This is a genomic window from Pseudomonas sp. Irchel s3a18 (assembly GCF_900187535.1).
Classification (GTDB): Bacteria; Pseudomonadota; Gammaproteobacteria; order Pseudomonadales; family Pseudomonadaceae; genus Aquipseudomonas.
In genome coordinates, this window is record NZ_FYDV01000005.1 from 166808 (window position 1) to 223764 (window position 56957).

Annotated in this window: 53 protein-coding genes and 3 pseudogenes (2 of these 56 running past the window's edge); 33 read left to right on the forward strand and 23 right to left on the reverse strand. The window is 61.8% G+C overall.

Annotated elements, in window-relative coordinates:
* Positions 1 to 57: the 5' end (the start) of a DMT family transporter gene (locus CKW29_RS09825; protein ID WP_256584858.1), read on the reverse strand. Its footprint begins 999 nt before the window's first position; 57 of the gene's 1056 nt are visible here — the first part of the coding sequence; its start codon is at positions 55 to 57; its stop codon lies off the left edge, out of view.
* On the opposite strand from CKW29_RS09825, the gene CKW29_RS09830 reads away from it, so the two are divergent.
* Both CKW29_RS09830 and CKW29_RS09835 read left to right on the forward strand, forming a co-directional pair.
* A complete protein-coding gene (locus CKW29_RS09830) occupies positions 52 to 615 on the forward strand; it encodes a helix-turn-helix domain-containing protein (RefSeq protein ID WP_095148399.1) in 564 nt (187 codons plus the stop codon). The two genes, CKW29_RS09825 and CKW29_RS09830, sit on opposite strands and share 6 nt — an antisense overlap.
* A gap of 87 nt (positions 616 to 702) precedes the next feature.
* Positions 703 to 2145, forward strand: coding sequence for an FAD/NAD(P)-binding protein (locus tag CKW29_RS09835; RefSeq protein WP_095148328.1), 1443 nt, complete (start codon positions 703 to 705; stop codon positions 2143 to 2145).
* A 180-nt stretch (positions 2146 to 2325) separates the two neighbouring features.
* Here CKW29_RS09835 and CKW29_RS09840 read toward each other — a convergent pair whose 3' ends face one another.
* The 3 genes from CKW29_RS09840 to CKW29_RS09850 form a co-directional block, all read right to left on the reverse strand.
* Positions 2326 to 3093, reverse strand: a complete 768-nt coding sequence (locus CKW29_RS09840; protein WP_095148329.1) for an SDR family oxidoreductase — start codon at positions 3091 to 3093, stop codon at positions 2326 to 2328.
* A gap of 45 nt (positions 3094 to 3138) precedes the next feature.
* Positions 3139 to 4206, reverse strand: a complete 1068-nt coding sequence (locus CKW29_RS09845; protein ID WP_095143379.1) for a phosphotransferase family protein — start codon at positions 4204 to 4206, stop codon at positions 3139 to 3141.
* Positions 4207 to 4352: 146 nt separating this feature from the next.
* Complete coding sequence (locus CKW29_RS09850; RefSeq protein WP_095143380.1) at positions 4353 to 5318, reverse strand: 2-hydroxyacid dehydrogenase; 966 nt, start codon at positions 5316 to 5318, stop codon at positions 4353 to 4355.
* Positions 5319 to 5616: 298 nt separating this feature from the next.
* Here CKW29_RS09850 and CKW29_RS09855 point away from each other — a divergent pair, with 298 nt between their 5' ends.
* Entirely contained in the window at positions 5617 to 6897 is a 1281-nt protein-coding gene (locus CKW29_RS09855; RefSeq protein ID WP_095143381.1) for an HAAAP family serine/threonine permease, read from the forward strand.
* Between the two features lie 93 nt (positions 6898 to 6990).
* Here CKW29_RS09855 and CKW29_RS09860 read toward each other — a convergent pair.
* Together CKW29_RS09860 and CKW29_RS09865 are read right to left on the reverse strand one after the other, a co-directional pair.
* A pseudogene (locus tag CKW29_RS09860) lies at positions 6991 to 7119 on the reverse strand (transposase); the annotation flags it as partial.
* A 44-nt stretch (positions 7120 to 7163) separates the two neighbouring features.
* Positions 7164 to 8867 carry a sulfatase-like hydrolase/transferase gene (locus CKW29_RS09865; protein WP_095148330.1) on the reverse strand — a complete coding sequence of 568 codons (1704 nt, stop codon included), beginning with the start codon at positions 8865 to 8867 and terminating at the stop codon, positions 7164 to 7166.
* Between the two features lie 304 nt (positions 8868 to 9171).
* Between CKW29_RS09865 and CKW29_RS25475 the strand changes: the two are divergent.
* Both CKW29_RS25475 and CKW29_RS09870 read left to right on the forward strand, forming a co-directional pair.
* A pseudogene (locus tag CKW29_RS25475) lies at positions 9172 to 9326 on the forward strand (IS5/IS1182 family transposase); the annotation flags it as partial.
* 190 nt (positions 9327 to 9516) lie between these two features.
* Positions 9517 to 11175: a SulP family inorganic anion transporter gene (locus tag CKW29_RS09870; protein ID WP_371850790.1), complete on the forward strand. Its 1659-nt coding sequence runs from the start codon at positions 9517 to 9519 to the stop codon at positions 11173 to 11175.
* A gap of 70 nt (positions 11176 to 11245) precedes the next feature.
* On the opposite strand, the gene acnB is transcribed toward CKW29_RS09870, so the two are convergent.
* Positions 11246 to 13846 carry a bifunctional aconitate hydratase 2/2-methylisocitrate dehydratase gene (gene acnB, locus CKW29_RS09875; protein ID WP_095148331.1) on the reverse strand — a complete coding sequence of 867 codons (2601 nt, stop codon included), beginning with the start codon at positions 13844 to 13846 and terminating at the stop codon, positions 11246 to 11248.
* A 396-nt stretch (positions 13847 to 14242) separates the two neighbouring features.
* Between acnB and CKW29_RS09880 the strand changes: the two genes are divergently transcribed.
* On the forward strand, positions 14243 to 14713 hold the full coding sequence (locus tag CKW29_RS09880; protein WP_095143384.1) for a DUF1289 domain-containing protein: 471 nt from the start codon (positions 14243 to 14245) through the stop codon (positions 14711 to 14713).
* 77 nt (positions 14714 to 14790) lie between these two features.
* On the opposite strand, the gene CKW29_RS09885 is transcribed toward CKW29_RS09880, so the two are convergent.
* Positions 14791 to 15657 carry a universal stress protein gene (locus tag CKW29_RS09885; protein WP_095148332.1) on the reverse strand — a complete coding sequence of 289 codons (867 nt, stop codon included), beginning with the start codon at positions 15655 to 15657 and terminating at the stop codon, positions 14791 to 14793.
* Positions 15658 to 15882: 225 nt separating this feature from the next.
* On the opposite strand from CKW29_RS09885, the gene CKW29_RS09890 reads away from it, so the two are divergent.
* Complete coding sequence (locus CKW29_RS09890; protein ID WP_095082378.1) at positions 15883 to 16488, forward strand: tRNA-(ms[2]io[6]A)-hydroxylase; 606 nt, start codon at positions 15883 to 15885, stop codon at positions 16486 to 16488.
* A gap of 88 nt (positions 16489 to 16576) precedes the next feature.
* Here the strand turns inward: CKW29_RS09890 and CKW29_RS09895 are convergent, their stop codons facing one another.
* Positions 16577 to 17068 (reverse strand): GFA family protein, encoded by a 492-nt coding sequence (locus tag CKW29_RS09895; protein ID WP_095148333.1) that lies wholly within the window; start codon positions 17066 to 17068, stop codon positions 16577 to 16579.
* A 46-nt stretch (positions 17069 to 17114) separates the two neighbouring features.
* Positions 17115 to 17519 (reverse strand): PaaI family thioesterase, encoded by a 405-nt coding sequence (locus tag CKW29_RS09900; protein ID WP_095143387.1) that lies wholly within the window; start codon positions 17517 to 17519, stop codon positions 17115 to 17117.
* Positions 17520 to 17804: 285 nt separating this feature from the next.
* Between CKW29_RS09900 and CKW29_RS09905 the strand changes: the two genes are divergently transcribed.
* From CKW29_RS09905 to CKW29_RS09930, 6 genes are all read left to right on the forward strand, one after another.
* Entirely contained in the window at positions 17805 to 18155 is a 351-nt protein-coding gene (locus CKW29_RS09905; protein ID WP_095143388.1) for a BON domain-containing protein, read from the forward strand.
* 205 nt (positions 18156 to 18360) lie between these two features.
* Positions 18361 to 19356 carry a helix-turn-helix transcriptional regulator gene (locus CKW29_RS09910; RefSeq protein ID WP_095143389.1) on the forward strand — a complete coding sequence of 332 codons (996 nt, stop codon included), beginning with the start codon at positions 18361 to 18363 and terminating at the stop codon, positions 19354 to 19356.
* Between the two features lie 463 nt (positions 19357 to 19819).
* Positions 19820 to 21685, forward strand: coding sequence for an amidohydrolase (locus CKW29_RS09915; RefSeq protein ID WP_177452419.1), 1866 nt, complete (start codon positions 19820 to 19822; stop codon positions 21683 to 21685).
* Between the two features lie 19 nt (positions 21686 to 21704).
* Positions 21705 to 23447: an amidohydrolase gene (locus tag CKW29_RS09920; protein WP_095148334.1), complete on the forward strand. Its 1743-nt coding sequence runs from the start codon at positions 21705 to 21707 to the stop codon at positions 23445 to 23447.
* Between the two features lie 114 nt (positions 23448 to 23561).
* A complete protein-coding gene (locus CKW29_RS09925; RefSeq protein WP_095148335.1) occupies positions 23562 to 24302 on the forward strand; it encodes a TorF family putative porin in 741 nt (246 codons plus the stop codon).
* Between the two features lie 58 nt (positions 24303 to 24360).
* Positions 24361 to 25773 carry a cytosine permease gene (locus CKW29_RS09930; RefSeq protein WP_095143392.1) on the forward strand — a complete coding sequence of 471 codons (1413 nt, stop codon included), beginning with the start codon at positions 24361 to 24363 and terminating at the stop codon, positions 25771 to 25773.
* A 431-nt stretch (positions 25774 to 26204) separates the two neighbouring features.
* On the opposite strand, the gene CKW29_RS09935 is transcribed toward CKW29_RS09930, so the two are convergent.
* Entirely contained in the window at positions 26205 to 27539 is a 1335-nt protein-coding gene (locus CKW29_RS09935; RefSeq protein ID WP_095148336.1) for a PLP-dependent aminotransferase family protein, read from the reverse strand.
* Positions 27540 to 27651: 112 nt separating this feature from the next.
* Here CKW29_RS09935 and CKW29_RS09940 point away from each other — a divergent pair, with 112 nt between their 5' ends.
* Positions 27652 to 28248, forward strand: coding sequence for a DJ-1/PfpI family protein (locus CKW29_RS09940; protein ID WP_095148337.1), 597 nt, complete (start codon positions 27652 to 27654; stop codon positions 28246 to 28248).
* Between the two features lie 66 nt (positions 28249 to 28314).
* Here CKW29_RS09940 and CKW29_RS09945 read toward each other — a convergent pair whose 3' ends face one another.
* Positions 28315 to 30024, reverse strand: a complete 1710-nt coding sequence (locus tag CKW29_RS09945) for an amidase (protein ID WP_095148338.1) — start codon at positions 30022 to 30024, stop codon at positions 28315 to 28317.
* A gap of 310 nt (positions 30025 to 30334) precedes the next feature.
* On the opposite strand from CKW29_RS09945, the gene moaC reads away from it, so the two are divergent.
* The 14 genes and pseudogenes from moaC to CKW29_RS10015 all read left to right on the forward strand — a co-directional run bounded on the left by moaC (position 30335) and on the right by CKW29_RS10015 (position 45076).
* Complete coding sequence (moaC, locus tag CKW29_RS09950) at positions 30335 to 30808, forward strand: cyclic pyranopterin monophosphate synthase MoaC (RefSeq protein WP_095148403.1); 474 nt, start codon at positions 30335 to 30337, stop codon at positions 30806 to 30808.
* The gene (locus CKW29_RS09955) at positions 30805 to 31050 is read left to right on the forward strand and encodes a MoaD/ThiS family protein (RefSeq protein ID WP_095143396.1); all 246 of its coding nucleotides are present in this window, start codon (positions 30805 to 30807) and stop codon (positions 31048 to 31050) included. The genes moaC and CKW29_RS09955 overlap by 4 nt, the downstream gene beginning before the upstream one ends.
* 4 nt (positions 31051 to 31054) lie before the next feature.
* A complete protein-coding gene (gene moaE, locus CKW29_RS09960; protein ID WP_095148339.1) occupies positions 31055 to 31522 on the forward strand; it encodes a molybdopterin synthase catalytic subunit MoaE in 468 nt (155 codons plus the stop codon).
* On the forward strand, positions 31519 to 31962 hold the full coding sequence (locus CKW29_RS09965) for a CopD family copper resistance protein (RefSeq protein WP_095148340.1): 444 nt from the start codon (positions 31519 to 31521) through the stop codon (positions 31960 to 31962). Before moaE ends, CKW29_RS09965 begins: the two co-directional genes overlap by 4 nt.
* A gap of 108 nt (positions 31963 to 32070) precedes the next feature.
* On the forward strand, positions 32071 to 33405 hold the full coding sequence (locus CKW29_RS09970) for a hypothetical protein (RefSeq protein ID WP_095148341.1): 1335 nt from the start codon (positions 32071 to 32073) through the stop codon (positions 33403 to 33405).
* On the forward strand, positions 33389 to 34777 hold the full coding sequence (gene hemN, locus CKW29_RS09975; protein WP_095148342.1) for an oxygen-independent coproporphyrinogen III oxidase: 1389 nt from the start codon (positions 33389 to 33391) through the stop codon (positions 34775 to 34777). The genes CKW29_RS09970 and hemN overlap by 17 nt, the downstream gene beginning before the upstream one ends.
* 110 nt (positions 34778 to 34887) lie before the next feature.
* Positions 34888 to 37068: a transcriptional regulator NosR gene (gene nosR / locus CKW29_RS09980; RefSeq protein WP_256584852.1), complete on the forward strand. Its 2181-nt coding sequence runs from the start codon at positions 34888 to 34890 to the stop codon at positions 37066 to 37068.
* A gap of 55 nt (positions 37069 to 37123) precedes the next feature.
* A complete protein-coding gene (gene nosZ, locus CKW29_RS09985) occupies positions 37124 to 39043 on the forward strand; it encodes a TAT-dependent nitrous-oxide reductase (RefSeq protein WP_095148344.1) in 1920 nt (639 codons plus the stop codon).
* A gap of 27 nt (positions 39044 to 39070) precedes the next feature.
* Positions 39071 to 40363: a nitrous oxide reductase family maturation protein NosD gene (locus tag CKW29_RS09990; RefSeq protein WP_095148345.1), complete on the forward strand. Its 1293-nt coding sequence runs from the start codon at positions 39071 to 39073 to the stop codon at positions 40361 to 40363.
* Entirely contained in the window at positions 40360 to 41283 is a 924-nt protein-coding gene (locus CKW29_RS09995; RefSeq protein ID WP_095148346.1) for an ABC transporter ATP-binding protein, read from the forward strand. Before CKW29_RS09990 ends, CKW29_RS09995 begins: the two co-directional genes overlap by 4 nt.
* Complete coding sequence (locus CKW29_RS10000) at positions 41280 to 42110, forward strand: ABC transporter permease (RefSeq protein WP_095082420.1); 831 nt, start codon at positions 41280 to 41282, stop codon at positions 42108 to 42110. Before CKW29_RS09995 ends, CKW29_RS10000 begins: the two co-directional genes overlap by 4 nt.
* Positions 42111 to 42143: 33 nt before the next feature.
* Entirely contained in the window at positions 42144 to 42668 is a 525-nt protein-coding gene (locus tag CKW29_RS10005; RefSeq protein WP_095148347.1) for a nitrous oxide reductase accessory protein NosL, read from the forward strand.
* Between the two features lie 129 nt (positions 42669 to 42797).
* Positions 42798 to 43541, forward strand: a complete 744-nt coding sequence (locus CKW29_RS10010) for an SDR family NAD(P)-dependent oxidoreductase (RefSeq protein ID WP_095148404.1) — start codon at positions 42798 to 42800, stop codon at positions 43539 to 43541.
* A gap of 214 nt (positions 43542 to 43755) precedes the next feature.
* A pseudogene (locus CKW29_RS10015) lies at positions 43756 to 45076 on the forward strand (IS4 family transposase).
* An 84-nt stretch (positions 45077 to 45160) separates the two neighbouring features.
* Here CKW29_RS10015 and CKW29_RS10020 read toward each other — a convergent pair.
* The 11 genes from CKW29_RS10020 to CKW29_RS10070 form a co-directional block, all read right to left on the reverse strand.
* On the reverse strand, positions 45161 to 46666 hold the full coding sequence (locus tag CKW29_RS10020; protein WP_095148348.1) for a nitrite reductase: 1506 nt from the start codon (positions 46664 to 46666) through the stop codon (positions 45161 to 45163).
* Positions 46663 to 47502 (reverse strand): uroporphyrinogen-III C-methyltransferase, encoded by an 840-nt coding sequence (gene cobA, locus CKW29_RS10025; protein WP_095148349.1) that lies wholly within the window; start codon positions 47500 to 47502, stop codon positions 46663 to 46665. Before cobA ends, CKW29_RS10020 begins: the two co-directional genes overlap by 4 nt.
* Positions 47503 to 47572: 70 nt before the next feature.
* Entirely contained in the window at positions 47573 to 48751 is a 1179-nt protein-coding gene (nirJ, locus tag CKW29_RS10030; RefSeq protein ID WP_095082428.1) for a heme d1 biosynthesis radical SAM protein NirJ, read from the reverse strand.
* Positions 48752 to 48777: 26 nt separating this feature from the next.
* Positions 48778 to 49281 (reverse strand): Lrp/AsnC family transcriptional regulator, encoded by a 504-nt coding sequence (locus tag CKW29_RS10035; RefSeq protein WP_095148350.1) that lies wholly within the window; start codon positions 49279 to 49281, stop codon positions 48778 to 48780.
* On the reverse strand, positions 49256 to 49699 hold the full coding sequence (locus CKW29_RS10040) for an Lrp/AsnC family transcriptional regulator (protein ID WP_095148351.1): 444 nt from the start codon (positions 49697 to 49699) through the stop codon (positions 49256 to 49258). Before CKW29_RS10040 ends, CKW29_RS10035 begins: the two co-directional genes overlap by 26 nt.
* Positions 49692 to 50207 carry an Lrp/AsnC family transcriptional regulator gene (locus tag CKW29_RS10045; protein ID WP_095082434.1) on the reverse strand — a complete coding sequence of 172 codons (516 nt, stop codon included), beginning with the start codon at positions 50205 to 50207 and terminating at the stop codon, positions 49692 to 49694. The genes CKW29_RS10040 and CKW29_RS10045 overlap by 8 nt, the downstream gene beginning before the upstream one ends.
* Entirely contained in the window at positions 50204 to 50662 is a 459-nt protein-coding gene (locus CKW29_RS10050) for an Lrp/AsnC family transcriptional regulator (RefSeq protein ID WP_095148352.1), read from the reverse strand. Before CKW29_RS10050 ends, CKW29_RS10045 begins: the two co-directional genes overlap by 4 nt.
* Before the next feature lies 1 nt (position 50663).
* Positions 50664 to 51842, reverse strand: coding sequence for a cytochrome D1 domain-containing protein (locus CKW29_RS10055; RefSeq protein ID WP_095148353.1), 1179 nt, complete (start codon positions 51840 to 51842; stop codon positions 50664 to 50666).
* Positions 51839 to 52165, reverse strand: coding sequence for a cytochrome c (locus CKW29_RS10060; RefSeq protein ID WP_095082441.1), 327 nt, complete (start codon positions 52163 to 52165; stop codon positions 51839 to 51841). Before CKW29_RS10060 ends, CKW29_RS10055 begins: the two co-directional genes overlap by 4 nt.
* 16 nt (positions 52166 to 52181) lie before the next feature.
* A complete protein-coding gene (locus tag CKW29_RS10065; RefSeq protein ID WP_095148354.1) occupies positions 52182 to 52496 on the reverse strand; it encodes a c-type cytochrome in 315 nt (104 codons plus the stop codon).
* 24 nt (positions 52497 to 52520) lie between these two features.
* Positions 52521 to 54212, reverse strand: a complete 1692-nt coding sequence (locus tag CKW29_RS10070) for a cytochrome D1 domain-containing protein (RefSeq protein ID WP_095148355.1) — start codon at positions 54210 to 54212, stop codon at positions 52521 to 52523.
* A gap of 199 nt (positions 54213 to 54411) precedes the next feature.
* Here CKW29_RS10070 and CKW29_RS10075 point away from each other — a divergent pair, with 199 nt between their 5' ends.
* The 5 genes from CKW29_RS10075 to CKW29_RS10095 all read left to right on the forward strand — a co-directional run.
* Positions 54412 to 55215: a CbbQ/NirQ/NorQ/GpvN family protein gene (locus CKW29_RS10075; RefSeq protein WP_095082449.1), complete on the forward strand. Its 804-nt coding sequence runs from the start codon at positions 54412 to 54414 to the stop codon at positions 55213 to 55215.
* Complete coding sequence (locus CKW29_RS10080; protein ID WP_095148356.1) at positions 55199 to 55786, forward strand: cytochrome c oxidase subunit 3; 588 nt, start codon at positions 55199 to 55201, stop codon at positions 55784 to 55786. Before CKW29_RS10075 ends, CKW29_RS10080 begins: the two co-directional genes overlap by 17 nt.
* Before the next feature lie 10 nt (positions 55787 to 55796).
* Positions 55797 to 56054: a cytochrome C oxidase subunit IV family protein gene (locus CKW29_RS10085; RefSeq protein ID WP_095148357.1), complete on the forward strand. Its 258-nt coding sequence runs from the start codon at positions 55797 to 55799 to the stop codon at positions 56052 to 56054.
* Between the two features lie 138 nt (positions 56055 to 56192).
* Positions 56193 to 56633 carry a cytochrome c gene (locus CKW29_RS10090; RefSeq protein WP_095082456.1) on the forward strand — a complete coding sequence of 147 codons (441 nt, stop codon included), beginning with the start codon at positions 56193 to 56195 and terminating at the stop codon, positions 56631 to 56633.
* Between the two features lie 3 nt (positions 56634 to 56636).
* Positions 56637 to 56957, forward strand: partial view of a cbb3-type cytochrome c oxidase subunit I gene (locus CKW29_RS10095; protein ID WP_095143405.1) — the start only. Its footprint extends 1107 nt past the window's final position; the window shows 321 of its 1428 coding nt (coding positions 1-321); it begins with the start codon at positions 56637 to 56639; its stop codon lies beyond the right edge, outside the window.

The following is a 56957-nucleotide window of genomic DNA, read 5'->3' on the forward strand; positions in this document are numbered from 1 at the left end:
GCGCCAGAAGTTGGGCAGTATACTGCGCAACACCCTCAAGTGAGCAATATAGTGCACAAAGAAAACGGCCAACGGGCTTCCGTCCTGCAACACGTCAGCCAGAATGTCCGGCGTCTGCGCCATGCCGCCGAACTGAGCCAGACCGCACTGGCGGAAAAGTCCGGGGTCAGCCGGCGGATGCTGGTGGCCATCGAGGCGGGTGAGAAAAACGTCAGCCTGACCACCCTCGACCGGGTGGCCGAAGCGCTGGACGTGGCCTTCAGTGACCTGATTTCCGCCCCCGATGCCCGGGATCCGAGCCGCATCAACGAAGTGGCATGGGCTGGCGCCATCCCCGGCAGCAAGGCCGTGTTGCTGGCCAAGGCCGACGCGTGCCGTGAAGTGGAACTCTGGGAGTGGCGCCTGGAGCCGGGCGAGCTGTACCTGTCGGACGCCGATGCCGACGGCTGGAGCGAGCAGGTGTATGTGTTCGAAGGCTGCCTGACCCTGGTGCTGGGCGATGAAGAGCGCAGGCTGGCAACCGGCGATTTCGTCAGTTTCGCCAGTAACCGCACCCACGCCTATCGCAATGACGGTGATGTAGCCGTGAGGTTCGTGCGTAACGTGGTGATCTGAACGAATCCTGGTTAATCCATTTTCTACAAAGTTTTTATAAAGCAATGATTTTAAAATAATTTACTCTCTATAAGGCGCCGAAGACCCATGAGTGAAGTTCCCCTCGGGCAAGCACAGCAGGCGGTTCGCAGTGCCGACATCCTGATCGTCGGCGGTGGCTTGAGCGGGGCGTTGCTCGCCGCCCAGTTGATGCGGTTGCCCGGCCAGCGCCAGGTACTGGTGGTCGAACCACGCGCCGAACTGGGGCGCGGTGAGGCCTATAGCGCGGTCGAACTGGGGCACACGCTCAATGGCAATGCCGCGCGCATGAGCGTCGATCCGGACAATGCCGACGACTTGACGCAATGGTTGACGGCCTTCATTGCCGGCGGCGGCTGGCCACAATCGAGCGAGCAGACGGTGCCGGTTGCCGAACTGTTCCCGCCCCGGGGCCTGTTCGGCCTGTATGCGCAGCAACGCCTGGCTGAGGCGCGAGTGCAGGGGGCGGCTCAGGGGTCGAGTGTCGAGCATGTGCGCGCCGAAGGGGTCGACCTGCAGATCGACGAGCAGGGGGCGCTGCTGACATTGAATGACGGCACCCGGTTGCGGGGCGCGGTGGCGGTTCTGGCCACCGGCATGTTCCCGGCGGCCAGGACCCCGCAGACCGAATCCAGCGGCCTGAATGCGGCGGCGCTGGATCCTTGGGACGTGGCGGCGATGGCGCAACTCGATCCGCTCGCCAGGGTAATGATCATCGGCTCCGGCCTGACCATGGTCGATGCCGTGGTGTCGCTGGAGCAGGCCGGGCATCGCGGGCCGATCGACGTGTTCTCCCGCCACGGCCTGCTGCCCCATGTGCGGCGTCAGCCACCGGCGTGGGTGGATTTTCTGGCGCTGGACCCCGGCATTGGCAGCCCACGGCAACTGATGCATGAACTGCGTCGCCAATGCCGCGCGGCGGCAGTCGAAGGGATCGACTGGCAGGCACCGCTGGACACCGTCAGGGCTCATATCGGACGGCTCTGGAGTCAGGCCACGGATGTGCAGCGCCGTCAGTTCGTGCGCCATGTGCGCCCCTGGTGGGAAAGTCACCATCACCGTTCGCCGCCCTTGAGTGCCGAGTTGGTGGCCCGATTGCATGCCGAGGGGCGGTTGCGGATCCAGGCGGCCTCATTCAAGGGCCTGGCGCCCTCGACCGATGGCCGTGTCAACATTCGCGTTCGCCGTCGCGGGGAGGCGGGGACGACCTTGGTCGGTGGCGATGCCCTGATCAACTCCAGCGGTATCGAGTACGACTGGCGCCGGGTCGCCCGGGCCTTGCCGCAGCAGTTGTTGGCCCGTGGCCTGGTTCAGCCTGGGCCGTTGGCCTTGGGGATTGCCGCGCAGGCGGACGGTGCCGTGCTCGACGCCCAAGGGCAGGCCCCCCGGCGGTTGTTCGCCATGGGCCCGCCCTTGCGGGGCATGTGGTGGGAAAGTACCGCCGTCACCGACGTGGCGAGCCAGGCCAAGGCGCTGGCGCTGCGGTTGGTCAGCGGGCCGCAATCCTTGTAGATACCGTCTCAACCTTCACCGGGCAATGCAGGCGGCGCCCATGTAGGAGCGAGCTTGCTCGCGATGACCGTGAGCGCGACGTGGGGTATCAGGCAGCACGCGTTATCGTTGGCAACCCTCGCGAGCGACGCTCGCTCCTACAGGGCAATGTAGGCAGAGCCCACAAAAAAACGGTTTGGATCAGGACAGGAAGCCACCGTCCACATTCAGCGAGATCCCGGTGGTGTAGCTGGACGCATCGCTGGCCAGGTACAGCACGGCGCCGGCCATTTCGCTGGGCGCGGCCACGCGCTTGAGGGGGATCTGCTGCAGTGCGGTGTTGAGGATCGCGTCGTTCTTGACCAGGGCCGAGGCGAACTTGGTGTCGGTCAGGCCAGGCAGCAGGGCGTTGCAGCGGATGCCGAACTGCGCGCATTCCTTGGCGAAGACCTTGGTCATGTTGATCACGGCGGCCTTGGTCACCGAGTAGATGCCCTGGAAGATCCCCGGTGAGACGCCGTTGATCGACGCCACGTTGATGATGCTGCCGCCACCGTTCTCGCGCATCAGCTTGCCGGCTTCCACCGACATGAAGAAGTAGCCGCGAATGTTCACGTCCACGGTTTTCTGGAAGGCGCCGAGGTCGGTGTCCAGCACATTGCAGAACTGCGGGTTGGTCGCGGCGTTATTGACCAGGATATCCAGGCGCCCGAACTGTTCGCGAATACCGGCGAAGACCTGGCTGATCTGCTCCATCTCACCGATGTGGCACGCAACGGCGGTGGCTTTGCCGCCGTCCTTGATGATCGCGTCGGCCACGTGCTGGCAGCCGTCGAGCTTGCGGCTCGAGACGATTACGTGGGCACCTTGCTGGGCCAGCAGTTTGGCGATGGCCTCACCGATGCCACGGCTGGCGCCGGAGACGAAAGCGATTTTGCCGTCGAGGTCGAACAACTGAGTCTTGGACATGGTTTTTCCTTGTTGTGGGCCGCTGGGGGGCAATAGGAACCGTGATCAGAGGCTGGATTTCGAAATGACCTGCAGGCTCATCTGCTCCAGCAGTTTGTTCATGTGAATGAACTGTGCGAAGCGTTTGTCCTGGGTCTGGCCATGGAAGAAGCGGTAGTAGATCTGCTGCACGATACCGGCCAGGCGGAACAGCCCGTAGGTGTAGTAGAAGTCGAAGTTGTCGATCCGGATGCCCGAACGTTCGGCGTAGTAGTCGACGAACTCACGACGGGTCAGCATGCCCGGCGCGTGGCTGGGTTGACGGCGCATCAGTTGCACCGGTGCCGGGTCCGCGGCTTCGATCCAGTAGGCGAGGGTGTTGCCCAGGTCCATCAACGGATCGCCCAGGGTGGTCAGTTCCCAGTCCAGCACGCCGATGATCTGCATCGGGTTGTCCGGATCCAGGATCACATTGTCGAAGCGGTAGTCGTTGTGGACGATGCTCGACGTCGGGTGGTCGGCGGGCATTTTGTCGTTGAGCCAGGCCTTGACCGCTTGCCATTGTGGCGCGTCCGGGGTCAGGGCTTTTTCATAACGGTCGCTCCAGCCCTTGATCTGCCGGGCGACATAGCCTTCAGGCTTGCCCAGGTCGGCCAGGCCGCAGGCCGTGTAGTCGACACGGTGCAGTTCAACCAGTTTGTCGATGAAGCTCTTGCACAGTGCCCGGGTGTTGGTCGCGTCCAGGCCCAGTTCTGCCGGTAGCTCGGAGCGCAGGATGATCCCCTTGACCCGCTCCATCACATAGAACTCGGCGCCGATCACTGACTCGTCGGTGCAGTGCACGTAGGCCTTGGGGCAGTAGGGGAAACCGTCCTTGAGCTGGTTGAGAATGCGGAACTCACGGCCCATGTCGTGGGCGGACTTGGCCTTGTGACCAAACGGCGGCCGGCGCAGCACGAACTCCTGGCCGGGGTACTCGAGCAAGTACGTCAGGTTCGAAGCGCCACCGGGAAACTGACTGATCCGTGGCAGACCGCTCAGGCCTGGAATATGCGCCTTGAGGTACGGGTCGATCAGGCTGGCATCGAGTTCTTCGCCGGAGCGAATACGGGTGGACTGGTCATTCAGCGCCATGCTTATCCCTTCTGCTTATTCTGGAGGCCAGAGACTATTGGCTAATCTAATGCGCACACCCGGCCCCCACAACCTCGGCGGTCCTTTATAGGTGAGCGTGTTGCCGGTCAATCAGTGTGTTTGATACAGGTGTTTGAACCTTGGGTTCAACGCGCGGCATGGTGTACCGCAACCGGCAACGCCACCGGCGTCAGCACCGGGCGATTGGAGAAAAACGCCAGCAGGTTCTGCCCCACCAGTTCCACGGTGGCCTGGGTGGCTTCGGGCGACAGGCCGGCGACATGGGGGGTGAGGATAACGTTGGCGAGTGTTTTCAGGGCATCCGGTACCTGGGGTTCGGCGTCGAAGACGTCGAGGGCGGCGCCGGCAATCCGGCGTTGTTCCAGCGCGCTGATCAGGTCGGCGGTGACGACCACGCTGGCCCGGGCAATGTTGACGATAAAGCCATGGGGGCCCAGTGCGTCCAGCGTCTGTTTGTTGATCAGGTACTCGGTGCCCAGGCCGCCCGGGGTGCAGACGAGCAGAAAGTCCGAGGCGCGCGCCAGTTCCGTGGGGGTGGTGCAGAAGTCATAGGGCACGTCGCCGCGTACCTGGCGATTGTGGTAGCTCACACTCATGTCGAAGCCGTTGGCCGCGCGTTTGGCGATGGCCATGCCCACGGCTCCCAGCCCCAGAATGCCCAGGCGTTTGCCTGCCAGGGACGGGCGCATGATTTTCGGCCATTCGCCGCGCCGCACCGCGGCATCGGCCCGCGGGATGTCGCGCACCAGGGCCAGCAACAGGGCCATGGCGTGGTCGGCGACCGAGGAGGCGTTCACCCCGGCGCCATTGGTGACAGTGATGCCCCGGTTGCTGGCTGCCTGCAGGTCGACATGCTCGTAGCCGGCACCGATCACACAGATGATCTTCAGGTTGGGCAGGGCGGCGATTTCTTCGGCGTGCAGGCCCAGTGGCCCGCGAGTGAGTACGGCGTCGATGTGCCCGCCGTGGCTGCTGATGGCCTGGGCACGTTCGTCGGGGGTGGGGGCGAGGATGAGATGAAAGCCCTGGTGTTCGAGAATCGGCAGATAGTCGTTGATGGTTTCAACCAGTACCAGAACGGTGGCAGGCATGCTCAGCTCCTGAGGGTGTCGAAAAGGGCACGTCACGAATTCGCAAGATGCTCAAAGATTGCCGATTGGCCGGCGTTTGGCAATGGGGGCGGCGACTGGCAGCACCTTCAGGCCATTGATGGGCGCGCGTCAGCGAAAAAAAGCGCTGATACGCATCACCGCTCCTCAGCTAAGTCTTTGCTTCTGCTCATTAATCCCGGACAATCGCGCCCCTGTTTCGGCCGGGGCGCTGCCTGTCAGCTTTTTCTGACTCGTCCTGACCGAGTGGCAAGTGACCGGAATGCGGAGATCCGACCGGATGAATGATCAGGCCAATAGCGTTGATGAACGCTATGAAGCGGCGGCACCAGCAAGCCTCACCAGCTGGAATCGCCATGACACCACCTGGATGCTGGGCCTGTTTGGCACGGCGATTGGTGCGGGAACCTTGTTTTTGCCGATCAACGCAGGTCTTGGCGGTTTCTGGCCGCTGTTGATCCTGGCGTTGCTGGCGTTCCCGATGACGTACTACGCGCACCGCGGCCTGACCCGCTTCGTCTTGTCCGGTCGTGAAGGGGCGGACATCACCGAGGTGGTCGAGGAGCATTTCGGGATAAAGGCCGGCGCCCTGATCACCTTGCTGTATTTCTTCGCCATTTTTCCGATCCTGCTGATCTACAGCGTTGCCTTGACCAACACCGTGGGCAGCTTCCTTGAGCACCAGTTGCACATCATGCCGCCACCCCGGGCGGTTCTGTCGTTCGTGCTGATCCTCGGCCTGCTGGCGGTGGTGCGCTGTGGCGAGCAGGTGATCGTCAAGGCCATGAGCCTGATGGTCTACCCGTTCATCGTGGCCTTGCTGTTCCTGGCGGTGTTCCTGATTCCGCACTGGAACGGCGGCATCCTGGCCACCGCGACCACGCTGCCCGAGCCGTCGGCGCTGCTGCACACGCTGTGGCTGGCGATTCCGGTGATGGTGTTCTCGTTCAACCACTCGCCGATCATCTCGGCCTTCGCGGTAGACCAGAAGCGTCGTTACGGTGCTAACGCCGAAGAGCGCAGCTCGCAGATCCTGTCCCGTGCCCACCTGCTGATGGTGGTGATGGTGCTGTTCTTCGTCTTCAGCTGCGTGCTGACCCTGTCGCCGGCGCAGTTGGCCGAGGCCAAGGCGCAGAACCTGTCGATCCTGTCGTACCTGGCCAACCACTTCAGTAACCCGACCATCGCGTTCGCCGCGCCGTTGATTGCGTTCGTGGCCATTTCCAAGTCGTTCCTGGGCCACTACATCGGTGCCAGCGAAGGCTTGAAAGGCTTGATCGTGAAAAGTGGCAAGCGTCCGGGTGCCAAGGCGCTGGACCGCATGACCGCTGCGTTCATGCTGGTGGTGTGCTGGATCGTCGCCACGCTGAACCCGAGCATCCTGGGCATGATCGAAACCCTGGGTGGCCCGGTCATCGCGGCGATTCTGTTCCTGATGCCGATGTACGCGATCCGCAAGGTTCCGGCCATGGCGCGTTATCGTGGCCAGGCCTCCAACGTCTTCGTGACGGCGGTAGGCCTGGTGGCCATTTCGGCGTTGATTTACTCGCTGGCAGCCTGAGTGCCGGGTGGTTCGACCGGCCAGGCCGGTATCGAACCCGACCCTGAGTGAAAGAATGGCCGCTGACGACACCGTCAGCGGCTTTTTTTTGGTTCATCGCGGATTACCGGGAAAGACGCTCTTGATCTTCATGAAAAAGAACTCGCTATCCCGGTAACCGTACGCCATCCGCTTGATGACCTTGATTCGATTGTTTATTCCTTCCAACTGCCCCGTGTGCATCGACCCGCCGAACATGACTCAAGTACTCGCCCGGCATACGCCCCTCATTTGGACTGCTGCACCACCGGCTGAGCGATGGAATCGATCGGTGTCACCACGTCGCTGAGGTCGATATGCTTGAAATGCGGCTTCTCGCCCAGGCGCGCGTTGAAGCGCGTGTTGAAGGTGAAGTCATCCTGGGTCGGCTGGCTGAGGGGAATGCCATATACCGGTTTGATGCCCGCCACGTCATATCCCATCAACTGCAGCAAGGTCGGGAAGATGTTGTACTGACTGGATCGGTCTTTGTTGGCCCCAAGCACTGCCGGCCAGTCGAGGGTCTTGAGGCCGGTCCCCTGGATGACGACCAGAGGCACCAGCCCCTCCTCTGGTACCGGATCGCCCCCGCAGTGAGTGTTCAAACCCGGGTTACCGCGCTCATGCAGATCCTGGCCATGGTCTGAGGTGTAGATCATCACGGCATTGCTCAGGTCTGCCTTGGCCAAGACCCGTGAAAAGAATTCACCGACATTCCACCGCAAGGTGTTCTTGTAGGCATTGCGGTACAGCGCCCAGTCATCCAACTGCCCGCTGAAGCCGTCGCGGCTGCCGGTATCGGCCACATCGTCGTACTTTCCACGCGGCAGCGCCGGCCGGTAGACCATGAAGTCGTCAGGATACTTGTCATTTACAGGGAAGTGCGCGCCGATTTTATTGATGACGATCAATTGTGGCTTGCCATCATTGAGATGCTCGATCAATTGCTGCGCCGCCGCCATGTCTCGGTCGCGTACACGGACAGTGTCAAACTGGACGAACCGGTCGATGTCCTGCTTCTCGGTCTCGGTCATCAGGTTTTGCAATTTGCCACCGGTGCGCTGGGCATCGATGTAGATCGTCTCCAGCCCGGCCTTTTTCGCGTACTGCCAGATTGAAGGCAGGGTCGAGTTGATGCGCAGGTAATCGCTGCGCGTGCCGCCGTAACGCAAGGTGATGTTGGTGTCGGCGCTGCAATTGGCGATGGAGGCGGCATAGCCGTAGTTATAGATATCCACGCCTGGGTGCGACTGCATGAGGTTGCTGCGTACTCCATGCTCGGTATTGAGGTCCAGGTAGTTGCCGGTAATGCTTTCATCGATGATCAGAACGATATCGTGGCTGACCGGTTCGGTATTGCGCCTCAGGCTGACCGCCTGACGAGGGCCCACGGTATTATGGGCAGTCTCGTAGGCGAACAGACTCAAATAGGCCAACGGCGTATACATGATCGGCAACCCCCGGGCACCTTCACCGCTACGCAGGAAGAGAATGCCTGACAGCAGCACGACACCAAGCACTGGCGCTGCGACAAGTGCGGCCCCGGGCAGTGGTAAAGATCGTTTCGGCTTGAGGGCGATTCCCACCAGCAGTAACAGCCCGCTGGCAAGTGCGCTCAGGATGGTCGAGTGGTACTGGTAGAGGGCTTCCTGGATAAAGCCGCCCGAATAAACCATCGATATAAACGCGCTGTAGCTCAAATAGTCGGCAGTCACGCGAGTATAGACGTCAAAAAAGACGGCGGACGTAAAGAACAACAACGCAAATATGTAGCGAACTAATGACTGGCGTATATACGCAGTCAAAAGTAACGCAATCAGCAGAACCCCGAATAAGCCTATATACACAAGCGCCGGAGCGCTCATGCCTAGCGACAATAGGCGTTCGAGATAGTAATCATAGCTTTTTAATACATACAGAAAGATCAGCAGTTCCTTCAGGTAACGCGTCATCCTGTCTTCTCCTGCCTGGCTGCAATTCCTTTCGCCGTCGCGCTCGACTGCCCGTGCCAGGCACATGGAGGGTTGACGTTCCTGATCGAAACTGCCGTATCGATGTCACGATAGCATCACCGTTTCAAAGAGCAAGGCAGCCTCCATAACGGCATTGACAGCAATAAACTGATGTTAAAAAGCATCAACAATTCGTTACTCAGGGAGGGTAATTCAATAAAAATTCGGTTCAGTCTGTAAGGACTCTCCGAATAAGTCCCCCAAACGTGATGAACTACGCGCTCACCACCTGACCGCGCTGCCCATGAGCCAGATGAGCTTTTCCGACTTCGAGCACGCCGGCAGCGCAAGCAAACCCGCCGCGAATGCTTCCTCGCCGAGATGGAACAGGTGGTGCCCTGGAGCGGCTTTGGGGCTGCTGCGCATCCCAAGCTCCCTCGCTACGAAGGTGTTCGGCGCGGTATTTCTGGGTGGGACAGCATGACGCGGCCGCTACACTGCGTTGTTCAAGGTCCAATTGATGTTGCTCAGTACCGGTTGCGCTCCAGGCAGGTAGGCTTGCGCTGGCAAAACCCCGTGGACGTAGGTCGGTTTTGTGCCGTCATCGATCATCGGGTCGGCCTGGAAACACTGCTCTGGAGAGACCTGATTGCCGACTGATCCGCTGATTGCATCCAAACAAACCCCCGCCAAAGGTCGCAAACGCTGGCTGGATGTACTGGCCGGGTTGTCGATCGCCGGCCTGCTGCTGCCCGAGGCGGTGGCCTATTCGAGCATCGCCGCGCTGGCGCCCCAGGCCGGGGTGATCGCCCTGTTCGCCGGTTTGCTGTGCTATGGCGTGTTCGGCACCAGCCGGTTTGCCATTGTCGCGGCAACTTCCTCGTCAGCGGCAGTGCTGGCGGCCGCCACTTCTACGCTGGCCAACGGTGACCCGCAGCTGCGTTCGAGCCTGGCAATCGCCCTGGTCCTGGTGACCGGGGTGCTGTTTGTGCTGGCAGGGCTGTTCAAGCTGGGCCGCGTGACGTCGTTCATCGCCAAGCCGGTGCTGCGTGGGTTCTCCTTCGGCCTGGCGCTGACCATTATCCTCAAGCAGCTCGCCAGTGTGGTGGGGGTGCACCTGAGTGATGGCAACCTGGTGCGTTTTCTGCCGCAGTTACTGGGACAGTTGCCTCAGTGGAACTGGGCCGCAGCCGGTGTGGCCGGTGTGGCGCTGTTGCTGTTGGCGGTATTCGCGCGGTTTCCCCGCGTGCCGGGCGGGTTGTTGGTGGTGATGATCGGCATCGCGGCCGGCCAGTGGCTGAACCTGCCCACTTATGGGATCAAGCTGATCGGCGTCATCGACCTGAGCCTGGAGTTGCCGAGCCTGCCGGTGTTGCCTTTTACCGACTGGTTGCGCCTGGGGGAGCTGGGCTTTGCCATGGTGATGATTCTGTATGCGGAATCCTACGGTTCAATCAGCTCATTTGCCCTCAAGCACGGTGACCGGGTGTCTTCCAATCGGGACCTGCTGGCGCTGGGCGCCTCCAACCTGATGTCCGGGCTGTTTCACGGCATGCCCGTGGGAGCGGGGTATTCCGCGACCTCCGCCAACGAAGCCGCCGGCGCCAATTCGCGACTGGCGGGCGGTGTGGCGGCGTTGGTGGTGCTGGTCATTGTCCTGACCGTGCTGCCCTATATTGCCCTGACCCCGGAACCGATCTTGGCGGCCATCGTCATGCATGCGCTGGGCCGTGGCCTGAGCCTGAAACCCCTGGGGCGCTACTTCGTCTGGCAACGCGACCGTGTGCTGGTGGTCTGTGCGGTGGTGGCGGTGCTGACGCTGGGGGTGCTGGATGGCTTGCTGGTCTCGGTGGCGATCAGTGTGTTGTTGATGCTCAAGCAACTGTCGGTGGCGGACATCCAGGTGCTCGGGCGTGCCGGTGACGGCCATGATTTCGTCGACCTGGAGCGTCATCCCTCGGCCAGCGCGGTGCCAGGGGTGATGATTGTGCGGCCGGGAGAGGCGCTGTTTTTCGCCAACGTCGAGCGGATTCTCGGTGGCGCCTTGCATTTGGTCCGGCATTCGGAAATGCCGATTCATACGGTGATTCTCAGTCTGGAGGAGTCGCCCAATCTGGATGGCACCAGCATCGAGGCCCTGCAGGAGTTTTTTGTGCGGGTGCATGCAGAAGGCAAGCAACTGGTGCTGGCTCGTCTCAAGCATCGCGCGAAAGCGGCGTTGCTGGCGTTGCCCGAGGTGGAGCGCCTGGGAGTGGTCCTCAGTGGCCGGAGTGTCGACGGTGCGGTCGGGCTGGCACTGGCGCAGTAAAGGAAAGTCGGGCACAAAAAAAAACGCCGCCCCTCGCAAGAGGGGCGGCGTTTTCTATTGCGTTGTCAGCTTAGGCTTGAACGACCGGGATGTTGGCGTTCGCAGCAGCTTCACGGAACTCGGCAATCTGGTCGAAGGACAGGTAGCGGTAGACATCAGCCGCCATGCTGTCGATCTTGCCAGCGTATTCCATGTACTCCTCGACGGTCGGCAGGCGACCCAGGATCGAAGCCACGGACGCCAGCTCAGCCGAAGCCAGGTAGACGTTCGCGCCGTCGCCCAGACGGTTCGGGAAGTTACGGGTCGACGTCGACACGACTGTCGAGTTCGGCTCTACGCGTGCCTGGTTACCCATGCACAGCGAGCAGCCCGGCATTTCCATGCGCGCGCCAGCCTTGCCGTAGATGCCGTAGTAGCCTTCTTCGGTCAGTTGGTGAGCGTCCATCTTGGTCGGCGGCGACAGCCACAGACGGGTTGGCAGCTGACCCTTGACCTGATCCAGCAGTTTACCGGCAGCGCGGAAGTGACCGATGTTGGTCATGCACGAACCGATGAACACTTCGTCGATCTTCTCGCCAGCAACGCTGGACAGCAGACGGGCGTCGTCCGGATCGTTCGGCGCGCAGAGTACTGGCTCCTTGATCTCGTTCAGGTCGATTTCGATGATTTCAGCGTATTCGGCGTCAGCATCGGCAACCATCAGCTCAGGGTTGGCAATCCAGGCTTCCATCGCTTGAGCACGACGTTCCAGGGTACGAGCGTCGCCGTAGCCTTCGCCGATCATCCAGCGCAGCAGGGTGATGTTGGAGCTCAGGTACTCGGTGATCGACTCTTTCGACAGCTTGATGGTGCAACCGGCAGCCGAACGTTCGGCCGAGGCGTCGGACAGCTCGAAAGCCTGTTCGATGCTCAGGTTGTCCAGGCCTTCGATTTCCAGGATGCGGCCGGAGAAGGCGTTCTTCTTGCCTTTCTTCTCTACGGTCAGCAGGCCAGCCTGGATCGCGTAGTAAGGAATGGCGTGAACCAGGTCACGCAGGGTGACGCCCGGTTGCATTTCGCCTTTGAAGCGCACCAGGATCGATTCCGGCATGTCCAATGGCATAACGCCAGTGGCTGCGGCGAACGCTACCAGGCCGGAACCGGCCGGGAACGAAATACCCATCGGGAAGCGGGTGTGGGAGTCACCACCGGTGCCGACGGTATCCGGCAGCAGCATGCGGTTCAGCCAGCTGTGGATGATGCCGTCGCCCGGACGCAGGGATACGCCGCCACGGGTCATGATGAAGTCAGGCAGGGTGTGGTGGGTGGTCACGTCGATCGGCTTAGGGTAAGCCGCGGTGTGGCAGAAGGACTGCATCACCAGATCGGTCGAGAAGCCCAGGCACGCCAGGTCTTTCAGTTCGTCACGGGTCATTGGACCGGTGGTGTCCTGGGAACCCACGGTGGTCATCTTCGGTTCGCAGTAGGTGCCTGGACGAACGCCAGTCACGCCGCACGCCTTGCCGACCATCTTCTGCGCCAGGGTAAAGCCCTTGGTGCTTTCGGCAGGTGCTTCCGGCTTCTTGAACAGGTCCGACGGTGGCAGGCCCAGTTCGGCACGTGCCTTCTCGGTCAGGCCACGGCCGATGATCAGCGGAATACGGCCGCCAGCGCGCACTTCGTCCAACAAGACCGGGGTCTTCATTTCGAAGGTGGTCAGGACTTCGTCGGTGCCGTGCTTGCAGACTTTGCCAGCATGCGGGTACAGGTCGATCACGTCGCCCATGTTCATGTTGGTGACGTCGAATTCGATTGGCAGTGCGCCAGCATCTTCCATGGTGTTGTAGAAGATCGGAGCGATTTTGCTGCCGAAGCAGAAGCCGCCTGCACGCTTGTTCGGCACGTAAGGAACGTCGTCGCCGAAGAACCACAGCACCGAGTTGGTGGCCGATTTACGCGACGAACCGGTACCGACCACGTCACCGACGTAGGCGATCGGGAAGCCGGCGTTGCGCATTTCTTCGATCTGCTTCATCGGGCCGGTGACGCCTTGCTGGTCAGGCACGATGCCTTCACGGGCCATTTTCAGCATGGCCAGGGCGTGCAGCGGGATGTCTGGACGGGACCAGGCATCTGGAGCAGGGGACAGGTCGTCGGTGTTGGTTTCGCCGGTGACCTTGAACACGCGCAGGCTGATCTTGTCGGCCAGGGTCGGGCGGTTCTTGAACCACTCGCCGTCAGCCCAGGATTGCATGACGCCTTTGGCGTGAACGTTGCCGTTCTTGGCTTTTTCCGCGACGTCGTGGAACGCATCGAACATCAGCAGGGTGTGCTTGAGTTGGGCGGCTGCGACCGGGGCCAGTTCGGCGTCGTCGAGCAGGTCAACCAGGGTCACGATGTTGTAGCCGCCTTGCATGGTGCCAAGCAGTTCAACCGCGCGCTTTTTGTCGATCAGGGGGGAAGTGGCTTGGCCTTTGGCCAATGCGGACAGGAAACCGGCCTTGACATAGGCTGCTTCGTCCACGCCAGGTGGAACGCGATTGGTGATCAGGTCCAGCAGAACGGCTTCTTCGCCAGCCGGGGGATTTTTCAGCAGCTCGACCAGGCCTGCAGTTTGTTCGGCGTTTAGCGGCTGGGGAACGATACCCAGTGCTGCGCGCTCTTCGATATGTTTGCGGTAGGCTTCAAGCACAGTTATTACCCTCATCAGTGGTCCCAATTGGGTGTCCGGGACGCTCATCCCGAAATTGCCGTACTCATGCGCTGCATGGCGTTGTGGGCCACTTAGCCAGAATTACCGACAATTCCTTACAGAAGCTGCTTTCAAAGTTTTACGCCTGCAGAACGGGGAGCTGATGAGGGTTGGCGTCAGGTTTTTCACCGCTGAAAAACCTTTCGCCAACACCGCTCTGAAGGAACGACTGTGCTCGTGACGCTTTGAAAACAGCTTCTAACGGACATTGGCGCCTAAAAAGGCTGGCTGATTCTACGGCAAAAAAAAATTAAAGGTAAGTTAGTGAGGGGTGATCAATGCTAGACAAAGGGCTAACATGCCGGCCTATTCTGCTTTTTCGCGTTTTGCCTACCTATGCCCAATCAGACCATCAAGACCCCCTGCATCGGCCTCTGCTCCACTGTTTACGGGGACTTGGTGTGCCGTGGCTGCAAGCGTTTCCACCATGAAGTGATTCACTGGAACGGTTACAACGAGCAAGAAAAACGCGCCGTATGGCTGCGTCTCGAGCAGTTACTGGTGCAGGTCATGGCCGCAAAACTGGAAGTTTTCGACCCCTGGCGCCTGCGCGAACAGCTGGAATCGCGAAAAATCCGCTTCGTGCCCCATCAGTCGGAATATTGCTGGGCCTATCAGCTGATTGCCCGGGGCGCGCGGGTGATCAACAACCTGGAGGCCTACGGGATGGTGTTGCTGCCGGAGTTTCGCGAGTGGAACCTGCCGGAGTTGCGCGATGCCATTGATCGGGAATTCTTCCTGCTGTCCGAGGCGCACTACCAGCGCTACATAGCACCGGGGTTTCTCAAGGACAATTTCGGCGGTTGAGCCGCCCATGACATCGCCGGATCGTCATCGCGAGCAAGCTGCGGGGACGATCCGACGATAACGGTCTTGCAGGCGTCTTACTTGCCGGCGCTCACCAACTCCTCCAGGTGATCCATGATTTCCTGCGGCTTGAGCACCAGCACGTCGCTTTCCAGGGCATCGAGCACCACTTCCGCGGTATTGCCGATCAGGGCCCCGGAGAATCCGCTGCGCGCCACGGTGCCGATCACCGTGACCGAGGCCTGCAGTTTATGGGCAGCGTGGGGGATCAAGACGTCCGCCGGGCCTTCCTCGATGTGCAGGTGGTCGTTGTCGATGTCGAACTCGGCCTGGAACGCCTTGCACTGTTCGCGGTAGCGCGCCTCGATGGTTTCCTTGAGCTGGAACACCGGGTCGGCGGCCGACAGCATGGGGGATGGGTGGGCGGTGATCACGTGCAACTGGGCCTTGGCCAGGTGGGCGATGTCGAAACCATGGTCGACGATGCTGGCGTGCAACACCCGGTGTTCGGGGTCGCTGTTGCCGACGTCGATGGCCGCCAGAATGGTGCCGCCGGTCCAGGGTTTCGCGGTTTTCACCAGCAACACCGGGCTGGGGCACTGGCGCAGCAGCTTCCAGTCGTCGGGGGTCAGCAGGAATTTTTTCAGCGGGTTGTCGGCAAAGTGCTGCTTGACCACCAGCCCGCAGCCTTCGGCTTGCTGCACGTCGATGATGGTCTGGTGCAGGCTGTCGTGCCACGCCTGCTCGGTGGTGACGCTGTAGCCTTCGTCGAGCAGGCTGGCCTTGAGCACGGTCAACAGCGCCGAGTGCTCCTGCTTTTTATCGCAAATCAGCAGATGCAGATGGGCCTGGGTCACTCCGGCGATCAGTTTGGCGCGCTTGAGGGCCAGACTTTCGTCGGGCAGTGGCTCGATCACCACCAGGATGCTGCGAATGGCTTGCATGGTCAGACTCTCCGTTGAATGAAAATGGCCTCGTTGCTCAACTATAGTTGTTGGTCGCGGCCTGGGGTCTTGATGCATATCAAGTGAGGCGACTGGTGGTCTGCCGGCAGCCCGGTATAATCGCGCCCTCGCTTTGAACCTATTACCCGTGAGCCTCATGTTACTGACCCCTGAAATCGTCGCCGTCCTGCCCAATGTGCCTGTTGAACTGTCGGAAGCGAGCCAATGATCCTTCCTGAAATTCACGAGTTTCTGGGTTGCCGCACGCCGGACGGCTGGGTTCAGGCAGCACTGGCTGATCAGGAAACCCTGCTGATCGACCACAAGAATTGCGAGTTCAAGGCGGCCAGCACAGCCTTGAGCCTGATCGCCAAGTACCACTCCCATGTCGACCTGATCAACCTGATGTCGCGCCTGGCCCGGGAAGAACTGGTGCACCACGAGCAAGTCATGCGCCTGATGAAAAAGCGCAAGATCGAACTGCGCCAGCTGTCTGCAGGGCGCTACGCCTCGGGCCTGCGCAAGGTGGTGCGCAGTCATGAGCCGGTAAAGCTGGTGGACACCCTGGTGGTCGGTGCCTTTATCGAGGCCCGCAGCTGCGAGCGCTTTGAAGCGCTGGTGCCGCACTTGGACGAAGAACTGGGCAAGTTCTACTTCGGCCTGCTCAAAAGCGAGGCCCGGCATTTCCAGGGCTACCTGAAACTGGCCTACCAGTATGGCGACGCCAAGGACATCGCCCAGGTGATCGACAGGGTACGCGCCGCCGAGCAGGAGCTGATCGAGTCCCCGGACGTCGAGTTCCGCTTCCACAGCGGTGTGCCAACGCTCTGACGGGCCGCCTGTCGCTCAAACAAGACCGGTAAATGGTCAAAGACTCTTCAGCATCTGGAGCGTCACCGAGCTCGCCACGGGGTAGTGCTCATGCTCGGCTCAGGCCCAGGCGCTCATGCCATTGGGCGATGGACTCCTGGGGATAGACGTCGAACTGTCGGTCGCCCGGATGCGCCTCGACCTCCACCCAGGGGGCCCTGGACCCGAGCATCAAGTGGGTGTGCTGCGGCGGTATTGGCAGCGAGGTGTCGATGGCCGACGCAAACGGATGGATCAATTCCGGCCACTCAGGGCTGAACAGCCATAATCCCGAGCCGCACAGCGCGCAGAAATGCCGCTCGGCGGTGCTGCGACGGGCGCGTTTGTCGCCGTCGTCCTTGAGCCGCGCATGGTAAATCGTGATGTGTTTGCGCCCGCGTACTTTCAGGCTGGCGGCATCGCCCCCGAGGTTGATCGCATAACCGCCGGCGCCCTGGGTCTTGCGGCAGATCGAGCAATAACACCGTTGATAGGGGTAGGGGTGGGCGCTGGTCACACTGAACGACACCGCGCCGCAGTGGCAGGAGCCTTCGAGTTGCATGGAAACCTCCCGTCAATCTTGAGTTTGTCCCTGCAAGCCTAGTCTTTCAGCGATCCTCGATCGGCACCAGAATCGCATCGCCGGTGGCCACCAGTTTCCGTTGATCGCCGTTCTGCGCGAACAACTCGGCGCGGGCGAACACCTGCTTTTTACCGGCCTTGATCACGGTTGCCCGGGCAATGAACACTTCACCAACGGCCGGTGCCAGGCAGTTCACTGAAAAGTGCGAGGCCAATACATTGCCGGCCACCGTTCCCGCCGCAAATCCGCAGGCGGTATCCAGTAGCGCGCCGATCAGCCCCGCATGCAGGAACCCGGCATATTGCGCCATGTCGGACTCGCGAAAGGTCATCGACAGTTCCGCCTCTCCGCTGGCGGCGTGGGTGACCTCGAAGCCGCCCCAGCGGTTGAAGGCTGAGGTCGAGTTGATCCGTTTCAGTGTATCGAGCATGGCGATTCCCTCCGGTTGAGGGGGTCACCTTGCGCCGGGCGTGAGGGGATGTCATTGCCGATAAGGGAAGGTGATGAGCGGCAGGCCTGATGGTGAATACACCGGCCCGGTCACGGTCTTGCTGGAGGCCACCGACTGCGGGCAGGCCGCACTATAATTAGTCAGTGTCGGTGTGGCTGTGGCGCCACAACGCATCGGGAATCCCTTGTGCCCGCCTGAACGGCAGCGGGTGGCACAGCCGGTGGGATGAGCCGTCCGCTTGATGACACGATAGAGGCACCTGCCATGAAAAATCATTCCTTCCAGCATTACTCCCACGACGTGGGAGCGGCCGTGCACGACGCGTGGATAACGACCCGGGTGAAATCAGCTCTGGCCTTTGCAGACACGAACCTGGCCTTGCACATCAATGTCAAAACCCACGCGGGTACCGTGGCATTGAGCGGTCGGGTCAATACCCACAAGCAATGTGAACAGGCCGTGGCGATCGCCCGCTCAGTGCCTGGCGTCTGCGAGGTCGATGCCAAAGAGCTGCTGACCCATGTGTTCACCCCCGGCGGCATCTCTGAACCGCCAAACGCTGAAGAAAGCGCCGAAGACCGCACGCAGTCGTCGAAAAAAATCGACGATCAATGACCCGGTCAACCTTGTGAACGCAGCGCTCCCGACAGGGATTGGGGAGCGCCGCGTGGTCGTGCTGGCTGGATAGCCTTGCCGGGCACACTGTCCGGATCTGACGGGACAGGGTTGGGCCGCGACCAGTCCCGACCGTGCTGGACGCTATCGCACCGCCTGTGGCATCGTCCGGAGGATAAGTCACGCAGTAATCGGGGTCGGAACGATGGTGGCGGGTGAGGTAGGCGGCACACAGATATCGATGGCAACGCTCAAGGCGTTCAATCGTTGCGTTCTTCAGTTGTCGAGCCTGGCACGTGAGCGTGGCGGGTCTCATTTCATTGCCGAGGGCCTGCAGGCCTTTAGGCAACTGGTGCCCTTTGCATCGGCCTGGTGGGGCGAGATGTCCGGGACCGAGACCAGCGCCTCCCCGCAAAGCTGGATGCATGGGCGAATCAATCTGCCCGAGTCGTTTGTGGGCGAGTGGAGCAAGGTCGCAGGCGCAGATGGTTTTGCCCGGACCACCTTGAACCTGCCGGGGCAGGTGGTGTGTGACAGCGGCTTCAACGACCCCGACGAGGAGGTCAATGAGTTTGCCCGGCGATACGACCTCTTCTACCTGATGTGCGTCACGTTCGAGTTGCCCGAAAGCGGGCTGAATTTCTTCGTTTGCCTGTACCGTGGCCTGGACGACACCGGGTTCAACGAGCGCGAGGCCGGCTTGTTCGCGGCGTTTTGCGATCACTTGCTGCAATTGTGGCGATTCCAGGTGCAGGACATGATCCGTTCCGACACGGGCGACGGGGCGACGGACTTCGGCGTGGCGCGCATGGACGGCAGTCTGCTGTACGTGGGGGCGCAATTGTGTGCAGCGATTCAGCGCGAGGTACCGGGCTGGAACGGTTCGGTGCTGCCGGCGGAAGTGATCGCGCAACTGCAGAAAGTACCTTGTGTGATGCGCCTGGGGCGCAGTGCCTTGACACTGAGCCCGAATGCCGACCACGTGATCCTGTCCCTTGAGGCACAGGCCCGCGGGGTGGTGCTGGCGCCCCGTGAGCGGACCGCCGCCATGCTGTTCGCCGCCGGCCACTCCTACAAGGAAATCGCCAAGATCCTTGCGTTGAGTCCCGCGACCGTGCGCACCTACCTGCGTAACTGCTACCTGCAACTGGGGGTCAAGAGCAAGGTCGAGCTGGGTTCGGCGCTGCGTTCTCACTCCTGACGCCCGTCAGGCAAGCCTCATCATCATAGACCTCCACGGCAGGCGGGCGGAGCACCACCCGGACCGCTCCCACCAAGTGCCGGTCTCAGTAACGCGTGAACGCTGTTCCCGTGGCGAGCGAGCGTGCTCGCGCTGGGCTGCCCGGCAGCCCCAAGACCCGTCACCGGGGTTTACCTGAAAGACCGCAACCATCTTGTTGGGGGCGTTTCACGCCCCAGCGCGAGCTTGCTCCCTCGCCACGAAGACAGTGTTCAATCAAGAACAGAGGCAGCGTACACATGCCCTGCGGCTTGATTGGTGGGTGCTGACCTGTCTTTGTGGACGTAAGCCTGCTCTTGCCCCTCCTCATTTGTGGAGGTCCTTTCCGCTCCCGCGTTCTATAGGGTGTGCCCTGCATACCTCACAGGTTGCACGGCAGCGTGTCAGGGCCACTTCCACAATTATAAGAACAGGGGTGAGGCATTTGAGATTGTCCAGGCTGTTTATCGCCATTACCACGACAACGGCGCTTTCCTGCACGGCCCTGATGGGGCAGGTGCAGGCCGCAGCACCGGCAGATATGGTCATGCGCAACGGTTACGTCTACACCGTCGATGGTCGCAACTCCGTGCAGCAGGCGATTGCCATCGCGGGCGGCAAGATCGTCTATGTGGGCAGCGATGCCGGGCTCGGCCCGTACATCGGTACGCAGACACGGCAGGTGGACCTGGCGGGGCGCATGCTGATGCCGGGCTTCATCGACGCCCACATGCACCCGGGTGACGGCGGGCGCGCCATGACCTTGTGCGACCTGAAATACCAGACGATGACCCGGGCGGCCTTCCAGGCGAGCATTCAGGCGTGCCTGGATGCCGACAAGGACAAAGGGCCCGATGTCTGGCTCGAAGTGGGCAGCTGGGACCGCATGGGCATGACGGGGCTCGACGGCGACGCCGACAAGTCGACCCTGGACGCGCTGAAGACGGATCGCCCGATTCAGGTCCGCTCCACCGACTTCCATACCGTATTGACCAACTCCCGTGGCCTGGCGCTCGCCGGCATCAACAAGGACACCGTGAATCCGGGCGACGGCAAGTACGCCCGCGACAGTGCCGGCAATCCGACTGGCATCTGCGAGGACGGTGCGGCCGAGGCCATGGCCGCGGTGGTGCCGCCGGCCACTGACGCCGAGAAGCTGAACCAGGCCCGTGCCGCGCTGGATGCTCTGCGTCAGCAGGGCATTACCAGCTTCTTCGACGCCCTGTCGGGCCCGGAAAACGCCAAGGCCTTCAGCGCCCTGCAACAGTCGGGTGAGTTGACGGCCCGGGCCTTGCTGGCGATCAAGCTGGACCCGGCCGCCGCCTCAGCGGACCCGGCCAAGACCATCGCCGAGGCCAAGGCGCTGGCCAGCACCTTCGACCAGGGCGAGGCCAAGGTGGCGCCGGGGGTGAACATGCGTCACGTCAAACTGTTCATGGACGGCATCATCAACGCCCCGGCCGACACCGGAGCTCTGTTGACCCCCTACCTGCACAACGCCGGAACCGATAAGGCGCCCCAGTGGACCCCCGGGAAAAACCTCGGCGAACTGTACTTCCCGGCGCAAGTGCTCAATCCGTTGCTGCTGCAGGCGGTCCAGGCCGGCCTTGATCCGCATCTGCACGCCACTGGGGAGCGGGCGGTGCGCGACGCGCTCAATAGCATCGAATACGTGCGCGGCCAATTGCCCGGCAATGGGTTCCGCCCGGCGATCACCCATGCCGAGACGGTGGACCCCGCCGATTACGGACGCTTCAAGGCGCTGGACGTGACCGCCAACATGTCATTCCAGTGGGCCCAGCAGGCACCGTCCACGGTCGACGGCACCAACGAGCACCTGGGCGCCGAGCGTTTTGCCCGCATGGAGCCCTCGGGCAGCATCAACCGCGCGGGTGGCCGGGTGGCCTATGGCAGCGACTGGCCGGTTGACCCGCTGGATGAATTCCTCGCGCTGAAGATTGGCGTAACCCGTTCGGGCGATCCGCTGAACCCCCACAGCTATGGTCCCAAGTACGCCGGCAGGCTCAATGACGACCCTGCATTGACGCGGGCCGAAGTGCTGCGCTCCATCACCTTGAATGCCGCCGAGCAACTGCGCCTGGAGGCCGTCGTCGGCTCGCTCGAGGTCGGCAAGTTCGCTGACCTGATCGTGCTGGACAAGAACTTCATGCAAGCACCTGAAGAGGAACTGGCTCGCAACAGCGTGCTGCTGACCCTGGTCGGCGGCAAGGTGGTGTGGGCCAAGGCACCGTTCACCGGCCTTGCGCCGACGGCGTCGACCCAGGCTTCGATTTCCCGATCCGCCCAATAGAAAACTAGAGAGCGTTCCGATGCAAAGATTTATTCCAAACCTGTTGGCCGCCGCATTGGCCTTATCCTCGGTGCAGGCGATGGCCGCCGCCGATCTCGTACTGTTCAACGGCAAGGTATTCACCGCCGAACCCGGACAAGGGTTGGTCCAGGCGGTAGCAGTGCAGGATGGCAAGATTCTCAAGGTCGGCAGCGATGCCGAAATCAATGCCCTGGCCGACGCCAGTACCCAACGCATCGATCTGGCGGGCAAGGTGCTGATGCCCGGGATGATCGATACCCATAGCCACCCGGTGGTGGGCGCGTTCGACAGCCTGCGGGCTAACCTGCTGGACGAAGTCAAGCCGCTGCCGGAGCTTGAGCAGTGGTTGATCGAGCAGGATAAGGCAGGCCGCGCCCGTGCCGGTGACGTGATCAGCATTGCCGGGACGAGTTCGGCTTACTGGGAAAAAAGCCGCGAGCTGGGGAAGGTGTTCAACCAGGGCCGCTGGGCTGACCAGCCGATCGTTTTCAGCGGAATCGACGGGCATACCGGCTGGGCCAACAATGCCATGCTCAAGCGCCTGAAGATCGATGCAGCACTGGTCAAGGGCCTGTCGGAGCAAGAGCGCAGCTATGTGGGCCACGAGGCGGACTTCACTCCTAACGGCTACTTTGCCGAGTCGCTTTGGGACAAGGTGCGCAACGGTATTCCCGCGCCGGATGAAGCGACCATGGTCAAGGCTGCCCGCGAGGCGGTGAAAATCAACAATGAATATGGCGTCACCGCCTGGATGGACGCGGCCTCGAACGGCGGCAGCGAAGATTCGCTGTTCGACTTCAAGGCCACCCCGGACAGTGTCGGCGTACTGCCGCTGTACCGTGAGCTGGCGCAGAAGGGCGAACTCACTGCCCACGTCGCGGCGCTGCTGGTGACCAACCCCAAGAGCAAGCCCGCAGACCTGGAAGTCCTGGCCACGGTGATGAAGAAGTTCGAGGGCGTGCCCAACCTGACGTTCCCCGGGATCAAGGTGTTTGCCGACGGTGTCCTGGAGTATCCGGGGCAAACGGCCGCGGTCATCGTACCGTTCAAGAACAGCCACAAGAACGGGCAACTGCTGATCGACCCGGCGCACTTCGGTGAGCTGGTGGTGGCGGCGGAGAAGCGTGACTGGATCGTGCACATGCATGCGGTCGGCGACCGGGCCGTGCGTGAGTCGCTCAATGGCTTTGAATACGCGCGCAAGCTCAATCCGCAGCCGATGCCCCATAGCATCAGCCACCTGCAACTGGTCAACCCCAAGGAGTTCCCGCGCTTCAAGCAACTGGGGGTGATCGCCTCCATGCAATTGCTCTGGGCCACCGGTGAGAGCTACACGGTCGAACTGGTCAAGCCGTACATCAGCGCCTTTGCCTACGGTTACCAGTACCCGGCCAATTCCCTGCAACACGCCGGGGCGATGATCGCCGGTGCCAGTGACTGGCCAGTCTCCAGCCCTAACCCATGGAACGCCATTGCCCAGGCCATCACGCGCAAGGGGCCGCTGGGTGTGTTGAACGCCAAGGAAAGCGTCGACCGCCAGACCATGTTCCAGGCCTACACCCTCAACGCCGCCAAGACCCTGCGCCTGGACAAGCAGATCGGCTCGCTGGCGCCTGGCAAGCAGGCTGACCTGATCATCCTCGACCGCGATGTGTTCAAGGTCAGCAACGAGGACCTGTTCGAAACCAAGGTCCTGAACACCTTCTTTGCCGGCAAACAGGTGTACGGCCCGGCGTCCTGACCAGCGCTTCCCCCGTCGCACGTAACAACTGCCTGGCTCCTCCCGCATCGAGGGGCCTGGCAGCGCCTTGCCCGAATTTACCCGCACACTCAAAAACAACAATAAGGGTTTTACATGAACGCTCGCTCAATCTTCGCCCTGGCCGGCCTGGTACTGGCCCCCCTGACCGCACAGGCCCTGACCCTCAATGACGACTTCGGCCTCGAAGTCACCCTGGGCGCCGTCAGCGACTATCGCACCCGTGGCATTTCGCAGACCCTGGGCGATCCGGCGATTCAGGGGGGCGCCACGTTGCTGCACAGCAGTGGCCTGTACATCGGCGCCTGGACGTCGAACGTGGACTATGGCGGTGGCTACAATACGCGCCAGGAACTCGAGTACTACGCCGGCTACTACTGGCAGGCGACCGAGGCCATCAGCCTGGACCTTGGCTACATCAAGTACGACTACCCCAAGGACAGCCAATTTAACTTGGGCGAGGTCTACGCCGTCCTTGACCTGTATGGGGTCAAGCTCGGCGCCTACTACTCCAACGACACCCCGAACTACTTTGGTGAAGACCAGGACACCCTGTACGCCTACCTGGGCTACACACTCGCCTTGCCGGCCGAGTTCGGCCTGGACCTGCGCGTGGGGCACAACGACGTGAAGGATCCGGCGTTCTGGACCGCCAGCGGTGATAACCGCGAGTCCTACTACGAGTGGGAAGCCAAGCTGACCCGTGACTTCGTGGGCGTGACCTGGGGGCTGAGCTATGTCGACACCGACCTGTCAAAAAGCGAATGCGCCAGTTGGTATGGTTACAACGATCTGTGCGAGGCCACGGTGGTAGCCAGCGCCAGCAAAACATTCTAAGTTCATGCCCGTACAACAAAAACAACAGCCGCTTTCGGTTCCGCCAAGGAAACACCCCATGACCCAGGTCATCGATAGTCCCAAACGCAGCTCACTGATCGAGACACGCTCGATCGATTTCATCCCCGAGGCCGAGCGTCACGGCAGTCTCTACAGCCAGTTCACCCTGTGGCTCGGCGCCAACCTGCAGATCACCGCCATCGTCACCGGGGCCCTGGCCGTGGTGCTGGGTGGCGATGTGTTCTGGTCGCTGATCGGCTTGCTGATCGGCCAACTGCTGGGCGGCGCGGTGGTGGCGCTGCACGCAGCGCAAGGGCCCAAGCTCGGGCTGCCGCAGATGATCTCCAGCCGCGTGCAGTTCGGCGTCTATGGCGCGGCCATCCCGATTGTGCTGGTGTGCCTGATGTACCTGGGTTTCAGCGCCACTGGCGCGGTGCTGTCAGGGCAGGCCATCGCCCAGTTGATCAGTGTCAGCGACAGCGCCGGCATCCTGATTTTTGCCGCCTGCATCGCGTTCCTGACGATCTTCGGCTATCGGGTCATTCACCTGGTTGGCCGGGTGGCCAGTGTGCTGGGCATCATTGCCTTTGCTTACCTGTTTACCCGCCTGATGACCCTCAACGACATCGGCCTGTTGCTGGACAATCGCCACTTTGGCTGGAGCACCTTCCTGCTGGCGGTGTCCCTGTCGGCATCCTGGCAGATCGCCTTTGGTCCCTACGTGGCCGACTACTCGCGCTACCTGCCGAGCAAGACGTCGTCGTGGAAAACCTTCGCCGCCGTCGGATTGGGCACGGTGCTGGGCGCCCAGGCGTCGATGGTGCTGGGGGTATTTGCCGCGGCGTTGGCCGGGGCCAACTTTCGCGGGCATGAAGTCGCGACCATCGTCGGCCTGGGCAGCACCGGGGTGATGGCCTCCTTGTTGTACCTGAGCGTGGTCTTCGGCAAGGTCACGGTGTCCACCCTCAACGCCTACGGCAGCTTCATGTGCGTGGCCACCATCATCAGCGGCTTCCGCCGTCGCCTGGAGATTACCGCCGGGCAACGCATGGTATTCGTGCTGCTGATTGTCGCGGCATCCACCACGCTGGCACTGCTGGGGCAGTACTCGTTTCTCACCTCGTTCAAGTATTTCATCCTGTTCCTGCTGACCTTCTTCACTCCCTGGAGCGCGATCAACCTGGTGGATTACTACTTCATCAACAAAGAGCGCTATGACATCCCGGCACTGTCCGATCCGGCGGGGCGGTATGGTCGCTGGAACCTGTTGGGGATCGGGACGTATGTGATCGGTGTGTTGATCCAGTTGCCGTTTGTCGACACCCATTTCTACTCGGGGCCGATGGTCGCGCAGCTGGGTGGCGTCGATATTTCCTGGATCGTCGGGCTGGTGGTGCCGGGTATGCTGTATTACCTGCTGGCCCGCTCGTCCGCCATGGCCGCGTTGCCCGAGCCAGGCAGCAAGGCTTGAGTGTATAGACCAGAGAGCGCTCACCCGGACGGGTGGGCGTTTTCCAGCCCGAGTCAGTTGACCTGGCGCCTGTCGATACGAAAAAGCCCGCACAAGGCGGGCTTTGGAAATCGAGTAGGTGGCCGGTGCTGGTCTCCGGCTTACAAGGTTTATCAGGCCTCTCACAGAAAAGATTATTCAAATTGGGCTTTTCTGCTTCACACGGCATAAGGGCTGGATCCCAGCGCGGAGATCTTTCTAACCGTGTACCCTTCGGAACGCGCCCCACGTCTCCTTGCTATCCTCTTGCGCATCAGTCTGCGTCTTCACCTACACCTTCAGGATAGCAAAGCTAGCTCGAAGCAAGTCGGGCTTGTTAGACCGATTGCGTTCAAGGGAAAAGGCGGCAAGCTGGAAAAATGCTATCGCTTGCCGACTCTTCTGGCGGCCCCTCAAAAAGAATGAGCCTCTACCACCTGCTTGACCCTGGCGAGTGCTTGCTCAAGTGCGTCCAGCGCCAGCGAACCCAATGCGAGCCTGATCGCGTGAGGCGGATGGGCGGAGGTTGCGAAGGGCTCGGCGGTGGACACTGAAACCTGCTGCTCCATCAACGCCGTCGCGATCCGCTCAGCCCGAACCTCTTCGCCCAGCGGCAGCCAGAGGAAGTAGGAGTTGGGATGGCTGATGCAGGTAAAGCCGGACAACGCGGCCCTGGCCATGGCTTGCCGGTGGGCGGCGTCCTGGCGTTTTTCTCCCTCCAGGCGCGTGACCGTGCCGTCGTCGAGCCACTGGCAGGCAATCGAGGTCATCACGCCCGGGGTGTTCCAGACCGTGGCGCGGATGGCTCTTTCCAGGGCCGGGACCCAGCCGACAGGCGCCGCGACAAAGCCGACGCGCAGGCCGGTGGCGACGCTTTTCGACAGGCCGGACACGTACACCGTTCTTTCCGGCGCCCGTGCCGCCAGGGGCGCCGGCGGATCTTCGGCCAGGAAGGCATAGGCGGCGTCTTCGATGATGATCAGGTCATGCTCGCGGGCGATGCGCACCAGGCGTTGCCGCCAGTCCTCGCTGGCGACCCAGCTTAATGGGTTGTGCAGGGTCGGCATGGTGTACACCGCTCGTACCTTTCTGCGTTTGCACAAGTGCACCAGGGCATCCAGGTCCGGTTCGCAGCCGGCAGAGGGGATGGGCGCCAGCTCCAGGCGCTGGGTGTCGGCGAGGACTTTGAAACCGGGGTAGGTCAAGGCATCCGTCGCCACCACATCGCCCGGGCGCAGCAGCCCCATGACGGTCGTCGCCAGGCCGTGCTGAGCGCCACTGACCATCAGCACCTGCTCTTCACCGACGTCCAGGCCCCTGCAACGCAGATGCCGGGCCACGGCGGCGCGCTCATGGGGACGGCCGCCGTGGGGTTGATAGCGCAGCAAGGCTTCCAGATCGCCCGACGTCGCCAGTTGGCGCAAGGCGCCCCGCAGCAACTCGGCCTGGCCGGGCAGGGCGGGGTAGTTGAAGTTCAGGTCCAGCACGCCCGAAGCGACTGCGTGCTGGTCGATGCCCAGCCCTGGCGGCAACGAGGTCTCCCGGACAAAGGTACCGCGCCCGGCTTCGCCACTGACCAACCCCATGGCCTCCAACTCCCCATAGACCCGGGTCGCGGTGGCCAGTGCCAGGCCTTCGCGGGTCGCCAGTTCGCGGTGGGTGGGCAGGCGCGTACCCGGTGTCAGGCGTCCGGCGCGAATGTCGGCGGCGAACGCGTCCACCAGGGACTTGTAGCGGGAGCGGGCCATGGCGTTGTATCCAGTACAATAATTTGATTGTACTGATTATTCGCCATAGCCTGCGTCCGTACAACCGCCGACCTGCGGCGGCTGCCAGCCACTTCTGTGCGAAGGCCTCCTCATGCATATCGCGATTCTCACGTTCGAAGGTTACAACGAGCTCGACTCCCTCATCGCGCTCGGCGTTCTCAACCGCGTCAAGAAACCGGGATGGCGCGTATCGATTGCCAGCCCGAGCGCCCGCGTCCGTTCGATGAACGGGGTGGTGATCGAGTCCACCGCCACGCTGCTCGAGGCCAGTGAAGCCGAGGCGGTCATCATCGGCAGTGGCTCGCTGACACGCGAAGTCGTCGCGGACAGCGCCCTGATGGGGCAATTGCAGCTTGATCCGTCACGGCAACTGCTGGGGGCGCAATGTTCGGGCACCCTGGTGCTGGCAACACTGGGGCTGCTCGATGGCGTGCCGGCGTGTACCGACCTGACCACCAAGCCCTGGGTCCAGGCGGCCGGCGTTGATGTGCTGAACCAGGCGTTCTTCGCCAACGGTAACGTCGCCACCGCCGGTGGATGCCTGGCCTCGCCCTATCTTGCGGCCTGGGTCATTGCTCGCCTGGAAGGTGTCGAAGCGGCCGAAAGCGCATTGCACTACGTGGCCCCGGTGGGGGAAAAGGAGGCGTACGTGGCGCGCGGGATGGGCAATATCGCGCCGTATTTGTAAGCGCAGTGGTTGTCGGACCCCGGCGGGATTGGAGCATGCACGGCCCCAATCCCGCCAAGTGCAGGGTTAGCCCGCCAGCAACGCTGGGGTTCGAGGCGGGATCAATCGTTTGGTCCCGGTCGACTCAAATGCCGAGGCCAAGCGCAGCAGCGTCGAATCGTCATAGGCCCGACCGGCAAAAGTCAGTCCGACGGGCATGCCGATGTCCGGCATGACGCCCATCGGCACGGTGACCGTGGGCACGCCCAGGTGGCGGATGGCAAGGTTGCCGTTGGCGACCCAGACACCGTTGCTCCAGGCAATGTCCGCCGCCTGCGGATCGACATCGGCATTCGCCGGTGCCACGTCGGCCACCGTCGGGAACAGCACCGCATCGAGCCCCAACCGGTCCATCCAGTCCTCGAGATCGATGCGCCGGGTCTGTTCCAGGCCCCGCAGGCCGTCAGGCACGGTACTGATCTGGTCCCAGGGGGTAATGCCGCGCTCGGCCATCCGCACGTACTCGTCCATGCCCGCGGCAAGGTCGCCTTCCCGGTTGGGGAGGGTTCCCGGGTCGTGGGGGAAAATCAGCGGTCCGTCCACGTCGACCAGGCGGTTCAATTTGGGGTCGCCATTGGCCTGGAGAAAGTCATCGAAGGCCCAGGCCGTCAGGTCCCACAACTCATGGTGCAGGAACTCCTTGGACACCAAGCCCCGGTTGTATACGGTCGGCGCACCGGGACGATCACCCTCGCAATTGGAGACCAGCGGGAAATCGACCTCGATCACTTCGGCGCCAGCGGCTTCAAGTGCCTGGCGAGCGGCTTCCCAGAGCCCGATCACCGAGGGTCGGGTGTGGATGCGCTGGCCTGTCGGGCCACCGATACCGGGCGCATCCGCCGTGCCCGCTTCGGGGTCGGCATTGATGTACATGCGCGGCACGCCCAGGCGCTTGCCCGCCAGTGCCGAGGCATTCGCGGCGAGTGCCTGGTAGGAGGCCGGACGCACCGAGGCGACGCTCGGCAGGGGCACCCAGGGTTGCATGCGCCACAGGTCGCCCCGGGTGTCGGGGTCCTCCGCGACCACCACGTCGAGCACCTCGAGCAGGTCCGCCATGGTTCTGGCGAACGGCACGACAACGTCCATGGTGGGCGTCAGCGGCCAGTTACCACGTACCGAGATCACCCCACGCGACGGCGTATAGGCACACAAGCCATTGTTCGAGGCCGGGCCCCGTCCGCTCGACCAGGTTTCTTCGGCCAGGCCGAATGCGGCGAAACTGGACGCAGTGGCGGTGCCTGCACCGTTGGACGAGCCCGAGGCGAAGGGGGCGGTCAGGTAGTCCGCGTTGTACGGACTCTCCGCCCGGCCGTAGACCCCGCGCTGCATGCCGCCGTTGGCCATGGGCGGCATGTTGGTCTTGCCCAGGCAGATCGCGCCCGCGGCGCGCAGCCGTTCGATGGTGAACGCATCGCGATGGGCGATCAGGTTGGCGAAGGCCGGGCTGCCAGAGGCCGCGGTGAGCCCCTTGACCAGGTAACTGTCCTTGGCGGTATAGGGGATGCCATCGAGCGGACCCAGTGCCTGGCCCTTGGCCCGACGCGCATCGGAGGCCTGCGCCTCAATGAGTGCGTCGGGGTTGCGTACCACCACCGCGTTGAGGGCAGTGGGCGTGTCGGGGCCGTCGTAGGCCTCGATCCTGGCGAGATAGGCCTGGACCAGTTCAACCGCCGTGGTCTGGCCGGATTCGAGCGCTGCGCGCAGTTGGGCAATGGAAACCTCGGTGACCTCGATCATGGGGTTATCACCGTCGGCTGATGAGGGGCGTGGTAAAGGTGTTCATCACGCGGGATCCTGTGCTCAGGGGCATCACTTGTCTCAAGCTGGGTGTTCATATCGGTTCTCATGCGCAGCATGCGTCAGGTCGCAAGCGCATAGTTTACTGGCGATTGCCCAATCGAAAAGCACCCGTCTGCACCTTTCGGTTTTTCCGGTCGTGGGGGTTTCTTGATCACCGTCAATCGCCTGGGTCAGCCGACGCTGTAGCCTGCACGACAACCCGTTGCTGTCGTCGAAACCATAAGGCCTGTTGCCCATGAGCGAAGTTGTGCTGACTCACCTCGATTCCGATGGCCACGCGCGGATGGTCGATGTCACCGAAAAAAACGTGACCTGCCGCGAAGCCATCGCCGAAGCCTGGGTGCGGATGCGTGCCGAAACCGCGCAGTTGATTGTCAGCGGTGGCCATCCCAAGGGAGACGTGTTCGCGGTGGCGCGGATTGCCGGGATCCAGGCGGCCAAGCGTACCAGCGAGTTGATCCCGCTGTGTCATCCGTTGCTGCTGAGCAGCGTCAGCGTGACGTTGAGCCTGGAGCGCGGCAATCGGGTGCGCATCGTCGCAGGCTGCAAGCTGGCCGGGCAGACCGGGGTCGAGATGGAAGCGCTGACCGCCGCCAGTGTTGCCGCCTTGACGTTGTATGACATGTGCAAGGCGGTGGACCGTGGCATGAGCATCGAGTCGGTGCGTCTGCTGCACAAGAGTGGTGGCAAGAGCGGTATCTATGAGGCGCCAACCCCATGAAACTCACTGTGCATTATTTCTCCCGCTACCGCGAAACCCTGGGGCGCGACGCCGAAGTCATCGAGGGGCAGTTCGCCTCGCTGGATCAATTGCGCCAGCATCTGGTAGGACGCTCCGGCGCCTGGCAGGTGCTGGCCGAGCAGCACCTCATGTGTGCCCGCAACCAGGACATGTGTGGGCTCGATGAACCCTTGAAGGACGGCGATGAAGTGGCGTTCTTCCCCACGGTGACAGGGGGCTGAGACGATGATTCGAGTACAGGCCGCCTGCTTTGATCCCGGCGCCGAACTCAACGCCCTGCAGGCCGGCAGCACAGGGGTGGGCGCGGTGGTGAGCTTTGTCGGTTATGTGCGGGATTTCAACGCAGGCCAGGACGTGTGCGGGATGTTCCTTGAGCACTACCCGGGCATGACCGAAAAGGCCCTGGGCAAGATCGTCGACGAGGCCCACCAGCGCTGGCCGCTGCTAGGCCTGGAACTCATCCACCGGGTCGGCGCCTTGCAGCCGGGGGATCCGATCGTCTTCGTCGGTGTTACCAGCAGCCACCGCCAGGCGGCTTTCGAGGCCTGTGCCTTTGTCATGGATTACCTGAAAACCCGTGCGCCGTTCTGGAAGAAGGAGCAGGGGGCACAGGGCGCGCAGTGGGTCGAGGGGCGCGATAGCGATCACCAGGCGGCCCAACGCTGGGCCGAAGCTGTTCCGGGGGGCACATGAGCTATCCGCTGCTGTTGACGGTGCACCTGTTTGCTGCGCTGGTGTTTATCGGCACGGTGTTCTTCGAAGTCCTGTTCCTGGAAAGTATCCGCAAGCAGCTACCGGCCAAGGTCATGCTGTTGCTCGAGCAGGGCATCGGCCGGCGCGCCAGGACCTTGATGCCCTGGGTCTTGCTGGCGTTGTTCGGTGCCGGGCTGGGCATGGTCTGGTTGCGCTACCTGCCGGTCCTGGCCGCGCCGCTGGCTTCGTCGTTCGGCACCTTGCTGCTGTTGAAAATCCTGTTGGCCGCCAGCGTGCTCATGCATTTTTTCACCGCGATGTTCCTGTTCAGGCGCGGGCGCATGAAGGCCCGTTACCTGAATGTGATTCACCACAGCCTGTTCGGGCACATGGTGGCCATCGTGCTGTTGGCCAAAGGCATGTTCTATCTGACCTGGTGAACGGGACAGACGGTGGTGCGGCGCGCCACCGGTGCTTGATGCAAATCAAGGAGCCTTGAGCGATAACGCTGGACACTGGCGACCTGCAGCCAGTCTCGGAGCTCTGTCATGGCCGATTTACTCCACGCCCGCCGCGAGCCCTTCGTTCGCCACGACCAAGGCGTGCTTGACCCCAATTGTCATGTCGACACCCGCAAGTTTCATGGCGGGATCGGTTCTCTGGATGTGCTGCGGGCATTGCGTGTCAGTCGCCAGAAATGTCGTCCGCTGTCGTTGAACGTGCAGCTTCCCGCGGGTTTCAGGACTGAGCCTCATTTTCAGTGTCTGCTGCGCGAGATCGACCTGCTGGGGTGTCACTTGGGGGCGGGGCAACGTGTCGAGCAATTCCATCTGGGCGGAGGAACCCCGCAGGCGCAGACTTTGCAGCGGTTGATGGCGCACCTGCGCAACCGGTTCAACGTTCTCGGACACGAGTGCGGCGACTACAGCGTCGAGGTCGATCTGCATCACACCGATTGGGCGATGATGGGCGTGCTGCGTGAGCAGGGGTTCAATCATGTGAGTATCGGTGTCCCGGACATCGGCACCGACGGCGAGCGGTCAGCGACCTGCTACCAGAACCCTGCGCCCATTCACTCGTTGATCGATGCCGCCCGTACCTTCGGTTATCGCTCGGTCAACGTCGACCTCGGGTACGGCCACGCCTGGCAGACCCCGCACAGCTTTGCCCTGAAACTGGCGGCTATCATCGAGCTGGAGCCGGATCGCGTGCAGGTGTTCGACTATGCCCAGCCGCCACCGCGCTACCGGCACGGGCACAACGCCGCCGATGCCTGCAGCGAGGACGCCAAGGGCGCGATGCGCCGGATCTGTTTTGAACAGTTGCTGGCTGCCGGTTATCAACCCATTGGCCTGGGGCAGTTTGTCCGCCCCGACGATGACCTGGCGATCGCGCAGGAACGCGGCCGCTTGCGTCGTACCTGCCACGGCTTCACCCGGCACGGCTACTGCGATCATGTCGGCTTCGGGCCGGGCGCCATCAGCCAGTTCGACGAGTTGTATGCGCAAAATACCGAGGACCCGGAACACTATCTGCAGCAGCTGCACAGTGGTCAGTTGGCAATCTGCCGTGGCTGGCGCTGCGAGGCGGGCGATCAGGTCAGGCAGTTGGTGATGGAGCGCCTGGCCTGTGACCTGGAGCTGGATATCCGGGCTATCGAAAGCCGTTACGGACTGATTTTTCGCCAGTACTTCGCCGCCGCCTGGCAGTGCCTCCAGCAGATGAGCGAGGATGGCCTGGTCGAGCTCTCGGAGCGCTTTATCAGCATTCTTCCGGCCGGACGGCTGGAGGTGGACGCTATCTGCCAGGTGTTCGAACAGGACGTGAACCACCCGGGGCATTCATCCCCTCAAGAGTTGATCGATCATGATGCCTGTCTTTGATTTCAATCGTGCCCTTGTTCGCAAATATGACCGTCCGGGGCCGCGCTACACCTCCTATCCCACGGCGCCGCAGTTCCATCAGGCCTTTGCGGTCGACGACTATCGGCAAGCGGTGCAGGCCAGCAATCAGTTGGCCGTGCCCAAGCCGCTGTCCGCCTACATCCACATTCCGTTCTGCCAGAGCCTTTGTTACTACTGCGCCTGCAACAAGATCATCACCCGCAAGCCCCAGCGCGCCGTGGAGTACCTGGGCTACCTCAAGCGCGAGATCGCCATGCAGGCGGCCTTGTTCGACCGCACTCGAACACTCACGCAACTGCACCTGGGGGGCGGCACACCGACTTACCTGAGCGACGAACAATTGGCCGAGCTGATGGCGTGCCTGCATCAGGCCTTCAACCTGGATGACAGCGATGACCACGAGTTCTCCATTGAGGTCGACCCGCGCACCATCAGCACCGGGCAGGTGCACACGCTGCGTGGGCTGGGCTTCAATCGCCTGAGCTTCGGCGTGCAGGATTTCGATCCGGCGGTACAGGCGGCGGTCAATCGCCAGCAAAGCGAAGAGCAGATCTATGCCTTGGTCGCTGCCGCGCGCCAGGCGCACTTCAAGTCGGTCAGCGTCGACCTGATCTATGGCCTGCCGTTGCAAACGGTGGATAGCTTCGGTGTCACCCTGGACAAGATCATCGCGCTGCGTCCCGACCGGATCGCCGCCTACAGTTACGCCCACATGCCGGAACTGGTGCGCGCGCAACGGCTGATTCGCCCGGCCGACATGCCGCCGCCCGAGCGCAAGCTGGAGTTGCTGGAACTGACCATCCGCCGTCTGACCGAGGCCGGTTACGTCTACATCGGGATGGATCACTTTGCCTTACCCGAGGACGAGCTGACACGGGCCCGGGCCAATGGCACCTTGCAACGCAACTTCCAGGGGTATTCGACCCATGCCGACTGTGACTTGATCGGCCTGGGCGTATCGTCGATCGGCAAGGTCGGCGACAGCTACAGCCAGAGCGTCAAGGAGCTTTCGCAGTACTACGCGCGGATCGATCAAGGCCTGTTGCCGGTACATCGCGGCTACCGCCTGAGTGCCGACGACCTGTTGCGCCGGGAGGTGATCAGCGACCTGATGTGCCATGGCCGGGTCGATTTCGCCAGGTTCGAAGCGAGCCACGGTATCTGCTTCACCGAGTATTTTGCCGAGGCGCTGGCGCAACTGGACGAGCATGTGGGGGATGGACTCCTGCAGATTCACCGCGACGAACTGGTGCTGTTACCGCAAGGCTATTTGATGATGCGCAGTGCCGCGATGGCGTTTGACGCTTACCTGGGGGGTGAACAAAAGGGTCAGTTTTCCCGCACCGTTTGAGGCTCCGGGACGCTCTGGCGCAAGGGATCTCATTGAGTTGATCTCAATCAAGGGCAGGGCGTGCAGCACGCCCTAATATGGCCGCAAGCCCCTTTGAAATCAGCGAATTCATGACAATCCCTCAGCCTTCGATACATGGCAGCCGGAGCGCCTGGCGCGTCGGGCTGGGAGTGATGGTCTTGCTGCTGATCGCGACGTTCGCGGCAGTGCAGGCCAAGTCCTACGGTGACATCGAGCAGCAACGTATCGAGAAGGCCTTCCCTCAAACCGATTCGGTTTCCGCACCCGAAGGCCCGTTCAAGGTGCGCACGCTGTCTGCGGCGGGCAAGGTCATCGGGTATGTGTTCCAGAGCCTGGATGTGGTGGATATTCCCGCCTACTCGGGCAAGCCGATCAATACCCAGGTGATCCTCGACACCACCGGCGTGATTCAGGACGCCTATGTGCTGGAGCACCACGAACCGATTCTGCTGATCGGCATCCCCGAAGAAAAACTTCACGGCTTCAGTGCTCGATACAAAGGGATCAAGGTCAACCAGCGAGTGGTGGTCGGGCATTCCAGCGACCCGAGCGCGGTCACTGTCGATGCGATCGCCGGCGCCACCGTCACCGCCATGGTGGTCAATGAGGTCATCATGCGTGCCGCCCATGAGGTGGCTGTATCGCTCAAGCTGATCGAGGACAAGGGCGGGGTGGTGAACAAACCCGCCACCGTACGCCAGGATTTTTTCGAATCCGCCACGTGGGAGCAACTGACTGGCAACGGCGCCATTCGCCGGTTGAACCTGACCCGTGGACAGGTCGATGCCGCCTTCAAGGGCACTGAAGCCGAAGGTGTCGACGACGCCGGCCCGGATCAAATCAATGACACCTTCATCGAGCTGTACACCGCCGACCTGAACCCCCCGACCATCGGCCGCGCGCTGCTGGGCGACCATCAATATCGCGTCCTCATGCAGGAACTCAAACCCGGCGAGCAGGCCATCGCGGTACTGGGTCGTGGGCAGTATTCCTATAAAGGTTCGGGCTATGTGCGTGGCGGGATTTTCGATCGGGTGCAATTGCGCCAGTTCGGCAATGTCATCAGTTTCCGTGACATGGACCATCAGCGGCTCTCCGACGTGTTTGCCAAGGGCATGCCCGACTTCAATGAAATGTCGGTGTTCATTGTCCGCAAAGCGGCGGGATTCGATCCGGGCTCGGCCTGGTCCCTGGAGTTGCTGGTGCGGCGTCAGACCGGTCCGGTCAGTGGCACGTTCAGCAGTTTCGAACTGGCTTATCAACTGCCCGAGCCATACCTTGAGCGACCCGCACCCAGTGCCGAAGAACTGGCGGCCATCGAGGAAGCCAACCGGCCGATGTGGCTGACCATCTGGTACCAGAAATACTTCCAGATCGCCGTACTCGCGAGCGCCTTGTTGCTGCTGACGGCGATCTTGTTCCTGCAGGACAAGCTCGCTCGCCGGCCCCGTTTTCTGCACTGGCTGCGTCGCGGTTACCTGCTCTTCACCGTGGTGTTCCTGGGCTGGTATGCCCTGGGGCAGCTGTCGGTGGTCAACGTCCTGACCTTCGTCCATGCGCTGTTCGAGCACTTTCGCTGGGAGCTGTTTCTCACCGATCCGCTGATCTTCATGCTGTGGGTCTTCACCGCCGCGAGCATTCTGCTGTGGGGCCGTGGCGTGTTCTGCGGCTGGTTGTGCCCGTTCGGCGCCTTGCAAGAACTGATCAACGAAGCCGCGCGCAAGCTGAAGATTCCCCAATACGAATTGCCCTTCGCGGTCCATGAGCGGCTGTGGGCGATCAAGTACATCATTTTGCTGCTGCTCTTCGGCATCTCCCTGGAGTCGATGTCCACCGCCGAACTGTTCGCCGAGGTGGAACCCTTCAAGACCGCCATCACCCTCAGGTTCGACCGCCAGTGGTGGTTCGTGCTGTACGCGGTGGCGCTGCTGGTGATCAACATCTTCACGCGCAAGGTCTATTGCCGCTACATCTGCCCGTTGGGCGCGGCGCTGGCGATCCCGACCAAACTACGCCTGTTCGACTGGCTCAAGCGCCGCAAGGAATGCGGCAACCCCTGCCAGTTGTGCGCCAAGGAATGCGAGATCCAGGCGATTCACCCGGATGGCCGGATTAATGCCAACGAGTGCCACTACTGCCTCGATTGCCAGATGACCTACCACAACGACGACAAATGCCCGCCGCTGATCAACAAGCGCAAAAAGCGCGGCAAACCGGCACCCGTGGCTGTGCAACTGATACCTGTCGTGGAAGTGACGTCTCCTGAATGAAGCTCGCGAGCGCACGTCCGCAGTGACCGTTTTATCCCTTCAAGGAGTACGCAGCATGACTGACAAAGAATCCACAAAGCCCGTGCAGGACGAAGAGCAGACCGGACTCAGTCGTCGCGGTTTTCTGGGCAGCAGTGCTGTGACCGGCGCGGTGCTGGCGGGTGCCACCACACTGGGCGGTGCGGTGTTCAGCCGCGAATCCTGGGCCTCGGCGGTCAAGGATGCGCAGGCGAAAGTCCATGTCGGCCCAGGCGAACTGGACGAATACTACGGCTTCTGGAGCGGTGGTCATCAGGGCGAAGTGCGGGTGCTGGGCGTGCCGTCGATGCGCGAACTGATGCGTATTCCGGTGTTCAACGTCGACTCTGCTACCGGTTGGGGCCTGACCAATGAAAGCAAGCGGATCCTGGGCGACAGCGCGAAGTTCCAGAACGGCGATTGCCATCACCCGCACATCTCCATGACGGACGGCAAGTACGACGGCAAGTACCTGTTCATCAACGACAAGGCCAACTCCCGGGTCGCGCGCATCCGCCTGGACATCATGAAGTGCGACAAGATTCTCACGGTGCCCAACGTGCAAGCCATTCACGGCCTGCGCCTGCAAAAAGTGCCCTACACCAAGTATGTGTTCGCCAATGCCGAGTTCGTTATCCCGCACCCCAATGACGGCCACACGTTCGATCTGCAAGACAAGAACAGCTTCACTATGTTCAATGCCATTGATGCCGAGAAAATGGAAATGGCCTTCCAGGTGATCGTCGACGGCAACCTGGACAACGCCGACGCCGATTACACCGGCAAGTACGCCGCCTCCACCTGCTACAACTCGGAGAAGGCCTACGACCTTGGCGGCATGATGCGCAACGAGCGCGACTGGGTCGTGGTGTTCAACATCCCGCGCATCGAGGCTGCCATCAAGGCCGGCAAGTTCATCACTCTGGAAGACTCGAAAGTGCCGGTGGTCGACGGTCGTAAAACCGATGGAAAAGACTCCGAATTCACCCGCTATATCCCGGTTCCGAAGAATCCCCACGGCCTCAACACGTCCTCCAATGGCAAATACTTCATTGCCAACGGCAAGCTTTCGCCGACGGTATCGATGATCGCCATCGACCGCCTGGACGACCTGTTCGCCGACAAATTCAAGGACCCCCGCGAGGTCATCGTCGCCGAGCCGGAACTGGGCCTGGGTCCGTTGCACACCACCTTCGACGGTCGCGGCAATGCCTACACCACGCTGTTCATCGACAGTCAGGTGGTGAAGTGGAACATGGAGGAAGCGATACGCGCCTACAAGGGCGAAAAGGTCAATTACATCAAGCAGAAGCTCGACGTGCATTACCAGCCGGGCCATAACCATGCCTCGCTGACCGAAACCAGTGAAGCGGATGGCAAGTGGCTGGTGGTGTTGTGCAAGTTCTCCAAGGACCGCTTCCTGCCGACCGGACCGCTGCACCCGGAAAACGACCAGTTGATCGATATTTCCGGCGAAGAAATGAAACTGGTGCATGACGGTCCTGCGTTTGCCGAACCCCACGATTGCATCCTGGCGCGCCGGGACCAGATCAAGACCCAAAAGATCTGGAGCCGCAACGACCCGTTCTTCGCGGCCACCGTGGAGATGGCCAAGAAAGACGGCATCAACCTGGAGACCGACAACAAGGTCATCCGCGACGGCAATCATGTGCGGGTCTATATGACCTCCATGGCCCCGGCTTATGGTCTGACCGAGTTCACCGTCAAGCAGGGCAACGAAGTGACCGTGATCATCACCAACATCGACCAGATCGAGGATGTGTCCCATGGCTTCGTCATGACCAACCATGGCGCCAGCATGGAGATCAGCCCGCAGCAAACCTCGTCCATCACCTTTACCGCCGACAAGGCCGGCCTGCATTGGTACTACTGCAGCTGGTTCTGCCATGCGCTGCACATGGAAATGGTCGGCCGCATGAAGGTCGAGCGGGCCTGACGGTTGCCCATCGACAGGAGCGGGCCGATGACCGATATCAAGGGAAACCCAATCAAGGTGATCGCGCTTGCGCTCCTGCTGATTTCCGGTAGTGCGCTGGCGTCGGTGCAACCGATCACGACGTTGCCATTGCGGCTTGACGCCGAACAACGCTGGCACCTGCCGGCGGGCGAGTACCGTGGCTCGTTCAGTGTCGATCAGCCGATGCAGATCGTTTGCGAGCCCGGTGCCGTATTCCAGGCGCAAGGGCAGGGCAACGGAGTGATCGTCAGCGCACCCGATGTCGGGATCCAGGGTTGCACCTTTCTGGACTGGGGGCACGATCTCACGGCCATGAATGCGGCGGTGTTCCTCCAGCCCGAGGCCCGTGGCGCGGTGATCAAAGGCAATCGCCTGCAAGGCCAGGGTTTTGGTATCTGGGTCGACGGCACTCAGGATGCGAGCCTGATCGACAACCGCATTCAGGGTGATCCAGCGATGCGCTCCCAGGATCGCGGCAACGGCATTCACCTGTATGCGGTGCATGGCGCCCGGGTCATCGGCAACCAGGTGCGCGACACCCGCGATGGCATCTATATCGACACCTCCAACGGCAACCTGCTGCAAGGCAATACCCTGGAAGACCTGCGCTACGGCGTGCATTACATGTTCGCCAACGACAACCGGCTGATCGGCAACACCACCCGCCGTACCCGCACCGGCTATGCCTTGATGCAAAGCCGCAAGCTCACGGTGATCGGCAACCGCTCCGAACAGGATCAGAACTACGGCATCCTGATGAACTACATCACCTATTCAACCTTGCGTGACAACTTCGTCACGGACGTGCGTGACGGCTCGACCGGCGACAGCATGATCAGCGGCGCCGAGGGCAAGGCACTGTTCATCTACAACTCGCTGTTCAACAGTATTGAACACAACCACTTCGAGCACAGCGCCGTGGGCATTCACCTCACCGCCGGCTCGGAAGACAACCGCATCGCCGACAACGCGTTTGTCGGCAACCAGCGACAGGTCAAATACGTCGCCACCCGCTTGCAGGAATGGTCGGTGGATGGCCGGGGCAATTACTGGAGCGATTACCTGGGCTGGGACCGCAACAACGATGGCCAGGGCGATATCGCCTACGAACCCAACGACAACGTCGACCGCCTGCTATGGCTGTACCCGCAGGTGCGGCTGTTGATGAACAGTCCGGGGATCGAATTGCTGCGCTGGGTGCAACGGGCGTTTCCGGTGATGAAATCGCCAGGCGTACTGGACAGCCATCCGCTCATGAAGCCCACCACTCAAACCCTGACCCAGGAGCCTATCGCATGAATGTCATCGACATGGAAGGCGTCAGCCAGCGCTATGGGCACACTACCGTGTTGCATCAGTTGAGCCTGAGCCTCGCCGAAGGTGAAGTGCTGGGTTTGTTCGGGCACAACGGTGCCGGCAAGACCACCAGCATGAAACTGGTGCTCGGCCTGCTCCAGGCTAGCGAAGGGCAGGTCCGGGTGTTCGGCCGATTGCCCAGTGATCCACACGTTCGGCGCCTGCTGGGCTATTTGCCGGAGAACGTGACCTTTTACCCGCAGATGAGCGGCCTGGAGACCTTGCGTCATTTCGCACGACTCAAAGGCGCAGCGCCCGCCCAGGTGGACGTGTTGCTGGAGGAAGTCGGCCTGGCGGGCGCCGCGCATCGACGGGTCAAGACCTACTCCAAGGGCATGCGCCAGCGCCTGGGACTGGCGCAAGCCTTGCTCGGCGAGCCGCGCTTGTTGCTGCTCGACGAGCCGACCGTCGGCCTCGATCCGATTGCCACCCAAGACCTGTATCGGTTGCTCGACCGGCTGCGCAGCCAGGGCACCAGCATCATTCTCTGCTCCCACGTATTGCCGGGGGTCGAGGCGCACATCAACCGTGCGGCGATTCTGACTCAGGGGCGTCTGCTGGCGCTTGGCAGTCTGCGCAGACTGCGAGAGGAGGCCGGGTTGCCGACGCTGATTCGCGCCAACGGACTCAAGCACGCCGGGCCCCTGCAGGCATCCTGGAACAACGCCGGGCATGTCACCCAGCGCTGGGGCGTGGAAGGCCTGGAAGTCGCCGCACTCAATGGCAGCAAGCTTGGTCTGTTGCGGCAATTGCTCAATGAAGACGAACCGGCCGACGTGGAAATCGATCCGCCGTCCCTGGAAGACATCTATCGCTATTACATGGGGCGGGCTCGTGCGACCCCCAATGGAGAGATCGCATGAACCCGATCTGGAACATGGCCCGCAAGGAATTCAATGACGGTTTGCGCAACCGTTGGCTGTTGGCGATCAGCCTGTTGTTCGCGGTGCTGGCAACCGGCATCGCCTGGTTGGGCGCCGCGGCTTCCGGTCAATTGGGGTTTACCTCGGTGCCCGCCACCATTGCCAGCCTGGCCAGTCTGGCGACGTTCCTGATGCCGCTGATCGCCTTGCTGCTGGCCTATGACGCCATCGTCGGCGAGGACGAAAGCGGCACCTTGCTGCTGTTGCTGACCTATCCGCTTGGGCGTGGGCACATCCTGCTCGGCAAGTTCATTGGCCACGGGTTGATCCTGGCGCTGGCCACGCTGATCGGTTTCGGCTGCGCGATGCTGGCAATCGCCGTACTGGTGGAGGACGTCGAGCTGAGCCTGCTGCTCTGGGCGTTTGGACGATTCATGCTGTCGTCGACGTTACTGGGCTGGGGCTTTCTTGGGCTGGCCTATGTGCTGAGCAGTGTGTCCGCCGAGAAATCCACCGCCGCCGGGTTGGCGCTGGGGGTGTGGTTCTTTTTTGTGCTGGTGTTCGACCTGGCGCTGCTGGCATTGCTGGTGCTCAGCGAAGGGCAGTTCAATCCGAAAGTGCTGCCCTGGTTGCTGCTGCTCAATCCTGCCGACATCTATCGCCTGATCAATCTCTCCGGTTTTGAACCGGGCGCCAATGCCGCTGGCGTGCTGACGCTGGGCAGCGATCTGCCGATGCCGGGCGCGATGCTCTGGCTGTGCCTGTTGCTGTGGGTAGCGGCGCCTTTGGGCTCGGCCTGGCTGCTGTTCCGTCGACGGGCGACATGAATTCCCACCTTGATATTTCTGGAGCAGTTGACGATGAGCACTCTTTATCTAACGACGGTACGCGCGGTGGCAGGTCTGATGGTCTGTCTGCTGCTGGCGGCCTGTGACAAACCGGAGCAAGCCAGCTACAGCGACGCGCCCACCGCGTTTCATCCCAGTGATGAATGCCATGTCTGCGGCATGATCATCGACGGCTTCCCCGGGCCCAAGGGCGAAGTGGTCGAGCGCAGCGGCATCAAGAAATTCTGTTCCACGGCGGAAATGATCGGTTGGTGGTTGCAGCCGGAAAATCATCATGGCGATGCCAGGTTGTATGTCCACGACATGGGCCGCAGTCCGTGGAATGCACCGGATGATGCCCACCTTATCGATGCCAGGGATGCCTTCTACGTGGTTGGCACCCGGCTCAAGGGGGCCATGGGCGTGGTGCTGGCGTCTTTCTCCTCTCAGCAGGCCGCTGAAAAACTGGTCGCCGAGCAGGGCGGTCGCGTGCTGCGGTTCAGTGAAATCGATCAGGCGGTGCTTCAACAACCGGCCATGTCGCACTCGACTCACTGACCGGTCGGTTCTCTGCGCAACCTTTGAAAAAAATCTGATCGCCGTCAAGTCGGTATTTTTGCACCTGTTCAAAGATAGGGACCCGTAATGTCCCTAGTGCTTGGCATCGACGATGCCCAGGAGAACATGATGCAAACCGAGTTTCAGGACCGTTTGGCCGTGATCACCGGCGCCAGTTCCGGGATTGGTCTGGCCCTGTGCGCTGCGCTGTTGCCGCGTGGCGTCAAGGTGCTGGCGATGTCACGTACCGCCGGTGAGTTGCCGACCTTGCAGCAGGTCTACGGCGAACGGCTGCAATGGTGTGCCGGGGACGTCACCTGCGAGGAGGACCTGCAAGGGCTGGCCCGGCGGGCGGCGGCGCTGGGCCCGGTGGATTATCTGGTGCCTGGCGCGGGGATCGCGGAAATGGCCGACAGCCTGGACATGCCGGCCTTTCAACGCCAATGGGCGGTCAACGGTGCCGGGGCGTTGAACACTCTGACGGCGTTGCGCGGGGAGCTGGCGAGCCCGGCTTCGGTGGTGTTTGTCGGCAGCTTCCTGACCGGTTCGACCTTTCCCGGCCTGGCTGCCTGCATTGCCAGCAAGGCCGCGCTGGCAGCACAGGCGCGCACGTTGGCGGTGGAGTTTGCCCGTTTTGATGTGCGCATCAATCTGGTGTCCCCGGGGCCGACCGCCACCCCGATGTGGGACAACCTGGGCTTGAGCGACGATGAACTCGACGAAGTTGCCGACACCCTCGGCAAGCGTCTGCTGCCTGGTCATTTCCTCGATGCGTCGGCGGTGGCCAACGTGATTGTCTTTCAGCTGTCCCAAGGTGCCCGGGGTGTCTACGGCCAGGACTGGAAGGTTGATAACGGGTACACCTTGGGCTGAAGGGTGAACACACACACTTGGGCTGCGAAGGCGGTCCGTGGATTGTTGATCGAGTACATATCCATTCCTGCGGTAACGGCTGCTACTGGTTCCGCTCTTACAGCCATCCCTTTCAAGGTCTTTGATAAAATCCCCCCAAAATTCCAGTCAGGACGACGAGACGATGTGGGCAGAGGTTTTAGCGCGGTTTGAGAAAAAAGCACCGGCCAGTGTTATGGCCAAATTGGTGTTGGAGCAGGCCATTGCGCCTGAGTGGGTTGATCAGATGTTCGAAGAACATCGTCAACGGCAGTACCCGCGTGAACTGTTGTTTTCAACCATCGTTGAGCTGATGTCCCTTGTCTCGCTGGGTTTGCGACCTTCGCTGCATGCCGCTGCGCGTCAGATGGAAAATCTTCCAGTCAGCCTGGCGGCGCTCTATGACAAGGTCAGCCGCACAGAGCCTGCGCTGCTGCGCGCCTTGGTCACCGGCAGCGCGCAGCGCCTGACTCCGACGATTGAAGAGCTGGGTTACTCAGCCATGTTGCCTGGCTGGCAACTGCGCATCGTTGACGGTAATCACCTGCCTTCCAGCGAAAAACGTCTGGGGCCTTTGCGTCGTGAACGAGGTGCCGCCCGGCCTGGTTTTTCGGTTGTGGTCTACGACCCTGATCTGGACCAGGTCGTCGACCTCCAACCCTGTGAAGATGCTTATGCCAGTGAGCGCGTCAGTGTTCTGCCGTTGCTAGAAAAAGCCAGTGCCGGCCAGTTGTGGATGGCTGATCGGCTCTATTGCACGCTCCCGGTCATGGAGGCCTGCGAAGAGGTCGGGGCTTCATTCATTATTCGTCAGCAAAGCAAGCATCCGCGCCTGCTTCAGGAGAGCGACTGGCAGGCGCCTGTGGCCGTCACGACAGGCAGCGTGCGTGAGCAAATCATCGAAGTGAAAGGCGGGCGCCAATGGCGGCGTGTCGAACTGAGCCTGCAAAAACCCACCGACTCAGGCGACACCACGCTGTTGTTCTGGAGCAACTTGCCCGACACCGTCAGCGCTGAACAAATCGCCGATTTGTACCGTCGTCGCTGGAGTATCGAAGGGATGTTCCAGCGCCTGGAATCAGTGCTGGAAAGTGAAATCGAAACCTTGGGCAACCCTAAGGCCGCACTGCTGGGGTTTGCGTCGGCCGTGTTGGCTTACAACGTTTTGGCTGTGCTCAAGCGCAGCGTCGAACAGGCTCATCGCCAGACCCAGTCCGAAGATTGGGAAGCTTCGATTTTCCACCTGACGGTACAGGTACGCAGCGGTTATGAGGGCATGCAGATTGCCTTGCCGTCAGAACACTTCCCCACCACAACACTTCCCCACCACAACACCCCCTGAAGGAATAGCTCAGCGCTTGCTGTTGCTCGGTGGCTATATCCAGCCCAGACAGGTTGCCAAAAGTAAACGCGGCCCGAAGTTGCCCAAACCCAAGGAATGGCTTGAGGGCAAAGCAGTGCATGCCCACGTGTCGACGGATCGCGTGCTCAAGGCTGCCAAAGTCAAAAGACCTTGAAAGGGATGGCTGTAAGAGCGGAACCAATACCAGCCGTTACCGCAGAAACGGATATACACCCAACCCCAACCCCAACCCCAACCCCTAATGCGAAGTCCCCTCCACAAACTCGATCTTGTTACCCACGTTATATTTGCCCGACGGTTTGTTCATCGGCAGGCGCTTGATCTCCTTGAGGGTGTTGCTGTCGTAGACAATCAGGGCGCCATCGGTGGCCCAGATGCTCAGCAGCAGATAGCGGCCGTCGCGTGTGAACTCGACGTGGGCGGCCGTCTTGCCGGGCATCGGGCGCAAGGTGTGGGCGATTTCCAGGGTCTGTTTGTCGATCAGGTGAATCGCATCGTTGTCCGGCCCGAAGAACACGTCGGTCCAGGCATACCGCGAGTTGACGTGGCTGCGCATGAAGAAACCCGGCCCCAGGGTGGGGATTTCCTTGATCAGTTTCCAGGTCTTGAAGTCGATGACCGAGATCAGCCCCTGGCTGATGTTCGGCGTGGCGAACACCCATTGGCCGTTGTGTTTCCAATAGGTCCCGGACCCCAGGTGCGGCATACCCGGTAGCGGTATGTCGGTGACCACTTTGCCGCTGTCGAGGTCGATCACTTGACCGCCTTTGGCCTTGCGCGACGTGGCCAGCAGCTGCTTGTAGTCCGGGGAAAAGGAAAAGTCGTCCAGCACATCCTCGGCCTGGATCCGTCGCGGTTCGAAGTCCGGTGTGCCGGCGCTCGACAGTTCCCAGGCTTCCTTCACGTCTTTGAGCGCGACGATGAAACTGTCCCGTGGCGGGGCGGTGTAGACCGCGCTGACCCGTGATACGGTGCCGTCACGGCCGATCGCGGGGATGGTTTTGACCAGCGACAGATCGCGGGCATCGAGCACCACCAGGTTGCCCGGCAGGTAGTTTCCCACCAGCACCCAGCGACCATCCTTGCTCACCGCCAGGTTGCGGGTATTGAGCCCGGCGCGGACCTCGGCGATCAGCTTCAGGTTGTGCAGGTCGTACAGGCTGACCCAGCCATCGCGCGAGGCGACGTAGACGAAGCGCCCATCCGGCGAGAACTTCGGCCCGCCATGCACCGCAAAGTGCGAAGTAAATCGCGCCAGCACTTCAAAACGATCGCCGTCGAGGATGTTGATGTGGTGATCGCCGGCTTCCACCACCACGAAAAGGTTCAACGGATCGGCATCATGCTGGGGTGTGTCGGGCAGTTTGCTGATATCGGCGAGCATCGTGTGGCTGCCGAGAATGTCGTCGTTACTCCAGGTCGGCGCGGTGGCGGGCGGTTGCTGAAGGTAGTTCGCCAGCGCGTCGATCTGCGCCGGGTTGAACACGCTGGCAAACCCGGCCATCTGGCTCGCGGGGCGGCCGTTCTGGATCACGTTGCGGATTTCGTCGGGTTTGATCCGGCTCAGGCTCTCTGGCAGCAATGCCGGCCCCGTTCCGCCGAAACGGTTGGCGCCATGGCAGCCCTGGCAATGCTGCTGGTAGTGGTTGACGGCCTGTTCACGCGCTGCGTCGGCAGGCGGAATCGCTGCGCCGGCATGGGCCGCACCGACCCATAACAACGAGACAAGCACCCTGCGTTTCATATCGCCACCTTGCCGTGGCGTTGCCGCGCCTGGGCAGGATAAAAGCGCGCCGGGTATTCCATTTGCTGTGCGGCGAACAGATCGACCACTTTGCCAATTACCGTCAACGTCGGAATCCCGGGCGGGCAATCCAGCGCCAGGGTCGGCAGTTGGTGCAGCAAGCCACGGACGATATGCTGGTCGGGCCGCGTACCGTTGCTGATCAGCGCCGCCGGAGTGTCGGCAGACAGGCCGGCATCTATCAAGTGCCGAGCGATAATCCCGAGGTTCGATAAGCCCATGTAAAACACCAGGGTCTGGCTGCTGTCGGCCAGGTCGTGCCAGGGCAGTTTCAACTCGCCGTCGTGTTGCAAGTGGCCGGTAATGAATCGACAGGAGTTGACCAGATCCCGGTGGGTCAGCGGGATCCCGGCGTAAGCGCTGCACCCGGAGGCGGCCGTAATGCCGGGGACCACCTGACAATCAATGTTGCGTTGCAGCAGATACTCCAGCTCCTCGGCGCCGCGACCAAAAATCAACGGGTCGCCACCCTTGAGCCGGACCACACGCTGTCCTTGATCGGCGAGGTCGGCGAGCAGTCGGTTGATCTGCTCCTGGGGCAGGCTGTGGCAGCCGCTCGCCTTGCCGACGTAATGCCGGGAGCAGGTGAGGGGGATCAACGTCAGGAGCTCGGGGCTGATCAGGCGGTCGTAAACCACCGCGTCGGCCTGCATCAACAGGCTCCAGGCGCGCAGGGTCAGCAGGCGTGGATCGCCGGGACCAGCGCCAACCAGGGCGACTTCGCCCGGTCTGAACAGGGACTCAAGTGTTGCCGGTATAGCAATTGATGGAGGCATGGGACGTCCTTGGTGCTTCATCAGGTTGACCGGCCCCAGCCTTTTTCAGGTGGTTGGCCGGACGGGCAATTCAGTGTGTGATGCAAGGAATGGTCGTTATGGGTGGCACGCCGATTTCTTCATCGCTGAGGTGGCAACCGGGGTCCTGGCCCCAGAGGTCGCCTTCGGCCCAGGCGCGGGTTCGGGTGTTGCCATTGCAGATGTCCAACCAGCGGCATTGACCACAGCGGCCACCGACCGCTCGCGGATGCGCACGCAGCTGCTGCAGCAAGGCGTCCGGCCGGTCCAGCCAGAGTGTGCGAAACGGCGTGTGCCGCACGTTACCCACCGAGTGCTGCCACCAATAGGTGTCGGGGTGTACTTCGCCGGTGTTGTCGATGTTGGCGATACCGCTGCCCGAAGCGTTGCCTCCCCAGGCGCGGAGCATGTGTTCCAGGCGCGGGTAATGTTCGGGTAGATGCAGGCCTGCCCATTGCAGCAAGAGAATCGCGTCGGCATCGTTATTGCCACTGACAAAATCGCTGTCGCGGCCCTGCACGACATCTTCCCAGGCCCGTTCAAAAATCAGCGTCATCGCATCACGGCTCATCTGTTGCCGGGCGTCGAGCTTGCGGCTGCGTTTGCCGCGACCGCTGTAGTTGAGGTGCGACAGGTAAAACTTCTGCACGTCGTACTCGCGCATCAGCCCCAGTAATTGGGGAAGCTGCCCATGGTTCTCCTGGGTGAGGGTGGTGCGCAGGCCGACACGAATGTCCTGTTCACGACAGAGCCGGATCGCCTGCATGGAACTGGCAAAACTGCCCTTCAATTGGCGGAAGGCGTCATGGGTGGCTTCCAGGCCATCGATGCTGATCCCGACATAATCGAAATTCGCCGCGCGGATCTGCGGGATGTTTTGCTCATTGATCAGCGTGCCGTTGGTGGACAAGGCCACAAAGAAACCCTTGGCGCGGGCGTAAGCGCTGAGCACAAACAGATCGTCGCGCAATAAGGGTTCACCGCCGGACAGAATCAGGACCTTTACGCCTGCGTCGTGCAGGTCGTCGATCACGGTGAGTGCAGTCGGCGTATCCAGTTCATCTCGAAAGACACTGTCGGCGGAGGTGGCGTAACAGTGTTTGCAGGTCAGGTTGCAGCGCCTGAGCAGGTTCCAGATCACCACTGGCGCCCGGTGGTTGCCCGGTGGGCTGGTTCTGGGGGCGGGCGCCTGGCCGGCCAGCGCTCGCAGGTATTGGCTGATCCTCAACATGCAACTCTCCTTGAGTCGGCGCGTGTTCAGCGCGAAGCGGGTGGCAGGCGCAAACCGGTTTTTTTCAGGATGCGGCTGCTCACCAGCATCTCGTCGGCGGCACAGGCATCGCCCAGCAAATAGCGCAGGTGCTCGCGGTAGCTGTCGATTTCCTCGCGACTGCGGCCATGCACCATGGCAAACAGGTTGTAGCGCCACTCGGCCCGGCGCGGACGTCGATAGCAATGGCTGACGAAGGGTTGCGCACCGATCAGCGCGCCGAGGCGCGGCATGTCTGTGTCGAGCACATCCCAGACCGTCATGCCGTTGTAGCGATAGCCCAGGCGGTAGTGGTTGGGGACCGCGGCGATGCGCCGGATGGCACCCTCGGCCTGCAATCGCTTGAGCAAGTCCAGGGTCGATTCAATGCTCAGCCCCAACTGATCGGCGAGCCAGGCCCAAGGGTCGTCCAGCAACGGCAGGCCGGCCTGGGTCAGCTCGATCAGGCGGTGGGCCAGAGTGTCTTCAGACCGGGAAATACAGACCGACATGGTAGGTCTCCTCTTTAGGCAGGTTAAGCAACGGCAGGCCGGTCAGGGATTCGATGCGATGCAGGGCATCGGCCAGGCCTTGTTCACTGGCGCAGCCGAGCACGAACCACATGTTCCAGCGGTGTTCGCGTCGATAGTTGTGCGCCACTTCAGGCAGCTCATGCAGTTGCGCGGCGACGTTTTCGAAACGTTCTTCCGGCACCGCCAGCGCCGCGAGCGTGAAGGTCCCTCCCAGCCGTTCGATGTCGAACATCGGGCCGAAGCGCGTGAGCACACCGTCCTCCAGCAGTTGGTGGAGGCGATCGAGCAATTCGGCGCTGCTGCTTTCCAGTTCGGCGGCCACTACCTGCCAGGGATCGCGTACCAGCGGCAGGCCCCGTTGCAAGCGATTGATCAGCCGACGGTCGAGGTCATCCACGGGGAGGTGCTCCTGTTGGCAAGGGTGCAAAGCGCCCGCCGCATTGTTTGAAGGCGTGGGTGCTGAACAGCAGTTGGTGGGGCAGGTCGCTCAGCAGGTGTTCTTCCAGCAGCGCCTGGATTTGCGCCTCGACCCGATCACGTTGACGCCCGTGAACCATGCAGAACAGGTTGTAGCGCCATTGCGGCAAGCGTCGCGGCCGTTGATAGCAGAGGGTGATGCCGGATGCCCGGCCCAGGCGCTGGCCGACTTCGTCGATCAGCGCGTCCGGAACATCCAGCACCAGCATGGCATTGGCGGTAAAACCCAGCGCGCGATGGTTGAGTACCAGGCCGACCCGACGGAACAACCCTTGTTCCTGCCACTGGCGCATTTGCGCGAGTACCTGGTTTTCGTCGGCGTTTATCCGTTCGGCGAGGGCCTGATAGGGGCGCGCCACCAGGGGCAAACCGCCTTCCAGGTGTCGACGCAGGGCCAGCGCCTGTTTGGGATTCAATTGAGCTTTCAAGGGCCTTCTCCCAAGGCAAAGCCAAGGTCGATGCGGTAGGCGGTCAACATCGGCAGGTCCAGTGGCGTGAGACCGGTGTCGCTCTCCAGTTCTTCGAGAATTCGCTCGATGTGCTGGCGGTCGGGGCCGGTCAACACGAACCACAGGTTGTAGTGGTGTTCCCGCGCATAGTTGTGATTGACCTCGGGGTATTGGCTGACGCGTTCGGCAACCTGATGCAGGCGTTCGACGGGCACGGCGAGGGCGGCGAGGGTGCTGGCCCCGGCGCGCCGGTGTTCGAACACCGGGCCAACGCGTGACAAGGCTCCGGCCAGTTCCAGGCGTTGCAGGCAGGCCATCACCTGCGGCTCAGTGCAACCCAGGGTATGGGCCATCTCACGAAAGGGTTCCGCGCTCAGCGGCATGCCGTGCTGGAAGCGGTCGATCAGTTGCTGGCTGAGCAGGTCGAGGTTCATTTCAATAGCCCATTTTTTGCGCGCGACTGCTGAAGAAGATGCCGCTCGGCGCGGTGGCGGGCAGGGTACTCAGCTGCTTCAGGCTGTACGGGTCCCAGACCTGAACCTGATTGCCATCGCGTAACGACAGCCACAGCTGGTCGCCGCGCGCGGTGAATTCCATGTGCAGCACTGCGGGTCCCGGTCGCAGATCGGCGACCACGGCGTGGGTTTCGGTATCGATGACCTGAACCCGATCGTTGTCCGGGTAGGCGAAATTGACCCACAGTTGCCGACCATCCGGCCGCGATGTGACGAACACGGGTTGACCGGCAACGGGGATGACTGCGGTCTGCTGCCAGGTGCGCGAATCCATCACCAGCACCTGGTGTCGGCCGACGGCGGGCACAAAGGCCTGATGGTCGGCGATGGCCCAGCCCTCCAGGTGCGGCATCTTGTAGACGGGCAGTTTCGCCTGGCCGCGTCCGTAATCGGCGAGCACTCGCTGTACCCCGCGCTCGGGATGCCATAGATCGAGTTGGGCCATGCCGTCTTCGCCGAACAGCCCGGCCATGTAGTAGCGACCGTCCGGTGTAATCAGCGCGTCGTAGGGTTGCTTGCCAATGTCAGAAAAGCGGCTGATCCGCGGGGATATGCCGTGGCTGAAGTCGGCGGTCCAGATCTCGCCGGTATCGAACAGGCTGAACACAAAGCGCTGGCCGGGCGCGTCGACCAGGCCAACCACCCTGGAGCGCTGGGTGCCATCGGCCAGTGGTGTGGCCGGAATATCGGCCACTTGCTGAAGGGTTTGCGCATCGAAAACCTTGACGCCGCCAGGGACGTAGTTCGACACGGCGATCAATTTGCCGTCCTGGCTGATGGCGCCGCCGATGCTGTTGCCGCCCTGTATTACCCGATGGTCGATGCGTTGGGTCAGCAGGTCGATCTTGCTCAACCCACCGTCGCGGCCGAACACATAGGCATAGCGCTGGTCGCGGGAGAACACCACCGAGGCATGGGACAGATCGCCCAACCCCTCGAGTCGGGCCAGTGCCGTGCGCGTGTCGTTTTCGATGATTTGCAGGCTGCCGGTGGCGCGCTCCACCACCACGCCAAGATCGCCGGTGCCACGCAACGGCGGCTGAACACACGCGGACAACAACAGCCCGGTCGCCGCTGAGAGCAGGATTGAACGGATCATGGTGCGGGATATCCCTGGAGAAGAAGGTCGACCAGCCAACGGATGTCGTCCGGGCCAAGCAATGGCGCCCAGCCGGGCATCGCGGTGCCGGGCCGGCCTTGGGTGACGGTGGCAATCAGGCTGTCCCTGGACTTGCCCGCCAGCGCTGCGCGAGTCAGTTCGGGACCCAGCCCGCCGGTCATGTGCAGCCCATGGCAGGCGCCACAATCCTGCGCCAGCAGGTGTTCGAGTTGTGCCTGACGCCTGGCGTCAGGCGCCGCAACCGCGGTTGCGCAAATGAGGAGGAGGGCCGCCAGGAATACAGCGTGTCGGTACACCATCATGACGCCCTCCCATTGGCTATTTCAGGCTCAGGACCCAAGTCGCAAGGGTCTTCGCTTCTTCATCCGTCACCGGGTTGGCCGGCATCGGCATCGGGCCCCAGTTACCTTGCGTGCCGTTCTTGATGTGGTTGGCCAGGGTATCCACGGCCCCGGCCACTCCCGCGTTCTTGGCCGCCACCTCCTTGAGCGCCGGGCCGACAAGCTTGGCGTCGATGGCATGGCAGGCGGCGCAGGGTTTGCTCTTGAACAGCTCCAGCGCGTCTTGGGCCATGGCCGGCTGCACGCACAGCGCAGCGGTCAGGGCGAACAGTGAAAGCAGAGTATTTTTCATGGTGTTTCCTTGTATTGATGGAGCTCAATAGATGTCGTGTTGGGTGTTGTAGACGTTGAACTTCCCGGTGGGTGTGATCAGCCGTTTGTCCTTGATAACCGATTTGAGCTTCAGCGTTTTGTCGTCGATCACTACCAGCGCCGATTCGTCTGCCTGGCCGCTCCACACGGAGAACCAGACTTCATCGCCGGCCTTGTTGTATTCCGGTTGCACGACGCGCATCGCCCCTTGCTTGATGCCCGCGTATTCGGCGATAGGCAGCACGGTGTAGCCGGCATCGAGCTTGTCGATGTTGAACACCGCCACTGACTGACTGAGTTTTGCGTCCGGGTTGAGGGTGGTGTCGACATACAGGTGACGGGAGTTGGGGTGGGTTTTGATGAACAGCGAGCCGCCGCCCTGGCCCTTGATCGAGGTGACCTGTTTCCAGGCGTACTGCGGGTGTTTGACCGGGTCGGTGCCGATCAGCGAGATGCCCTCATCACCCAGGTGGCTGGTGGCCCAGACCGGCCCGTAGGTCGGGTGGTCGAAGTTGGCGCCACGGCCCGGGTGCGGGGTTTTGCCGACATCCACCAGGGCGGTCAACTCGCGCTTCTTGGAGTCGATCACGGCGACTTTGTTGGAGTTGTTAGCAGCGGTCATGAAGTAGCGATGCGTGCTGTCCCAACCGCCGTCATGCAGGAACGGCGCGGCATCGATGTAGGTGATGGTGAGGTTTTTGATGTCCTGGTAATTGACCAGCATGACCTTGCCGGTTTCCTTGACGTTGACGATGAACTCCGGCCATTCGTGGGAAGCGATGATCGCCGCGACTCGCGGCTCAGGGTGATATTCCTGCTTGTCGACGGTCATGCCGCGGGTCGAGACGATCTGCCTGGGCTCCAGGGTTTCGCCATCCATGATGGTGAACTGCGGCGGCCAATAGGAACCGGCAATGGTGTACTTGTCTTCGTAGCCCTTGAACTTGGAGGTCTCCACCGATCGTGCCTCGATGCCCACTTTGACTTCGGCCACCTTGGTCGGCTCCACCGGCCACAGGTCGATCATGTCGATTCGCGCGTCTCGACCGATCACCAGCAAGTACCGGCCCGAGGCGGAGATGCGCGAGATGTGCACCGCATAACCGGTCTCGATCAGCTTGACGATCTGTTTGCTGTCACCGTCGATCAGGGCAATCTTGCCGTCATCGCGCAATGTCACCGAAAACAGGTTGGGCAAGTTGAGCTTGCTCAGTTGCCTGGTCGGACGATCCTCGGGTTTGACCAGCACTTTCCAGGTTTTCAGCGTTTCGGCCATGCCCCATTCCGGTGGCGTCGGCGGCGTGTGCTGAATGAACTTGGCCATGTCCGTGATCTGATCCTTGGTCAGCGCATTGGACGTGCCCCAATTCGGCATGCCTGCGGGCGATCCATAGGTAATCAACGCCTCCAGGAAGGGTTGCCCGCGGGCCTGGGTGATGTCCGGCGTCAGGGGTTTCCCGGTGGCGCCTTTGCGCAGAACGCCATGGCAGCCGGCGCAGCGCTGGAAGTAGATTTCCTTGGATGCGTCGAGCTCGGCCTGGCTCATGTCGGGCGCGCCGGCGGTTTTGGCCATGGGCGGGTTGGCCGCTGCAGCGGCGGGTTCATCGGCTCTGGCCGCATGTGTCACCGCAAGGGCCAGTGCCGAACACAGTGTGGCGACAGTCAGAGCAAACGTTTTTCTATTGCTGATCAGCATTCCATTTCTCCTCAGGCAAGACCTTTGCGATGTGCTTGAACGGCCGCACAAGACGCAGGTTCTTAGTGCGCTGCAAGGCTATGCCCGAGCAGGCCAATGCTTGCTTGACGGGGATCAAGTTTGCCGGCCACGCCACTTGCCAGGTTGTCGCAGGGGGCCGTAGCGTGTTCCTCAATTCCGCTGTTGAATCAGGTGCCCCATGGACCGTAGCCAGTCTTGCGAACACACGATCGAACCCTTCTACCAACCGCTGAATAATGAGCAGGCGCTGTTCGAGCAAGCCTGGCGACACGGCATGCCGGTCCTGATCAAGGGCCCCACGGGCTGTGGCAAGACCCGCTTCGTCCAGCACATGGCCCACCGCCTGAACCTGCCGTTGCACACCGTGGCGTGCCACGATGACTTGAGCGCCGCCGACCTGATCGGCCGGCACCTGATCGGCGCCCAAGGCACCTGGTGGCAGGACGGGCCGCTGACTCGCGCGGTGCGCGAAGGGGGCATCTGTTACCTCGACGAAGTGGTCGAGGCCCGCCAGGACACCGTGGTGGTCCTGCACCCATTGGCCGACGACCGTCGTGAGTTGTTCCTGGAGCGCACCGGCGAAGTACTGCGAGCACCGCCATCCTTCATGTTGGTGGTGTCCTATAACCCCGGTTACCAGAACCTGCTCAAAGGCATGAAGCCCAGCACCCGCCAGCGTTTCGTGGCGATGCGCTTCGATTACCCGGCGCCCGCCGAGGAAGCGCGCATCGTCGCTCGCGAGGCCCGGGTGGACGCTGCGCTGGCAAACCAGGTGGTCGGGTTGGGGCAGGCATTGCGCCGCCTGGATCAGCATGACCTGGAAGAAGTGGCGTCCACACGCTTGCTGATTTTTACCGCGCGCATGATCGGTGCCGGCATGAATCCCCGCGAGGCCTGCCTGGCCTGCCTGGCCGAGCCGCTGAGCGATGACGGGGTGACGGTGGCCGCGCTGATGGACGTGGTTGATGTCTACTTCGGCTGACACCGCCGGGCACTCGCCTCGCCACTTGCCGGGGGACCTGGCGATGTGGTTTTTCATCCTCGCCGAGCTGACGGTGTTCGCCATCCTGATACTGGCGTTCGCCGTGACCCAGGCAATCAAACCGCAGCTGTTCGTCGAAAGTCGTCTGTTGCTCAATACGTCCACCGGCCTGGCGATGACCCTGAGTCTGCTCACGGCCGGGCTGTTCGCCGCGCTGGCTCAGGAGCAAGTCAGGCGCTCATGGCCTCGCCACGGCGCTGTCTACCTGCTGGCAGCGCTGCTCGCCGCCAGCGTCTACGTGGTGTTGAAACTCACTGAATACCGGCACTTGCTGGCCTCGGGGCTGGGCATGGAGCACAACACCTTTTTCACCCTCTACTGGATCCTCACCGGGTTTCATTTTCTTCACGTATTGCTTGGTATGGTCATTCTCGGATGGCTGGCCGAGCGTTGCCGCCGTGGCCTGTACGACGCCGGCAACCGCAGCGGATTTGAATCCGGCGTGTTGTATTGGCACATGGTCGATCTGATCTGGGTCGTACTTTTTCCGCTGGTCTACGTTCTGAATTGATGGGGGGCTGATGTCAGTTTCCAGGTTTTTGCTCGTCTGTTGGGCCGCATTGGCGACGTTAAGCGTGTGCACGGTGGTGCTGGCACAGTCCGGCGCGACGTGGCCGCTGTCCATGGCCATTTTGCTGGTGGCGGTCGGCAAGGCCTGGCTGATCACCGATGGCTTCATGGAGCTGCGCCGCGCACCGCGATTGTGGCGAGGGTTGATGGTGAGCTGGGCGCTGGTGCTGGCAGCCGTGGTGGGATTGATGCTGGTGCTGGTCGGTTAAGGCATACAGTCTGTAAAACAGCGCGAATCTAATGTGGGCTATACCTGACCAAAACCATCGGCGTTTCTTGATCGCCATCAAGCAGGTTTCAACCCTTCGCTTCCTATCATGGACGGGCCAAGCAAAGAGGAAGCGACCATGTCAGAGACCTTCACCAAAGGCATGGCCAGGAACATCTATTTCGGGGGGAGCGTGTTCTTCTTCCTGATATTCCTGGCCTTGACCTATCACACCGAGCAGACCTTTCCTGACCGCAGCAATGCAGCGCAATTGACCGAATCAGTGATTCGCGGCAAGACGGTCTGGGAGCAAAACAACTGTATCGGTTGCCACACGCTGTTGGGCGAGGGCGCTTACTTCGCGCCTGAACTGGGCAATGTGTTTCAGCGCCGCGGCGGCGAGGAGGCGTTCAAACCCTTCCTGCATGCCTGGATGAAGATGCAGCCCCTGGGCGTACCCGGGCGTAGGGCGATGCCGCAATTCAACCTGAGTGAGCAGGAAGTCGACGACATCGCCGAATTCCTCAAGTGGAGCTCGAAAATCAATACCAATGGCTGGCCGCCAAACAAGGAGGGCTGAGTGATGAGCATTGCCAATCCACATCTGAAGTTCGCCTCGCAAGCCGTGGCCAAACCTTACTTCGTATTTGCCCTGATCCTGTTCCTGGGCCAAGTGTTGTTCGGTTTGATCATGGGCCTGCAGTACGTGATAGGGGACTTTCTGTTCCCGGTCATTCCTTTCAACGTCGCGCGGATGGTGCACACCAACCTGCTGATTGTCTGGCTGCTGTTCGGCTTCATGGGGGCCGCCTACTACCTGATTCCGGAGGAGGCCGACCGTGAACTGCACAGCCCGAGGCTGGCGCTGATCCTGTTCTGGGTGTTCGCCGCCGCCGGTGTACTG

Bases quoted from the DNA above. Each gene is read 5' to 3' on its own strand.
- CKW29_RS10075 (WP_095082449.1), top strand. From the start codon at position 54,412: ATGGACCGTAGCCAGTCTTGCGAACACACGATCGAACCCTTCTACCAA.
- CKW29_RS09935 (WP_095148336.1), bottom strand. From the start codon at position 27,539: ATGGCCCGCTCCCGCTACAAGTCCCTGGTGGACGCGTTCGCCGCCGAC.
- moaE (WP_095148339.1), top strand. From the start codon at position 31,055: ATGATTCGAGTACAGGCCGCCTGCTTTGATCCCGGCGCCGAACTCAAC.
- nosR (WP_256584852.1), top strand. From the start codon at position 34,888: ATGACAATCCCTCAGCCTTCGATACATGGCAGCCGGAGCGCCTGGCGC.
- CKW29_RS09880 (WP_095143384.1), top strand. From the start codon at position 14,243: ATGCCCAATCAGACCATCAAGACCCCCTGCATCGGCCTCTGCTCCACT.
- CKW29_RS09890 (WP_095082378.1), top strand. From the start codon at position 15,883: ATGATCCTTCCTGAAATTCACGAGTTTCTGGGTTGCCGCACGCCGGAC.
- CKW29_RS09895 (WP_095148333.1), bottom strand. From the start codon at position 17,068: ATGCAACTCGAAGGCTCCTGCCACTGCGGCGCGGTGTCGTTCAGTGTG.
- CKW29_RS09970 (WP_095148341.1), top strand. From the start codon at position 32,071: ATGGCCGATTTACTCCACGCCCGCCGCGAGCCCTTCGTTCGCCACGAC.
- CKW29_RS09930 (WP_095143392.1), top strand. From the start codon at position 24,361: ATGACCCAGGTCATCGATAGTCCCAAACGCAGCTCACTGATCGAGACA.
- CKW29_RS10020 (WP_095148348.1), bottom strand. From the start codon at position 46,666: ATGAAACGCAGGGTGCTTGTCTCGTTGTTATGGGTCGGTGCGGCCCAT.
- CKW29_RS09850 (WP_095143380.1), bottom strand. From the start codon at position 5,318: ATGCCTGCCACCGTTCTGGTACTGGTTGAAACCATCAACGACTATCTG.
- CKW29_RS10085 (WP_095148357.1), top strand. From the start codon at position 55,797: ATGTCAGTTTCCAGGTTTTTGCTCGTCTGTTGGGCCGCATTGGCGACG.
- CKW29_RS09910 (WP_095143389.1), top strand. From the start codon at position 18,361: ATGGTGGCGGGTGAGGTAGGCGGCACACAGATATCGATGGCAACGCTC.
- CKW29_RS09965 (WP_095148340.1), top strand. From the start codon at position 31,519: ATGAGCTATCCGCTGCTGTTGACGGTGCACCTGTTTGCTGCGCTGGTG.
- CKW29_RS09900 (WP_095143387.1), bottom strand. From the start codon at position 17,519: ATGCTCGATACACTGAAACGGATCAACTCGACCTCAGCCTTCAACCGC.
- CKW29_RS10055 (WP_095148353.1), bottom strand. From the start codon at position 51,842: ATGATCCGTTCAATCCTGCTCTCAGCGGCGACCGGGCTGTTGTTGTCC.
- CKW29_RS10090 (WP_095082456.1), top strand. From the start codon at position 56,193: ATGTCAGAGACCTTCACCAAAGGCATGGCCAGGAACATCTATTTCGGG.
- CKW29_RS09955 (WP_095143396.1), top strand. From the start codon at position 30,805: ATGAAACTCACTGTGCATTATTTCTCCCGCTACCGCGAAACCCTGGGG.
- CKW29_RS09990 (WP_095148345.1), top strand. From the start codon at position 39,071: ATGACCGATATCAAGGGAAACCCAATCAAGGTGATCGCGCTTGCGCTC.
- CKW29_RS10000 (WP_095082420.1), top strand. From the start codon at position 41,280: ATGAACCCGATCTGGAACATGGCCCGCAAGGAATTCAATGACGGTTTG.
- CKW29_RS09925 (WP_095148335.1), top strand. From the start codon at position 23,562: ATGAACGCTCGCTCAATCTTCGCCCTGGCCGGCCTGGTACTGGCCCCC.
- CKW29_RS09885 (WP_095148332.1), bottom strand. From the start codon at position 15,657: ATGCAAGCCATTCGCAGCATCCTGGTGGTGATCGAGCCACTGCCCGAC.
- CKW29_RS10035 (WP_095148350.1), bottom strand. From the start codon at position 49,281: ATGTCGGTCTGTATTTCCCGGTCTGAAGACACTCTGGCCCACCGCCTG.
- CKW29_RS09855 (WP_095143381.1), top strand. From the start codon at position 5,617: ATGAATGATCAGGCCAATAGCGTTGATGAACGCTATGAAGCGGCGGCA.
- CKW29_RS09905 (WP_095143388.1), top strand. From the start codon at position 17,805: ATGAAAAATCATTCCTTCCAGCATTACTCCCACGACGTGGGAGCGGCC.
- CKW29_RS09945 (WP_095148338.1), bottom strand. From the start codon at position 30,024: ATGATCGAGGTCACCGAGGTTTCCATTGCCCAACTGCGCGCAGCGCTC.
- cobA (WP_095148349.1), bottom strand. From the start codon at position 47,502: ATGCCTCCATCAATTGCTATACCGGCAACACTTGAGTCCCTGTTCAGA.
- CKW29_RS10010 (WP_095148404.1), top strand. From the start codon at position 42,798: ATGCAAACCGAGTTTCAGGACCGTTTGGCCGTGATCACCGGCGCCAGT.
- CKW29_RS10065 (WP_095148354.1), bottom strand. From the start codon at position 52,496: ATGAAAAATACTCTGCTTTCACTGTTCGCCCTGACCGCTGCGCTGTGC.
- CKW29_RS09920 (WP_095148334.1), top strand. From the start codon at position 21,705: ATGCAAAGATTTATTCCAAACCTGTTGGCCGCCGCATTGGCCTTATCC.
- CKW29_RS09995 (WP_095148346.1), top strand. From the start codon at position 40,360: ATGAATGTCATCGACATGGAAGGCGTCAGCCAGCGCTATGGGCACACT.
- CKW29_RS09865 (WP_095148330.1), bottom strand. From the start codon at position 8,867: ATGACGCGTTACCTGAAGGAACTGCTGATCTTTCTGTATGTATTAAAA.
- CKW29_RS09840 (WP_095148329.1), bottom strand. From the start codon at position 3,093: ATGTCCAAGACTCAGTTGTTCGACCTCGACGGCAAAATCGCTTTCGTC.
- CKW29_RS10060 (WP_095082441.1), bottom strand. From the start codon at position 52,165: ATGATGGTGTACCGACACGCTGTATTCCTGGCGGCCCTCCTCCTCATT.
- CKW29_RS10080 (WP_095148356.1), top strand. From the start codon at position 55,199: ATGTCTACTTCGGCTGACACCGCCGGGCACTCGCCTCGCCACTTGCCG.
- hemN (WP_095148342.1), top strand. From the start codon at position 33,389: ATGATGCCTGTCTTTGATTTCAATCGTGCCCTTGTTCGCAAATATGAC.
- CKW29_RS09845 (WP_095143379.1), bottom strand. From the start codon at position 4,206: ATGGCGCTGAATGACCAGTCCACCCGTATTCGCTCCGGCGAAGAACTC.
- CKW29_RS10005 (WP_095148347.1), top strand. From the start codon at position 42,144: ATGAGCACTCTTTATCTAACGACGGTACGCGCGGTGGCAGGTCTGATG.
- CKW29_RS10070 (WP_095148355.1), bottom strand. From the start codon at position 54,212: ATGCTGATCAGCAATAGAAAAACGTTTGCTCTGACTGTCGCCACACTG.
- CKW29_RS09835 (WP_095148328.1), top strand. From the start codon at position 703: ATGAGTGAAGTTCCCCTCGGGCAAGCACAGCAGGCGGTTCGCAGTGCC.
- CKW29_RS10050 (WP_095148352.1), bottom strand. From the start codon at position 50,662: ATGAACCTCGACCTGCTCAGCCAGCAACTGATCGACCGCTTCCAGCAC.
- nosZ (WP_095148344.1), top strand. From the start codon at position 37,124: ATGACTGACAAAGAATCCACAAAGCCCGTGCAGGACGAAGAGCAGACC.
- CKW29_RS09940 (WP_095148337.1), top strand. From the start codon at position 27,652: ATGCATATCGCGATTCTCACGTTCGAAGGTTACAACGAGCTCGACTCC.
- nirJ (WP_095082428.1), bottom strand. From the start codon at position 48,751: ATGTTGAGGATCAGCCAATACCTGCGAGCGCTGGCCGGCCAGGCGCCC.